Source organism: Terrimonas pollutisoli (assembly GCF_029360765.1).
Lineage (GTDB): Bacteria > Bacteroidota > Bacteroidia > Chitinophagales > Chitinophagaceae > Terrimonas_B > Terrimonas_B pollutisoli.
This window is the reverse complement of record NZ_JARKNA010000018.1, coordinates 1-57671: the sequence shown is the minus strand read 5'-3', so window position 1 is coordinate 57671 and position 57671 is coordinate 1. Positions and strand designations below refer to the sequence as shown.

At 40.8% G+C, this 57671-nt stretch carries 54 protein-coding genes, 1 tRNA gene and 1 pseudogene (1 of these 56 running past the window's edge); 25 read left to right on the top strand and 31 right to left on the bottom strand.

Annotation, left to right across the window (positions count from 1 at the left end; genetic code table 11):
• Window positions 1-598: the 5' portion of a glycine cleavage system aminomethyltransferase GcvT gene (gene gcvT, locus P2W73_RS21530; protein WP_276504173.1), read on the bottom strand. It extends 488 nt beyond the left edge of the window; 598 of the gene's 1086 nt are visible here — the first part of the coding sequence; its start codon is at window positions 596-598; the stop codon falls past the left edge of the window.
• A gap of 41 nt (window positions 599-639) precedes the next feature.
• A complete protein-coding gene (locus P2W73_RS21525) occupies window positions 640-1377 on the bottom strand; it encodes a class I SAM-dependent methyltransferase (RefSeq protein ID WP_276504172.1) in 738 nt (245 codons plus the stop codon).
• Between the two features lie 216 nt (window positions 1378-1593).
• Between P2W73_RS21525 and P2W73_RS21520 the strand changes: the two genes are divergently transcribed.
• Window positions 1594-2541, top strand: a complete 948-nt coding sequence (locus P2W73_RS21520; protein WP_276504171.1) for a M48 family metalloprotease — start codon at window positions 1594-1596, stop codon at window positions 2539-2541.
• A 177-nt stretch (window positions 2542-2718) separates the two neighbouring features.
• Here P2W73_RS21520 and P2W73_RS21515 read toward each other — a convergent pair whose 3' ends face one another.
• The 4 genes from P2W73_RS21515 to P2W73_RS21500 all read right to left on the bottom strand — a co-directional run bounded on the left by P2W73_RS21515 (window position 2719) and on the right by P2W73_RS21500 (window position 6635).
• Entirely contained in the window at window positions 2719-4929 is a 2211-nt protein-coding gene (locus P2W73_RS21515; RefSeq protein ID WP_276504170.1) for a PspC domain-containing protein, read from the bottom strand.
• A 45-nt stretch (window positions 4930-4974) separates the two neighbouring features.
• Entirely contained in the window at window positions 4975-5301 is a 327-nt protein-coding gene (locus P2W73_RS21510; RefSeq protein ID WP_276504169.1) for a PadR family transcriptional regulator, read from the bottom strand.
• Window positions 5302-5353: 52 nt separating this feature from the next.
• A complete protein-coding gene (locus tag P2W73_RS21505; protein WP_276504168.1) occupies window positions 5354-5836 on the bottom strand; it encodes a nuclear transport factor 2 family protein in 483 nt (160 codons plus the stop codon).
• 256 nt (window positions 5837-6092) lie between these two features.
• Window positions 6093-6635: an ExbD/TolR family protein gene (locus P2W73_RS21500; protein WP_276504167.1), complete on the bottom strand. Its 543-nt coding sequence runs from the start codon at window positions 6633-6635 to the stop codon at window positions 6093-6095.
• Window positions 6636-6793: 158 nt separating this feature from the next.
• Between P2W73_RS21500 and P2W73_RS21495 the strand changes: the two genes are divergently transcribed.
• Window positions 6794-7621 (top strand): universal stress protein, encoded by an 828-nt coding sequence (locus P2W73_RS21495; RefSeq protein WP_276504166.1) that lies wholly within the window; start codon window positions 6794-6796, stop codon window positions 7619-7621.
• A gap of 128 nt (window positions 7622-7749) precedes the next feature.
• Here the strand turns inward: P2W73_RS21495 and asnS are convergent, their stop codons facing one another.
• A complete protein-coding gene (gene asnS / locus P2W73_RS21490; RefSeq protein ID WP_276504165.1) occupies window positions 7750-9189 on the bottom strand; it encodes an asparagine--tRNA ligase in 1440 nt (479 codons plus the stop codon).
• Between the two features lie 362 nt (window positions 9190-9551).
• On the opposite strand from asnS, the gene rho reads away from it, so the two are divergent.
• From rho to P2W73_RS21470, 4 genes are all read left to right on the top strand, one after another.
• Window positions 9552-11198: a transcription termination factor Rho gene (gene rho / locus P2W73_RS21485; RefSeq protein ID WP_276504164.1), complete on the top strand. Its 1647-nt coding sequence runs from the start codon at window positions 9552-9554 to the stop codon at window positions 11196-11198.
• Between the two features lie 24 nt (window positions 11199-11222).
• Window positions 11223-11480 carry a hypothetical protein gene (locus P2W73_RS21480; protein ID WP_276504163.1) on the top strand — a complete coding sequence of 86 codons (258 nt, stop codon included), beginning with the start codon at window positions 11223-11225 and terminating at the stop codon, window positions 11478-11480.
• Window positions 11481-11626: 146 nt separating this feature from the next.
• Entirely contained in the window at window positions 11627-12898 is a 1272-nt protein-coding gene (locus P2W73_RS21475) for a hypothetical protein (protein WP_276504162.1), read from the top strand.
• Window positions 12899-12990: 92 nt separating this feature from the next.
• Window positions 12991-13797, top strand: a complete 807-nt coding sequence (locus P2W73_RS21470; RefSeq protein ID WP_276504161.1) for a cyclase family protein — start codon at window positions 12991-12993, stop codon at window positions 13795-13797.
• An 18-nt stretch (window positions 13798-13815) separates the two neighbouring features.
• Here the strand turns inward: P2W73_RS21470 and P2W73_RS21465 are convergent, their stop codons facing one another.
• From P2W73_RS21465 to P2W73_RS21450, 4 genes are all read right to left on the bottom strand, one after another.
• Window positions 13816-14766 carry an NmrA/HSCARG family protein gene (locus P2W73_RS21465; protein ID WP_276504160.1) on the bottom strand — a complete coding sequence of 317 codons (951 nt, stop codon included), beginning with the start codon at window positions 14764-14766 and terminating at the stop codon, window positions 13816-13818.
• 91 nt (window positions 14767-14857) lie between these two features.
• The gene (locus P2W73_RS21460) at window positions 14858-15094 is read right to left on the bottom strand and encodes a 4a-hydroxytetrahydrobiopterin dehydratase (protein ID WP_276504159.1); all 237 of its coding nucleotides are present in this window, start codon (window positions 15092-15094) and stop codon (window positions 14858-14860) included.
• 37 nt (window positions 15095-15131) lie between these two features.
• Window positions 15132-15581, bottom strand: coding sequence for an IPExxxVDY family protein (locus P2W73_RS21455; protein WP_276504158.1), 450 nt, complete (start codon window positions 15579-15581; stop codon window positions 15132-15134).
• Between the two features lie 20 nt (window positions 15582-15601).
• A complete protein-coding gene (locus tag P2W73_RS21450; protein ID WP_276504157.1) occupies window positions 15602-17254 on the bottom strand; it encodes a M28 family peptidase in 1653 nt (550 codons plus the stop codon).
• A gap of 170 nt (window positions 17255-17424) precedes the next feature.
• On the opposite strand from P2W73_RS21450, the gene feoB reads away from it, so the two are divergent.
• The gene (gene feoB, locus P2W73_RS21445) at window positions 17425-19536 is read left to right on the top strand and encodes a ferrous iron transport protein B (RefSeq protein ID WP_276504156.1); all 2112 of its coding nucleotides are present in this window, start codon (window positions 17425-17427) and stop codon (window positions 19534-19536) included.
• A 13-nt stretch (window positions 19537-19549) separates the two neighbouring features.
• Here the strand turns inward: feoB and P2W73_RS21440 are convergent, their stop codons facing one another.
• Both P2W73_RS21440 and P2W73_RS21435 read right to left on the bottom strand, forming a co-directional pair.
• The gene (locus P2W73_RS21440) at window positions 19550-20452 is read right to left on the bottom strand and encodes a serine hydrolase (RefSeq protein ID WP_276504155.1); all 903 of its coding nucleotides are present in this window, start codon (window positions 20450-20452) and stop codon (window positions 19550-19552) included.
• 50 nt (window positions 20453-20502) lie between these two features.
• Window positions 20503-21792, bottom strand: a complete 1290-nt coding sequence (locus P2W73_RS21435) for an amidohydrolase (protein ID WP_276504154.1) — start codon at window positions 21790-21792, stop codon at window positions 20503-20505.
• Window positions 21793-21907: 115 nt separating this feature from the next.
• Here P2W73_RS21435 and P2W73_RS21430 point away from each other — a divergent pair, with 115 nt between their 5' ends.
• Window positions 21908-23149: a chromate transporter gene (locus P2W73_RS21430; RefSeq protein ID WP_276504153.1), complete on the top strand. Its 1242-nt coding sequence runs from the start codon at window positions 21908-21910 to the stop codon at window positions 23147-23149.
• 13 nt (window positions 23150-23162) lie between these two features.
• On the opposite strand, the gene nadD is transcribed toward P2W73_RS21430, so the two are convergent.
• Together nadD and P2W73_RS21420 are read right to left on the bottom strand one after the other, a co-directional pair.
• A complete protein-coding gene (gene nadD, locus P2W73_RS21425; RefSeq protein WP_276504152.1) occupies window positions 23163-23735 on the bottom strand; it encodes a nicotinate (nicotinamide) nucleotide adenylyltransferase in 573 nt (190 codons plus the stop codon).
• A gap of 15 nt (window positions 23736-23750) precedes the next feature.
• Window positions 23751-23981 (bottom strand): FeoA family protein, encoded by a 231-nt coding sequence (locus P2W73_RS21420; RefSeq protein ID WP_276504151.1) that lies wholly within the window; start codon window positions 23979-23981, stop codon window positions 23751-23753.
• Between the two features lie 62 nt (window positions 23982-24043).
• Here P2W73_RS21420 and ybeY point away from each other — a divergent pair, with 62 nt between their 5' ends.
• From ybeY to P2W73_RS21405, 3 genes are all read left to right on the top strand, one after another.
• The gene (gene ybeY, locus P2W73_RS21415) at window positions 24044-24484 is read left to right on the top strand and encodes an rRNA maturation RNase YbeY (RefSeq protein ID WP_276504150.1); all 441 of its coding nucleotides are present in this window, start codon (window positions 24044-24046) and stop codon (window positions 24482-24484) included.
• A gap of 152 nt (window positions 24485-24636) precedes the next feature.
• Window positions 24637-26499, top strand: coding sequence for a tRNA uridine-5-carboxymethylaminomethyl(34) synthesis enzyme MnmG (gene mnmG / locus P2W73_RS21410; RefSeq protein WP_439145498.1), 1863 nt, complete (start codon window positions 24637-24639; stop codon window positions 26497-26499).
• Between the two features lie 142 nt (window positions 26500-26641).
• Entirely contained in the window at window positions 26642-27457 is an 816-nt protein-coding gene (locus P2W73_RS21405; RefSeq protein ID WP_276504148.1) for an energy transducer TonB, read from the top strand.
• Window positions 27458-27518: 61 nt separating this feature from the next.
• On the opposite strand, the gene P2W73_RS21400 is transcribed toward P2W73_RS21405, so the two are convergent.
• The 5 genes from P2W73_RS21400 to P2W73_RS21380 form a co-directional block, all read right to left on the bottom strand.
• The gene (locus P2W73_RS21400) at window positions 27519-28958 is read right to left on the bottom strand and encodes an SET domain-containing protein-lysine N-methyltransferase (protein WP_276504147.1); all 1440 of its coding nucleotides are present in this window, start codon (window positions 28956-28958) and stop codon (window positions 27519-27521) included.
• A gap of 9 nt (window positions 28959-28967) precedes the next feature.
• On the bottom strand, window positions 28968-30119 hold the full coding sequence (locus P2W73_RS21395) for an ATP-binding protein (protein ID WP_276504146.1): 1152 nt from the start codon (window positions 30117-30119) through the stop codon (window positions 28968-28970).
• Window positions 30088-30597 carry an SET domain-containing protein-lysine N-methyltransferase gene (locus tag P2W73_RS21390; RefSeq protein ID WP_276504145.1) on the bottom strand — a complete coding sequence of 170 codons (510 nt, stop codon included), beginning with the start codon at window positions 30595-30597 and terminating at the stop codon, window positions 30088-30090. Before P2W73_RS21390 ends, P2W73_RS21395 begins: the two co-directional genes overlap by 32 nt.
• A gap of 174 nt (window positions 30598-30771) precedes the next feature.
• Window positions 30772-33309 (bottom strand): helix-turn-helix domain-containing protein, encoded by a 2538-nt coding sequence (locus tag P2W73_RS21385; protein WP_276504144.1) that lies wholly within the window; start codon window positions 33307-33309, stop codon window positions 30772-30774.
• Between the two features lie 121 nt (window positions 33310-33430).
• Window positions 33431-33778, bottom strand: a complete 348-nt coding sequence (locus tag P2W73_RS21380; RefSeq protein ID WP_276504143.1) for a single-stranded DNA-binding protein — start codon at window positions 33776-33778, stop codon at window positions 33431-33433.
• Window positions 33779-33985: 207 nt separating this feature from the next.
• Here P2W73_RS21380 and P2W73_RS21375 point away from each other — a divergent pair, with 207 nt between their 5' ends.
• From P2W73_RS21375 to P2W73_RS21360, 4 genes are all read left to right on the top strand, one after another.
• A complete protein-coding gene (locus P2W73_RS21375; protein ID WP_276504142.1) occupies window positions 33986-34363 on the top strand; it encodes a hypothetical protein in 378 nt (125 codons plus the stop codon).
• A gap of 21 nt (window positions 34364-34384) precedes the next feature.
• Window positions 34385-35314 (top strand): PfkB family carbohydrate kinase, encoded by a 930-nt coding sequence (locus P2W73_RS21370; RefSeq protein ID WP_276504141.1) that lies wholly within the window; start codon window positions 34385-34387, stop codon window positions 35312-35314.
• Window positions 35311-36222: a pseudouridine-5'-phosphate glycosidase gene (locus P2W73_RS21365; protein ID WP_276504140.1), complete on the top strand. Its 912-nt coding sequence runs from the start codon at window positions 35311-35313 to the stop codon at window positions 36220-36222. The genes P2W73_RS21370 and P2W73_RS21365 overlap by 4 nt, the downstream gene beginning before the upstream one ends.
• Before the next feature lie 177 nt (window positions 36223-36399).
• Entirely contained in the window at window positions 36400-36963 is a 564-nt protein-coding gene (locus P2W73_RS21360) for a type 1 glutamine amidotransferase domain-containing protein (protein WP_276504139.1), read from the top strand.
• A gap of 57 nt (window positions 36964-37020) precedes the next feature.
• Here the strand turns inward: P2W73_RS21360 and P2W73_RS21355 are convergent.
• A tRNA-Phe gene (locus P2W73_RS21355) sits at window positions 37021-37093 on the bottom strand.
• Window positions 37094-37549: 456 nt separating this feature from the next.
• Between P2W73_RS21355 and P2W73_RS21350 the strand changes: the two genes are divergently transcribed.
• Both P2W73_RS21350 and P2W73_RS21345 read left to right on the top strand, forming a co-directional pair.
• Entirely contained in the window at window positions 37550-37711 is a 162-nt protein-coding gene (locus P2W73_RS21350; RefSeq protein ID WP_276504138.1) for a hypothetical protein, read from the top strand.
• A gap of 85 nt (window positions 37712-37796) precedes the next feature.
• A complete protein-coding gene (locus P2W73_RS21345) occupies window positions 37797-41081 on the top strand; it encodes a TonB-dependent receptor (RefSeq protein WP_276504137.1) in 3285 nt (1094 codons plus the stop codon).
• Between the two features lie 74 nt (window positions 41082-41155).
• Here P2W73_RS21345 and recQ read toward each other — a convergent pair whose 3' ends face one another.
• Complete coding sequence (recQ, locus tag P2W73_RS21340; RefSeq protein WP_276504136.1) at window positions 41156-43420, bottom strand: DNA helicase RecQ; 2265 nt, start codon at window positions 43418-43420, stop codon at window positions 41156-41158.
• A gap of 308 nt (window positions 43421-43728) precedes the next feature.
• Here recQ and P2W73_RS21335 point away from each other — a divergent pair, with 308 nt between their 5' ends.
• The 8 genes from P2W73_RS21335 to P2W73_RS21300 all read left to right on the top strand — a co-directional run bounded on the left by P2W73_RS21335 (window position 43729) and on the right by P2W73_RS21300 (window position 50129).
• The gene (locus P2W73_RS21335) at window positions 43729-44691 is read left to right on the top strand and encodes a KpsF/GutQ family sugar-phosphate isomerase (protein WP_276504135.1); all 963 of its coding nucleotides are present in this window, start codon (window positions 43729-43731) and stop codon (window positions 44689-44691) included.
• 38 nt (window positions 44692-44729) lie between these two features.
• Window positions 44730-45812, top strand: a complete 1083-nt coding sequence (locus P2W73_RS21330) for a mannose-1-phosphate guanylyltransferase (protein WP_276504134.1) — start codon at window positions 44730-44732, stop codon at window positions 45810-45812.
• A gap of 73 nt (window positions 45813-45885) precedes the next feature.
• Window positions 45886-46278, top strand: coding sequence for a four helix bundle protein (locus P2W73_RS21325; protein ID WP_276504133.1), 393 nt, complete (start codon window positions 45886-45888; stop codon window positions 46276-46278).
• Between the two features lie 47 nt (window positions 46279-46325).
• Complete coding sequence (locus P2W73_RS21320) at window positions 46326-47048, top strand: ribonuclease H-like domain-containing protein (RefSeq protein WP_276504132.1); 723 nt, start codon at window positions 46326-46328, stop codon at window positions 47046-47048.
• A gap of 111 nt (window positions 47049-47159) precedes the next feature.
• A complete protein-coding gene (locus P2W73_RS21315) occupies window positions 47160-47546 on the top strand; it encodes a RidA family protein (protein WP_276504131.1) in 387 nt (128 codons plus the stop codon).
• Between the two features lie 14 nt (window positions 47547-47560).
• Window positions 47561-47914 carry an MmcQ/YjbR family DNA-binding protein gene (locus P2W73_RS21310; protein WP_276504130.1) on the top strand — a complete coding sequence of 118 codons (354 nt, stop codon included), beginning with the start codon at window positions 47561-47563 and terminating at the stop codon, window positions 47912-47914.
• Window positions 47915-47942: 28 nt separating this feature from the next.
• Window positions 47943-49091, top strand: coding sequence for a methionine aminotransferase (locus P2W73_RS21305; RefSeq protein WP_276504129.1), 1149 nt, complete (start codon window positions 47943-47945; stop codon window positions 49089-49091).
• 225 nt (window positions 49092-49316) lie between these two features.
• Window positions 49317-50129 (top strand): class I SAM-dependent methyltransferase, encoded by an 813-nt coding sequence (locus P2W73_RS21300; RefSeq protein ID WP_276504128.1) that lies wholly within the window; start codon window positions 49317-49319, stop codon window positions 50127-50129.
• Window positions 50130-50437: 308 nt separating this feature from the next.
• Here the strand turns inward: P2W73_RS21300 and P2W73_RS21295 are convergent.
• From P2W73_RS21295 to P2W73_RS21255, 9 genes and pseudogenes are all read right to left on the bottom strand, one after another.
• Window positions 50438-50590 (bottom strand): annotated as a pseudogene (locus P2W73_RS21295) (oxidoreductase); the annotation flags it as partial.
• Between the two features lie 305 nt (window positions 50591-50895).
• Window positions 50896-51822, bottom strand: coding sequence for an NADP-dependent oxidoreductase (locus P2W73_RS21290; protein ID WP_276504127.1), 927 nt, complete (start codon window positions 51820-51822; stop codon window positions 50896-50898).
• 47 nt (window positions 51823-51869) lie between these two features.
• A complete protein-coding gene (locus tag P2W73_RS21285; protein ID WP_276504126.1) occupies window positions 51870-52754 on the bottom strand; it encodes a pirin family protein in 885 nt (294 codons plus the stop codon).
• An 11-nt stretch (window positions 52755-52765) separates the two neighbouring features.
• Window positions 52766-53092, bottom strand: a complete 327-nt coding sequence (locus P2W73_RS21280) for a DoxX family protein (RefSeq protein ID WP_276504125.1) — start codon at window positions 53090-53092, stop codon at window positions 52766-52768.
• Between the two features lie 42 nt (window positions 53093-53134).
• A complete protein-coding gene (locus P2W73_RS21275) occupies window positions 53135-54013 on the bottom strand; it encodes an NmrA/HSCARG family protein (RefSeq protein ID WP_276504124.1) in 879 nt (292 codons plus the stop codon).
• A gap of 130 nt (window positions 54014-54143) precedes the next feature.
• Window positions 54144-54725: a Crp/Fnr family transcriptional regulator gene (locus P2W73_RS21270; protein ID WP_276504123.1), complete on the bottom strand. Its 582-nt coding sequence runs from the start codon at window positions 54723-54725 to the stop codon at window positions 54144-54146.
• 179 nt (window positions 54726-54904) lie between these two features.
• Window positions 54905-55627 (bottom strand): SDR family oxidoreductase, encoded by a 723-nt coding sequence (locus P2W73_RS21265; RefSeq protein WP_276504122.1) that lies wholly within the window; start codon window positions 55625-55627, stop codon window positions 54905-54907.
• Window positions 55628-55697: 70 nt separating this feature from the next.
• A complete protein-coding gene (locus P2W73_RS21260) occupies window positions 55698-56693 on the bottom strand; it encodes an AraC family transcriptional regulator (RefSeq protein ID WP_276504121.1) in 996 nt (331 codons plus the stop codon).
• A gap of 263 nt (window positions 56694-56956) precedes the next feature.
• Window positions 56957-57319 carry a VOC family protein gene (locus P2W73_RS21255; RefSeq protein WP_276504120.1) on the bottom strand — a complete coding sequence of 121 codons (363 nt, stop codon included), beginning with the start codon at window positions 57317-57319 and terminating at the stop codon, window positions 56957-56959.
• Between the last annotated feature and the right edge of the window lie 352 nt (window positions 57320-57671).

The window sequence follows — 57671 nt, the reverse complement described above, 5'->3', positions numbered from 1 at the left end:
CAAAATATATTTCAACGCCCCCCGCCCCGGTATAACCTGTTGCGCTGATCAATACATTTTTTACACCGGCAAATTCACCTTTTACAAACGTGTAATATTTAAGATTCAGGATATCCATATCTGTCAGCCGTTGCAGGATCTTAGTGGCGTTAGGACCCTGTATTGCCAGCAAACATGTTTTATCAGAGATATTGTGCATCTCCACATTCATCGTATTGTATTGGCTGATCCATTTCCAGTCTTTTTCGATATTAGAAGCATTAACTACCAGCATATAGACCTTGTTCTCCTCAATGCAGTACACCAGCAAGTCATCTACTATACCACCCGTAGTATTGGGAAGGCAACTGTATTGCGCCTGTCCATTTTTCAACTTTGAGGCATCGTTACTTGTCACTCTTTGTATGAGATCCAATGCATTTTCTCCTTTTAAAATAAATTCCCCCATGTGACTTACATCAAATACTCCGGCATTTTTTCGCACAGCCGCATGTTCATCATTTATTCCGCTGTAACTTATCGGCATATTATAGCCTGCAAATGCGGCCATCTTTGCTCCGAGTGCAATATGTTTATCAGTAAAAGGGGTATTCTTCATGATTGTTAAATTGGTTCGCAAATGTAAGCGAAGCTTTCGATTTATTTTTCTACCTGTGCAAACAGTAAATGAACAGGAAATATGATCTTCATTTTCTCTGTTTTCCAAAGGGGTTTGATCTTTTCTATCAGTTCATTAACGGGGTTATAGCTTTTGGTAGCAATAAATTTTTGAAGGGCCGACCAGGTATTAAAATATCCTTCCAATTCATCAATGGTCCATTCATATTCAATCTTAAAATCCGGTGTGTTGATTTTTTTAAAAGGGAAAGGAATGCCCCGGTATTCTTCATCAACATATTTTCTCTCTTCATCCCAGAAACTCTTAAGCGTTGTGTAATGATGATACTCTATTAAGGCAGCAATTTCTTTCGTAATTCGGAGCAGTGAGTATGTCCAGGCAGCAAAAAAAGAATTTGCTTTTCCAACCCGTTTTACTTCTTTATAAAAATCATCAAACCGAAACCAGTGAAGGGCCTGCGCAACAGTAATAAGATCAAAAGAGTTATCCGGAAAATTAGTTTGCTCTGCAGGTTGAACAGAATAAAAAACATTGGGCAATTGAATGGCATTATCAATTTGCTTGTGGCTGATGTCAGTGGCAAAAACTTTTTCAAATGACATCGCTAATTGTTTTGCAGCCTGCCCATTTCCTGTTCCGCAATCCCAGGCAGATTGCTTATTCACTACTTGCCTGAAAATAAAATCATATAATTCCTGCGGGTAAGCAGGCCGGTATTTTGCATACAAAGAAGATTGTGTTGAAAAATTGTCTTTCATTGTTTGTTTGCTCTAAAATATAAGTTGCTAAATTATGGATAAACTTGCACCGTCTTTTTCTGCTTCATTACTAAACATAAACTCAACAAGTCTTATCAAACTGGGCTTCCGTTGTACAATGATGTGTTGCTATTAAACCGGCGTCGCCCGGGCATTGTGGTAAATGGAATGAAGTTTGTCCTACAGAAAACATTGCCATTAACCAACATTGTAATTATGAAAGTGAAACTTTTACTTCTATGCCTGGCCCTTGCAGTTGGCTCGCTTACTGCCATTGCTCAACGAAAAGTTACCGGCTGCGGCTTTAAGGTGCCTCCCCGGTCCTTACTTACCTCCCGGTTTTCTTCTGTGTATGAGGCAAGGGATATTCTTAAAAACATGCTTGAAACCATCAGCTGGCAGGAAAACTTCAGCATCAGGGAGCAAAATGGTATCAGGAATGCTTACGCAACGATCATTAACCAGGCCAGGTGGATCATATACGATAATGACTTTTTAGAGGATCTTGATGCCTATACTTCCACCAAGTGGGCCTCCATCAGCGTTTTAGCCCATGAGATGGGGCATCATTATTATAACCATGTCGTCAGTAGCCAGGGCAGTACGCCACCCAGGGAGATTGAAGCGGATGCTTTTTCGGGTTATGTGTTGGCAAAATTAGGCGCCACTTTGGAACAATCTGTGGCAGCCATGCAGGCTGTGGCATCAGACCGGGCCAGTGCCTCGCACCCCGCCAAAAAAGATCGGGTAAGTGCTATTGCAAAAGGTTGGAATAATGGTATAGGAAACGCCGCGCCGACGAGCCCTCCAGCTAATCCAACACCAACACCCACCACCCCGACACAGCCTACTTATCCCAATCCCGGATCTGAAACACCTGGCAGCACATCCACTCCTGAAAATGATCCCAGCTGGATCAGCCTGACTATTCAAAGCAATAAAGCCGAAACGGTTTTATTGAGCGATGATGGGAAAAATTTTCAACAGGCAGAGATTCCCGCCGGGCAGGCCTTTGTTTTCAAATTTGAAATTTATAATTATGGTTGGCTTCGCCTGAAATATTATAATGGCTACCGCACCTTCAAACTCATGCACGGAAAAGACTACAGCATTTTATGGAACCGGCGAACCGGAAATTGGACTGTTACTGAAGTTCCTGAATAAATCACCCATATTTTAAAAAAAAAGAGGGACCTGGGAACAGGTCCTTCGTGTATTCTGTAAAGACAGAATTCAACATCAACTTATTTGACGGCTATGCCTTTCTTTAGGTTACAAACAAGGGCCCCGTTGACGGAACCCTTTGTCTCTCCGCTTTCACGGAGCCAACTTCAACCTAGTTTAGAAAAAACTCTTTACCAGCGAAAACACAGGCGAAGCAGATGATATAGATGTATATTCATCGTGTTCATCCATACTTTCAGGATTACCGGTGTTCGATTTTTGCCCTTCGGTTTTCTGCTTTTCCAAATCTTTTATACGTTTTTCTGATTCTTCCCTTCTACGCTTTTCTTCGTCTATCTGTTTTTGAATATCATCAGCGGGTTGAGTTTTGTTTCCATCTTCATACCTGTAACGATACTCATCTTTTGCCGGAGGTGTTGAAGAGTCTGTCCTGGTGGAGCCAGCACTGGTAAGTATGCCGTCGGCTCCCATCGTAAACACAACACCCGTTCTCCATCTCCGGGCATCGTCATAGTCATAATCCCAGCCATTGCGTGACCATCTGCGCCTGTTGCGTTTAAATGAAACTTCGTTTAGCTTATGCTCAACTGACTCATCAAAAATTATCTTTTTTCCCACAGGCATTTTTATTTCGATCTCTACATTTTGCCCGCGATACTTATTGGCTTTGTCGATTGCAAAACCATTACCGATATCTAACACGCTGTCACGATAGACAATGTCATATTGAATTTGCTCAGCCCGGTTTCTCGCTTCTCCTTCAGTTCTGCCTGAGCTATATTTTTTTACCGTTACATAATAAAGCGAATCGTAGCTTTTGACGATATCAAACTTTACAAAAGAAAGTTTTAATGTATCGGAAGAAAGATCCCAACCTTCACCCTCATCATTGATCCAGCCAAAATTGCCTGTGTATTCTAATTCAGGTTCAGAAACTGTTACCACCATTTTACCTGAAGGCGGCTGCGAAATACTTACGGCATTATCTACATGTTCGTATTCCCTTACATCTTTTGTAAGACTGGAAGCGAGTAGGGTAACACAAATCCATCCCAGGACCCACAATCCACCAAATGTCCAGCCGAGATAGCTGTTGCGTGAACGGACTCTCAATATTCTGCGGATAACCCAGGTAATAAAACCAATCAGCGGAACACCTAAGAAGAAAATCAATGTACCCCAGGCATATAATTGCTGCGAACTACTGGTCCACAAAAAGTTGTTGACAGGCCACCAGGCAATACCGCCAAACAGTAAGGCCATCAGAGCAACAAATAATCCAAAGGCAATGGTTCCGGCGATGAACAAAAAGAACACCTTAAACAATACACCTATTGCATGTCCCAATCCGCTTCCTCTCCGACGGGCAGTTTCATTTACTTCAGCTGCAAATGCTCTTCCTCTTGTGTTAGCAAACTCTTTTGCTCTTGTGCCAAGGTTTTGCGCTGATTCCTTTACCTCTTCACCCCAACCTTTCACTCTATCCTTCATGCTGTCCATTCCTTCTTTCACATTTTGACGAATGGTGTTTACATCTACTTTTTCGCCACGCATTTCCATTTTTTCATACGGGCTGTTTGCTTCCGGCAAGACGATCCACAGTATAATATAAATAAGAAACAACGTACTACTCAATGATCCAAAGATGATATTGGGAAAAAAATCAAACCCATTGTGCCAGGAAAGGCCGTCCAATATGCTGATGAAAATACTCAAGGCAAGAGGCGCAAGGAAAATGAGACGTATGGTTGATGATTTAATATTAAAGTAAGCAGCCAAACCACCGGCAACACCACCAATCATTTTATCATCGGGATTGCGGTATAATCTTTTACCACCAAAATGCTCGATATCCTTTGCCGGCAATACAATCCATAATAAGATATAGGCAAGAAAACCTAAGCCAAAACCGCCGAAGGTAATGATGGCAAACAAAATCCGTACGATAGCCGGATCGACATTCAGGTAGGCAGCCAGGCCGCTACATACACCACCGATGAACTTGTCGCTGCTATCACGATACAGTCTCTTTTTCGCTCTTGTTTCGGAATAACTGTATTGTTGTTGCTGTGCTTGTTGTGCAGCTTCACCTGTATCGGTTGTATCAGCATCAAAATCTTCCGGCCTCCCCATGGAAGCAATAATTTCATTGATATCTGTATCGGTAACACAGGCGGCACCCTTACGAACTTTGTCATTCATCAGTTCAGCTATCCTGCTTTCGATATCATTGATGATCTCATCACGACCATCTTCATGAGAAAAATACCGGCGAAGACTTTCAATGTAAGCCTGCAGTTTTTCATATGCCGAATCCTCGATAGGTATCACCCGGCCACTCAGGTTTATGTTGATGATCTTTTTCATTTTCAAAAAATTTATGGTTGAAGTTGTTGTGGTTTTCTATGTGTATTATTTTTTTGCCAAAGCGTTTACTCCATTCGATAGTTCCATCCAGGTTTGCTCCAGCTCTTTGTAAAAGGACTCTCCTTTTTCTGTCAGCGAAAAATATTTGCGGGGAGGGCCGGAGTTACTTTCTACCCAGCGGTAGGTAAGCATTTCGGCATTTTTCAATCTCGTCAATAAAGGATATAGGGTCCCTTCCAGTATTTGCAGGTTAGCTCCCCTCATCTCTTCAACAATATCACTGGGGTAAACTTCGCCCCGGCGAATAACGGAAAGAATACAAAACTCCAAAATCCCTTTCCGCATCTGGCTCTGTGTATTTTCGATATTCATAATTTTCTTTTTTCTGAATGATCTTTTTCCTGTTTACTTATACCTGGTGGTCTTAGTGATCATAACTGATGACTCTCGTTATCTTCCAGTGGTTATCTTTTTTTTGCCAAATATGAACGAACTTAAAAGTCCCGCAGTCCTGTTTTCCATTTTCTAAATGACAAAACCTGTGCAGACCGATTTCCATTGCTCCATAACCAGGAATCGGATAAACCTCCAGGCTTCCTTTTACCAATTCTCTTTTTAGTTGGTTATTGCTTTGTGCAATTGTTTTTAAAAAATTAATTGTGTGTTCATAGCCGGTAAGACCGCCTTTGTCATGATAGAATTCTAAATCCTCCGTGAACATTGTTTTGAACAGATCGATGTCTCTCGTATTAAAAGCATTAAACAACAGGCTATCCTGCTTCGCAATTTCCTGATAAAGCTCCTGGTTGCCGACGGTGTGCTGGCCTGATTGGGCATTTGTCCGAAGACCAGCTAGCACCATCGCAGCCAACAGGAAAAGGATAAGGTTAAACGATTTGGGTTTCATGAATTTCATTTTGATAAATCAAAGATAAGGTGATATTTGGTACTATGCAACACAAAGTACCAAATATTTTCAGGTAATGGTTTATAAACAGGGCCGTAAATATTTTTTAAATGTCAGTATTTTAGGCACTTATATACTTACTGATCAACTCAGCTACCAAATTTGAGATGTTATAAGCGGCAAAAAAAGCGGACAGGAGTCCGCTATTATGGTTGTAAAACATTAATTGGAAATAAAAGAAACTGCTCAAAATCTATCAAAATCCTTCTTTTGACAGGTATTGAACTTCTTCCGGCACCGCCTTTAATACTGCATATTTCTGAACGTTATTAATCAGGGCCTCGTCTATCATGTCCACCACATTTCCGTAGCCGGCGTCTGGCCCCGGCTTTATCAAGAGCATGAGGCCTTTTCTTCCTTCCCGTTTGTTATGTATACCAAGCCATTTTTGTTTTTGCCTTATCACGTCGCCAATTCCATCATTTGGGGAAAACCCAGTTCTGGTAATGGTTTTTGTTTCGGTAGCCTTATTCCAGTCACCATGATAATAAAATAATGTATTGTCTTTACCCAATAAAACGGTCAGTGCATCCGATTCTCCCAAATCCGTTGGGGGTGCATCTTTTGGCATGTTGAGGTTTGTTACTATTGGTTTGCTTAACTCCGTGGTGATTACAAAAAAACTGATCAATAAAAAACCCAGGTCTACCATGGGCGTCATATCTGTTTTTGGAGTATGCTTTTTGGGGCGGGAGCCGGGCCTGCGCCTGTCATTTGTTGTGCTATTTATTTCTGCCATAAGTTAGTTTTCATTGAGATCCTGATAGAAAAAAATTCCATACCTATATCCTTACATTGTGTAATTAGTGGGGCATTGTTATTGTTATCTTTATAAAAGAGTGTTTATAAAATGGATTTTGTGGACTTCCTTTAAAATTGTTTATAAAAACCAGGCAAATGAAAACAATAATAGTTCCAACGGACTTTTCGCCTACAGCAACCAATGCCACACACTATGCGATGGATATGGCGCTGGCGATTAATGCAAACATTCTTTTATTCCATGCTTACCAGTTACCGCTGGCGATTGGCGAAACTCCGTTAATGTTATTGTCAGTGGATGAAATGAAAGATGCTGCAGAAGCTAAACTGGCGCAGGTAAAAAAGGATTTTGAACATATTACGTCGGGTAAGCTTCAAATAAATACAGAATCAAGACTAGGAAATTTATCCGACGAACTGGAAGATTGCTGCAACAAGAATCAACCTTTCTGTGTGATCATGGGCACACAGGGTCATTCAGCTGTTGAACGGGTTATATTTGGAAGCAATACCTTATCAGTTATCAAACATCTTACCTGGCCGGTAATCTGTATTCCTACTGGCAAAGAGTACGGAACAGGTATAAAGAAAATAGGTATGGCCTGTGATTTTCGTGAAGTAAAAGAAACAACCCCTACATCTGTTATAAAGACTTTTGTAAACGAATTCAAGGCGGAACTGCATGTGCTAAATGTTGATTACGACAATCGGCATTTTAGCCCCGACACACCACATGAATTGATTCTTCTCAAAACAGCATTACAGGATCTAAAACCTCAATACCATTACCTGGAACATAAAGACATTGAAGATGGAATCAATGAATTTGCCGAAACCAATAATCTTGACATGGTCATTACCATTCCCAAGAAACATAAACTGCTGGAAGGATTATTTAAAAAAAGTTCTTCGCGGCAACTGGTGTTTCAGTCGCATATACCAGTGATGTGCATCCATGAGTAAGCTAAGAGTTAAAAGAGAAAAGGAGATAAAGAGTAATAGTTTTACTCTTTATCTCCTTTTCAAATTAATAAGTTAATTAGTTGCAGTGTCAGGACCTCCTTTTCTCTTTCTCTCTTTGAACTCTTAGCTTAGAATTCTGCGCTCTTCGGTGTTCTTGGAAATGCAATTACGTCACGAATATTGCCCATGCCAGTAACAAACTGCACCATTCTCTCAAAGCCCAATCCAAAACCGGCATGTGGCACGGTTCCGAAACGTCTGGTATCGAGGTACCACCACAATTCATCAACAGGGATATTTAATTCTTTCATTCTTGCTTCCAATTTATCCAATCGTTCTTCTCTTTGTGAGCCACCTACAATTTCGCCAATGCCTGGTGCCAGGATATCCATTGCAGCCACGGTTTTACCATCATCATTTTGTCGCATGTAAAATGATTTGATAGCGGCGGGATAGTTGGTAAGAATAACTGGTTTTTTGAAATGCTTTTCTACCAGGTATCTTTCATGTTCGCTTTGCAGGTCCATACCCCAGTCTGTAATGGGATATTGAAATTTCTTTTTCTTGTTATAATTACTTTCTCTTAAAATTTCAATCGCTTCAGTATATGTCAGTCTTTCAAAATTATTTTTAAGAACAAACTCCAGCTTCTCAATCAAGCCCATTTCACTTCTCTTATCCTGTGGCAATTGTTTTTCTTCATCAGCCAGTCGCTGCGCCAGGAAATCGAGATCCTCGCGGTTGTTATCCATTGCATACTGAATCAAATATTTGATAAATTCTTCAGCAAGGTTGGCGTTATCTTCCAAATCATAAAAAGCCATTTCGGGCTCTATCATCCAGAACTCCGCCAGGTGACGTGCAGTGTTTGAATTCTCTGCTCTAAAAGTAGGACCGAATGTATAAATATCACCAAACGCGGTCGCCCCCAATTCACCTTCCAGCTGTCCGCTTACCGTTAGGTTAGTTGACCGTCCAAAAAAATCTTCTTTATAATCCACATTTCCTTTTTCATCACGGGGAGCATTATCGGGAGACAAAGTCGTTACCCGGAACATTTCACCAGCACCTTCTGCGTCACTGGCGGTAATGATAGGCGTATGCATATACACAAAGCCCTTATCATTAAAAAACTTATGAACAGCAAAGGCTAAAGAATGACGAATGCGAAACACAGATCCAAATGTATTGGTACGAAAACGCAGATGCGCTATTTCCCGCAAAAACTCCAATGAATGTTTTTTGGGTTGCAAGGGATATTTTTCGGCATCACTATCGCCAAGTATTGTCATTGCGCTCGCCTTCAACTCCAGCTTTTGACCCTTGCCCAATGAAGGTGCGACAGTTCCGGTTATTTTTATAGCGGCCGATGTAGTTATTCGCTTCAATGTTTCATCATCAAACTTACCCAACTCAACTACCACCTGTAGGTTTGTATTGGTTGAGCCATCATTCAATGCTATGAATTGGTTATTACGAAACGTACGCACCCATCCCATTACCGTTACTTCCTGTCGTGTTGGCTCCTGCAACAGCAGTTCCTTGATTTTAACCCTTTGATTGAACATAGCGTCTTTTTTTTTTAGAGTTGGCAAAGGTAAAACATGAAAGGCAGTATTTAGACGGGTTCTGTTGTTTAGCGATTACTCAACCTCTTTTTATGTAATCACTTAAAAAGCAGGTCATTCTTTCAAAATATTCATCTAAATCAAGCGTCAAAAAATTAGTTAAGCCTTTGAATCGTCAGGTCAAAATTTTTGTTTTTACGAAAAACAACTGTATTATTGCAGTGGAAAGAGGCTGATAAGTAATTTGTTCTCCTGTTTATTGGCTCATCAGAAACCTACCTATCCGTTCAAGTAAAACTCAACTTTTTCAAATTTTTCAGACTTAGTGATTTAATCACTCTATTAAACTTCAAGATTTTTGTATGTATGACATTCTGCAATTGAACGATATGCTCGTTCCTGAACTGCTGGATATTGCTGAGCAGCTCAACATCCCCAATGCAAAAAAATTAGATAAACAAGGACTCATTTATAAAATCCTCGATAACCAGGCTATTGCCGGCGCTAAAACAGGAGTCGCAACAGAAGAAAAAGGTAAAAGAAAACGGATAATAAAGGCTTCCACTGCAAACACTACTGAGGAAGCAGTTATTGAAGATGCCTCCGCACCTCCTATTACCAGTGAGAAAAAAATTATAAAAAAATCTTCTCCTCCTGCCCGTAAGGATGAAAAAGCTGTTGCGAAGAAAGGACGTAAGAAAACAGAAGAAAAAGACGAGGAAACACTGTTCCCCGAAGAAGTCCAGGAAACTTCTGTTGAAGAAGCCGCTTTTCAACAGGCAGATGAAGCTCTGGCAGCCGCCAATGCGGCTCCCGTCGCTCAACCTGAGGCTCCAGCAGTCCCTAACAAACACCATCAGCATCATAGAAGAGAACAAAATTTCAATATCGAATTTGATGGCGTTATTCTTTCTGAGGGGGTGCTGGAGATGATGCCGGATGGTTATGGCTTCCTTCGCTCTTCAGACTACAACTATCTTTCTTCGCCTGATGATGTATATGTTTCTCCTTCGCAAATAAAACTTTTTGGATTAAAGACAGGTGACACCGTGCATGGCGCTGTTCGTCCGCCAAAAGAAGGTGAAAAATATTTTGCGCTATTAAAGGTTGACACCATTAATGGCAAAGGTCCTGACGAAGTTCGTGACCGTGTTCCCTTCGACTACCTGACACCACTGTTTCCTTTTGAGAAATTGAATTTGTTTACTTCTCCTTCCGATTATTCTACACGCATCATGGATCTCTTTACCCCAATTGGTAAAGGCCAGCGTGGATTGATCGTAGCACAGCCAAAAACGGGTAAAACAATGTTGTTAAAGGCTGTTGCGAATGCCATTGCAGAAAATCATCCGGAGTGTTACCTGATGGTAGTACTGGTAGATGAGCGGCCTGAAGAGGTAACCGATATGGAGCGGAGTGTAAAAGCAGAAGTAATCGCTTCCACTTTTGATGAGCCCGCTGAGAAGCATGTTAAAGTTTCAACCATCGCTTTGCAAAAAGCAAAACGCCTGGTAGAGTGCGGCCATGATGTAGTGATCCTGCTGGATTCTATTACCCGTCTTGCCCGTGCACACAATACCGTTGCGCCGTCAAGTGGTAAAGTATTATCCGGTGGTGTGGAAGCTAATGCTATGCAAAAGCCAAAACAGTTTTTTGGAGCTGCCCGTAAAATAGAGAATGGCGGTTCATTAACTATCATTGCAACCGCTCTTGTAGATACAGGGAGCAAAATGGACGAGGTGATCTTTGAAGAATTTAAAGGTACTGGTAACATGGAATTGCAATTGGAACGGCGCTTGTCTAATAAACGTATCTACCCGGCTATTGACCTCACAGCATCTTCTACCCGTCGGGATGACCTGTTATTAGAAAGGGATGTATTGCAACGGATGAATCTTCTGCGTGTTTTCCTTGCTGATATGAACGTAGAAGAAGCGATGCGTGAACTACAAAACAGGATGAAGGGAACTAAGAACAATGAAGAATTCCTTGCATCAATGAATCGCTAATATTTCTTTTTAATACCTGAAGACATGAAAACAAGTTTTGTAAAATTTTTTGTTGCTGCTTCTTTGCTGATCCTGTTTTCCTGTAATGATGAAAAAAAGGAAAAGACAAACACTTCTGAAGAAAAGACCGGGGTAAAGAAAGAAGAGCCAAAGAAAACAGAAGTATCGATAGGACCTGGTGGCGCCGAAGTGAAAACGAAAAGTGGTACTGAGATAAAAGTCGGAGACTCGGGCACTTCGGTAAGTAGCAAAGATGTAAAAGTGGACGTGAAAAAAGATTGATGAAATAATCCTATTTTCTTAAAAAGCTTCTCGGTGAGAAGCTTTTTTTATGCCCTTCGTTACACAATCTGGCCACTCTGTTTTCGTTATAGTTATGCTGAAAAACAATATCCCTTAACTAAGCCTGTTTTGGCACACCAATTCTGATGAAAACACTAAAACTGCTGCCGCTCTTCCTGCTTTCACCGCTGGTATTTCATGCACAGAAAAGCCTGACGGGCCTATGGGTGGGTTCTTTAAGCAATGATAGTGTCACCATTCGTAAGGATCAGTCGTTTGAAATTGCACTCACCGAATACAGGCAAAAAGTATACGGGTATTCCCGCAGTAGTTTTATCGTAAATGATACGCTTTACTATGTTTTAAAAAGAGTAAAAGGAACCGTCAATGGTGATGTGTGCGAAGTAAAAGATGATGAAATCATTTCCTATAACTTTCGTGGTAAGCTTGACAAAGGAGTAAAAATGACCAGCACCTTTCGCATGAACAAACAGGATAGCACCTGGCATCTTGAAGGCGACTGGAAAACCAATCAAACCAAAAAGTTTTACTCCATTTCCGGCAGGGTTGAGTTGAAAGATGAACCCAATTATGAAAAATCAAAAATCTTCCCGCACCTCGAAGAATTAAAAGTAGCCGATGAGGTAGCGTTTTATGCATCCTCAAAAAAATCGACTCAACAAACATCGCCTTCTACTAATACCCAACCGGCAAAAAAAGAAACGACTATAGCTAAAGCCGCGACAACTAAAACTGAAAAGAAAATTGACGAGCCGGCAAAGCAGGAAGAAGAGGTAGTAGCATCTGCTGAATTGAGAAAAACTGATTTGCCTGCCAATAAGGTACAAGTTGAAGAAAGAAAGAATTTTGACAATACCCTTCAACAACCTTCGGTCAGCAAGCGTGAACTGGCGATCAAAAAAGAAGAAATAAAACCATTGCCGCAAACAACAGTTGAAGAACCCAAAGAGAGAAATGCTACAGCGATTACAAGGTCTGAATCAGAAAGGAAAATCATTACCACTGATATTCAAAAACCCGAAATAAAAATACCTACAGCAGCCGCTTTTGTAGCAGAAAGAAAAACGATTGCACCTCAAGTGGTTGAATTCAAATCAGACAGTCTTGAGTTAAGACTTTATGATAACGGGGAAATAGACGGAGACACTGTTAGTATTTTATTGAATGGTGAAATCATTCTCGCCAAACAAGGATTAAAGGCTACTGCAATAAAAAAGACTATTCACATGGCGCCGGGCAACAACGAAGTAAACCTTGTTTTATATGCTGAGAACCTTGGAAAATATCCGCCAAATACCGGACTATTGGTAGTATATGACGGAGAAGACATTTACCAGGTCCGTTTTAGTGCCGACTTGCAACAAAATGCTGCCGTTATATTCCGGAGAAAAAAATAAATCATCGATCATTTAAGTTTCGCGGAGCCTCCATTTTATAATTAAATTTAGTTTGACATTATTGATTAGTTAACCGGTCAAACTAAACTTGTATGAAACTGATTAAGGCTATATTTACATTCACTATTCCTCTACTGCTGTCCTGCAATAATACCGAACCTAAGCTCAGCAACTTACTCAATAGCGGCAAATGGATTGATCTGAGTTATGACTTTTCAGATCAAACGCTGTATTGGCCAAATAATCCTTCGGGATTCAGGCTGGATACCCTTGCAGAAGGAAATACAGAAGGCGGATTTTACTATTCCTCATTTGCGTTTACAGCGCCGGAACATGGAGGCACTCACCTTGATGCCCCTGTTCATTTTTCAGCAAAGGGATTGAGTACAGATAAACTAACATTGGATCAACTTACCGGAGAGGCCGTGGTTATTGATGTATCTGCCAAAGCAGTAAACAACCGTGACTATCTTATTACTGTTGATGATATAAACCAGTGGGAAAAGACGAACGGTTCAATCAAAGAAAATGCGATCGTACTATTCAGGACTGGTTATGGAAAGTTTTATCCCGATGCAGAGAAATATTTTGGCACATCTGAAAAAGGTGAAGCCGGAATAGCCAAACTACATTTTCCCGGCATTGATCCGAAAGCGGCAGAATGGTTAGTACAGCATAAGGTAAAAGCAGTAGGTATTGACACTCCCAGCATCGACTACGGACAATCAAAAGATTTTAAAACTCACCAGGTTTTAATGGGCGCCAATATACCGGGATTTGAAAACGTAGCCAATATGGATCAATTGCCTGCCACAGGCGCCTATATAGTAGCGTTACCAATGAAAATTAAAAATGGTAGCGGCGGACCGTTGCGAATAATTGCGTGGATAAAAAATTAATCAATTCCAGGTAATAACTTAATCAATCGGAATCTTTAATGCATTTTCCACCAGCCACTGATCAAACGACTGAATGGCTGGATTAAGTTGTTTGGAAAATTTGACATCCCTTGTAGACGTGCATACTTCTTCAAAGTCACGATAAAACTGGAACATATTGCCCAGGTCATCAGCTCCGGGAAAACCAAAACTCCGGTAGGTTTCCGGTGTTACTTCATTATAAACGACTTCCTCACCAAGGGCTTTTGACAGCGATTCAGCCATTTGTTGACAGGTAGGTTCTCCGCCCGCAACACCAATTCTTTTGCCAACCATGGATAAGCCTTTTTTGAAGATTCCATAGGCACATTTTCCGATATCTTCAGATGCGATCCCGGAAAGCTTTTTATCACCCATTGGGAAAGTAATTGCCAATTTACCATCAGCGCCTCGTTTAGGACCTGCACCGAAATAGATCAAATTTTCCCAATAAAAAGAAGCGAGCAGAAAAGTGGTCGGCACCCCTGCATCGGTAAAGAAATGATCGGACTCACCCTTTCCATCAAAATGGGGGACCTTATATTTTCCCATCAGAGTGGGCATTCTATCATCGGAAAGCGGTATCCAGTTTCGGGTATCTTCCAGGGTGGACCATATCACATGTTTAAGGCCGGCTTTTTTTGCAGCATCCGCCATCATCTTTGCTTCGGCTATTTCCTTCTCCGGCGAAAAGTGTGCCCAGTAAAAGGTGACAAAATAGGCGCCGTATGCGCCTTCCAAAGCTTTGGTCATACTTTCAAGGTCATCAACATCAGCAGCAACGACTTCGGCTCCCATCTTCGAAAGCTCTTTGGCTTTATCAGATGCCGGATCTCTTGTGACGGCACGAACGGCAAACTCACTATTGCTGTCATGAAGAATAGCACGGGCTAATCCGCCTCCCTGTGCACCAGTAGCGCCAAATATGGCGATGATTTTTTTAGATGGCATAAGGTTAATGTTTATATAGAAGTAACAAAACAAAAAGACAAGACTTTTGTTTGTCCCATCTTATTTTTTTACCAAAATAGTTGGACGGATTTTATTCGCTAACCAGGGCGTCGATCTTACCGGCAAGTTTCCGGTCTCTTTCTGTTACAATATCACCGGCATCATGGGTGCAAAGCCAGACTTCCACCGTGTTCCAAACGTTTTTCCATTCGGGGTGGTGATCCATTTTTTCAGCTGCCAACGCTACTCTTGTCATGAAGGCAAAGGCTTCACTAAAGTTCTTAAACTGGAATTTCCTGTACAATTTGTTATCAGTTTCCTTCCACATACAATTTCAATTTAGATGGGTTAGAAAAAATTATTTATTAAAAAACCAGGTGTTCTTTGTTTTTTATCTTTTCATTGGTCAATTCAACTACCAACTGGACACCTGCTATTGATCGCACAGGATTGATGATTTTATGAAGATCTTCATCGCTGACGAGGTCATCTTTCATCAGCCACAAAAAATCAAGATGTTTGAATTCCGGCAACAAATACTCTCCTTCAAACTGATTGTTGTATAAGTAATGTGACAATGAACCTGTCGGCTCATGATATTCAAAGATTGAAAAAAAATAGTCCCGCTTTTTTTTCTTCAGGCCAATTTCCAATTCGTGATTAATCCGGAAGTCCATACCCAACAGGCTGTTGAGCTGCCAGCAAAATTGGTAGTCTTTTACCGGAGCCATGATGCCCAGCAGCCGGGTATCTTCAAAAAATGCTTCGGCCAGGTCATGATTATTGATCGATAATTTCAGGCTGCGTTCAGACACAGGTATTATTTTGGTGGTGGTTAAAACTGCACGTCGGACTCTATTGTTTGGTTCCCTCTTTTATATTTTACTTTCGTTTTATCTCCTTTATTAAACTTGTTTAATGCCTTCATATAATTTTCAACAGAGGTGATAGCATTTTCTCCCAATTGAATAATTATATCGCCGGCCTTTAGCCCTGCTTTAGAAGCGGGCCGGCCATCCGTTACACCATCGGCTCTCACACCAACTCCGGCAAAAGTATAATCAGGCATTATACCCATAGTCACTTTAAACGCTGACATAGAAACCTGTTGTTCTCTCGTTTTTGTAAACGCCAAACGCTGCGTTTGTTTATTCAAATTGGTGATAAGGTTATTGATGTAATTGATGACAGCCAACTCTCCTTCATAATTGATTTTGTTCGCATCATCACTTGGGCGATGATAGTCCTTATGCTGACCAGTAAAGAAAAATAAAACAGGAATATCCTTTCTATAAAAGGAGGTATGATCGCTTGGGCCAGTACCACTGGAGTCGATCTTTATTGCAAATGGAAGTTTTTTATCATTGGCATTTATAACCGAAGACCAGGTTGGCGAAGTACCATAACCGCCGACAGCTAATGTCTTTGTACTATCATTAAGTCTGCCCACCATATCCATATTGATCATGTAGTTGGTTGTCTTCAAATCGATGGTGGGATTTTCTGTGAAATATTTTGAACCAAACAAACCCAATTCTTCTCCCGAAAAAGCAATGAAGAGATAGTTATTATTTTTGGCCTTGGTTGTTTTTAAAATCCTTGCCAGTTCAATCAGGGCGGCCGTGCCACTGGCATTATCATCTGCTCCGTTGTGTATCAACTTTTCACCGGTACGTAACAAAGAGTTGCCATCTTCTCCATATCCCAGGTGATCAAAATGCGCACCCAGTATCACGGTGTTTGCTGCACTATTGTCGATATATCCAATTACATTATGCCCGGTACGCTTCTTTTCGCTAATTTCTACACTGAGCTTTATGTTCAAAGTAGCAGTAGGATCATTGAAGTATTTTTTAGCCGCTTCTTTTTTTACATATATGACGGGTATTGACAACTGGTCCGTTTTTTCTTTTGGATTGAACGCAAGCTTATCATCGTCGGCAGAAGTGTTATAAATAATAACAGCTGTAGCACCGCGGTTATGCGCTTTTTTTGAGTTGTTTTTAATATAGTCAACCAGGTCAAAATGTGGGTTGGGTTTATTTTCTTCTATTATTTCCTTCAGGTCAATAAACCAGGGCATATCTGCTTCCTGTATGGCAATCGCAGGCGAAGCTTCCAGGGATTTTTCGGCGCTGAATAAAAACGGGAAGAAATCTTCTCCAGCCCTTAATGAAGTATCGTTAATACTAAAAGCGGTCTTTTCACCAATTTGCTTTCCTTCATTGATATCAAAGGATTGAAAATAATCTTCCGTTCCTTTGGGTTGAATTCCATTTGCCTTGAACTTTTCGCTGATATACTCCATGGCCAATTTTTCGCCCTTGCTTCCGGCTCTTCTTCCTTCCAGTTTATCATCTGCCAAAAATGAAATATGTGTTTTCAGGTTGGCTAATGTGATCTTATCTTCTTTCTTTATTTTTTGGGCAAAAGAGCTGGTTACAATCAGGGTAACAGCAAACAACAGCTTTATTCGTAGGATAACCATAAGGTAACAATTGAAACACAAAGTTAACAGGCGGGCCATTTGTTTTAATCGCAGCTCATTGTTTATTCTCAATTTTAATATTATAAACCTTTTAACGAACCGGATTGTCATAAAATCGGATTTCGTAAAAGATTATACCCGTAGCTTTCTATTTTTGCACCCCTTTTAAATTGGATAAAAGAAAATTACATATTGCCCTTGTCGGAAACCCTAATAGTGGAAAGAGTTCTTTATTCAATTGTCTCACAGGGTTGAAGCAAAAAGTGGGCAATTTCCCGGGGGTCACCGTTGATAAAAAAACAGGGACAACGCAGCTGTCAATCGGGGAAGCCGAAATCATTGACTTGCCGGGTTCCTACAGCTTATACCCCAGGCGACTTGATGAATGGGTGAGCTACAAAGTATTGCTCAACCAGGACGAACTGAAGGCAGATGTGGTAGTGGCTGTAGCCGATGCCAGTAATCTAAAACGCAATCTTCTTTTTTGCACCCAGTTGATCGATCTGAAAATTCCGGTGGTCATCGTGTTGACGATGATGGATATCGCTAACAAAAAAGGGATAAAAATTGATATTACTGAACTGGAAAGGGAATTGGGAGTGCCGGTAATTGCTGTCAATCCCAGGAAGCACAAGGGGGTTCCCCAATTAAAAAAAGCGATTGAGCAAACCGCACTCAACCTTTACAAACCGCCGATTAACGATTTTATTGATAATAAAGACCTGGCCGCTACGGCTATTGCAGAGCTCCGCCATCAAATTCCTCACTTAAGCGATTATACGGCCATTCATTATCTTATCAATCATGAATCATTTGCACTGGATGCGAAAACCCAGGAGGTGATCGAATCCATCGAACAGAAAAACAAGTTCAATCCAACAAAAACCCAGGCGGAAGAAATTCTGCACCGATATAGTCACATCAAGCATATAATGCAATTGACAGTCTCAGAGCCGGATCCTTTGCAAAAGACTTTATTTACTGAGAAGCTCGACGACATTTTGCTTCACCGCCGATGGGGCTACCTGATACTACTGGCGGTTTTGTTTTTATTATTCCAAAGTGTTTTTTTTCTTGCCAGCTATCCTATGGATTGGATCGACCAGGGATTTGCTTCCATCACTGGCTGGCTTTCGTCTGTGCTCCCTGAAAATAATGTGACCGATCTTTTCATCAACGGAATAGTGGCCGGACTCAGTGGCATCGTGATGTTTGTACCGCAGATAGCTATTCTCTTTGGTCTGATCACCATTTTGGAAGATACCGGTTATATGGCCCGCATCAGTTTTCTCACTGACCGAATGATGCGGACAGTTGGGCTCAATGGCAAAAGTGTGATGCCCATGATCAGTGGTTTTGCCTGCGCTATTCCGGCTGTCATGAGTACGCGGAATATTGAGAACAGGAAAGAAAGACTGCTTACCATATTGATCACTCCACTCATGAGTTGTTCAGCAAGATTGCCCGTTTATACCATTTTGATCGGCCTGGTTATTCCCAACAAATATCTTTTGGGTTTTATTGGTTTGCAGGGATTGGTAATGCTTGGCCTGTACCTGCTCGGGTTTGTAATGGCGCTGCTTGTTGCTTATGTGGCCAAGTGGTTTATTAAAATAAAAGAAAGAAGCTTTTTCATTTTAGAGTTGCCGGTATATCGTTCGCCAAGATGGAAAAATGTCTGGCACACCATGTGGAGCAAAGCAAAAATATTCGTCATTGATGCCGGCAAAATCATTATGGTCATCAGTCTTATTCTTTGGGCGCTAAGTTCATTTGGTCCTAAAGAAAAAATGCATGAAGCTACTGCGCAATACAAACAGGCATTGTCACGTCCAAATGCCGATACTACATCTCTTGAAAATGAGTACGGCAATAAAAAGTTAGAAAACTCCTATGTAGGTTTGATGGGCAGGGCTATTGAACCCGTTATTCATCCGCTGGGTTATGACTGGAAGATTGGCATTGCGCTGATCACATCCTTTGCCGCAAGAGAGGTTTTTGTTGGAACGATGGCTACTCTTTATAGCGTGGGCAATGAAAATAATGAAGGGCCGTTGAAGGAAAAGATGAGAGCAGCCATTCGTCCCAATGGTAAGCCGGTTTATTCATTAGCGACCGGTGTCTCCCTGATGTTGTTTTATGTTTTTGCCATGCAATGTATGAGTACCCTGGCAATTGTAAAAAGAGAAACCCGTAGTTGGAAATGGCCCATCATACAGCTGTTATATATGACAGGGCTTGCCTACATCATTAGCTTTATGGCCTATCAGTTGTTGAAATAATCGTTTCCTCAAATCAGGGATTAGGACTTTCCCATTTATCTTTCGGTTCAAAATAATCCCATACCAGTTTTGATGTTTTACGTGCCAACTGCCAGGCTTCATTATCATGTTTCCAACTGCCGTCTTTGTTGTTCTTTGTAAAAATGCAAAAAATATATGGATTGTTGGGAGCGTTAACCAATAGCACCTCACTCCGCACCGCATTCACACAACCATTTTTACTAAACACTTCGATGTAAGGAGGGATCTGGGAAATGGCTTCATTTTCATCCCAATAATTCCTTCCCAGGCATCGCATCATTCTGTCACAAGCAGCAGGCGAAAAGATTTTATTCCGACAAATCATTTCGAATAATGTTCCTATTTCTTTTGGTGTTGTTTGTCCCCAACCATACATGCTTCGGTTATTTTCACGCCCCGGCGTTCTGGAGTTTACTCTTGTGTATTGAAAGCCCATACTATCTAAAATGGCATTGATCCTCGTACCTGTGCCTGTCAATTTTTGCAGCCAAAGGCTCGCAGTATTGTCGCTGGTTGTCAGCATCAGCATGATTAGTTTTTTCAATGCAATTTTTTCTCCGTCCTTAAATGAGCCAAGAATATCTTCGCCTTCATACAATAATGAATCTTTATAAACAAGAGCAGAGTCATAATGCAACTCACCTTTTTCCATCTTATCCATCACGCCAAGCAATATTGGCACTTTCACTATACTAGCCGTTGGAAAAACAGTATCTGCATTGATGGCAACAACTTTTCCTGAGTTTAATTCTTTGATATAAATACCTACGTCACCTTGAAATACATGAATCGCTTCAGTTAATTGTGATTGTAATTTTTTATCTGTCTTTTGAGCGGAAACTATCGTTATAAAAACATTGCAGCAAAGTAGTAGGGCCAGTTTTATCATCGTCATTATGTTCTGTTGCTTTAAAGGATAATCAAAAGGTGAGACTAGTTCAATTGTTACTTCATGCCCAAATAATCTGTCACCAACTGGCAAAAAGCCGTAACACCGGTCTTCATAGCATTATCCTCTACATAAAAATCCGGTGTATGATGTGGCGCTGCTTTTTCCTTATCCATGCCCTTAGGCATTCCACCGAGATAAAAGAAAAATGCCGGAGCTTTTGTTCCATAGTAGGAGAAATCTTCTGCGCCGGTTACCCACTCACGCTCCGATACATTGTTTACACCAATAGCATTCTGCAGGGAGGGAAGCATTTTCTTTACAAGGATCGGATCATTATAAGTAACCAGTGTTTTTGTATCAATAACCACTTCGGCTTCGGCTCCCGACGCCTCTGCTATTTTTGTGATTGTGTTTCTAAATTTTGCATGCACATCTTTTTGCATCACACTATCCAGTGTGCGGATGGTGCCAAGCATAATGCATTCTTCCGGTATGATATTATTACGAACACCGCTTTGAATTTTTCCAACGGTGATCACCACCGGAGCTTTTGTCAACTCAGATTCACGACTTACAATATTTTGTAATCCCTGGATTATTTGCGCTGACGCGGCGATTGGATCTATACCCAGCCATGGCTGTGATCCGTGGCTGGCCTTGCCTTTTACCCTGATACTAAAAAAATCCGCTGCGGCCATAAAGGCTCCCGGTCTGTATTGAATGGTGCCTGATTCAATTCTTGATTGGATATGCAGGCCAAAAATGGCGTCAACTTTTGGATTGTCCATCACGCCTTCCTTCACCAGCAGCGATGCACCACCTTCCTCACCTTCCGGAGCACCTTCTTCTGCCGGTTGGAAAATAAATTTGACAGATCCCTTTATTTCTGACTTTATTCCTGCAAGTACTTCGGCTACGCTCATCAATATAGCCACGTGTGCATCATGACCACAGGCATGCATTACTCCTACTTCCTGGTTATTGTAAATTGTTTTTTCTTTGGAAGCATAGGAAATGTTTACTCTTTCTTCAATGGGAAGTGCATCCATGTCAGCTCTCAATGCTATACAAGGCCCCGGTTTACCACCGCGCAACAAACCGACTACACCTGTTTTGCCAACACCGTCTTTTACTTCAAGACCCAATTTTTTTAAATGGTCAGCCACCATCTTTGCAGTCTTAAACTCCCTGTTACCTAATTCAGGATATTGATGGAAATGCCTGCGCCACTCGATACATTGCGGTTCTATTTTGGTAATCGCCTGCGAAATTTTTTGTTTAAGTTGTGCCTGTACTGAAATAGAAACCAGGAGAAGAAGAGAGAGAGCTGTACATAACTTCATTATAAAAATTTTTATGAATTTACCATAAAATGTTTTTAAACAACTACCTTCAAATGCAAGGAACGAACCTTTACAAACAATCACATTATTCCAGAATGTTTACGAGAAAGCTCTGATGCCGCCGCTTCGCCACTTACCATTTTTAAAGGCTGTGTTATTGCACAGTGTTACTGCTTTCGGCGGGCCACAGGCACATATTGCCATGATGATAAAAACTTTCGTCAGGCAAACGCCTTATCTCACTGAAAAAGAGCTGATGGAATATAATGCCTTTTGCCAGCTTTTGCCCGGCGCTTCTTCTACGCAAACCCTTACATTGATTGGTTATAAAAGGGGTGGGGTTGGTCTTGCGGTTCTTACATTGATTATTTGGATCCTTCCGGCTTGCATTTTGATGGGTGGCCTTTCTTTTTTATTACACTATATTGATAAGAAGGCATTGGATACAGATATTTTTAAATTCATTGCTCCGATGGCTGCCGGCTTTCTGGTATTTGCCTGTGTCAGCACTTTCCCGCATGCTATACGAAACACCATTACCTGGTTTATCATGATCGTCAGCAGCATCGCTACTTATTTTTTATTCAAGCTTCCGGCTATTTTTCCATTGATGATCATATTAGGTGGTGTGGCAACCAACCTCAGTAAAAAAAGAATTCCACAAGTAGAACAAAAGCCGAGCAAAATAAAATGGTGGAACTTTTGGCTTTTTGGAATTTTATTCATTGCAGCTGGTATTATCAGCGAAACAGCAAGAAAAGATAATTGGCCAAATAGAAAACCAATAAATCTTTTTGAAAACACTTACCGGATGGGCAGCCTAGTATTCGGAGGTGGCCAGGTTTTAATGCCCATCATGTATGAGCAGTTTAGTGTAAGACCGGATGCGATTCGTGAAAAAAATCCTGACGTAGTACGGATTGATAAGGAAGATATGTATACAGGAATGGGAATTGTTCGGGCAGTGCCAGGTCCTGTTTTTTCTATTGCATCTTTCACAGGTGGTATGGCCTTAAAAGATATGGGTACCAAAGCCCAGGTTATTGGCTGTATTATCGGGACCGTTGCAATCTTCTTACCCAGCGCATTGCTCGTTCTGTTTTTTTTCCCGATATGGAATAACTTAAAAAAATATGCAGCGGTTTATCGCTCATTGGAAGGTATCAATGCTGCAGTTGTCGGCATCATGATAGGCTCCACCTTTTATATCATGAAAGATATTTCATTGATCGAAGTAAAAACAATCAGTGCATTGAACATACTCGTCATACTGAGTACATTTTTATTATTGTGCTACACAAAAATTCCAGCTCCGGTTATTGTTGCTGCCTGCCTTTTGCTAGGCTATTTTTTCTAGCAAACAGGTTTGGCTAAGTTTTATAATAGTTACTCTTCAAAATTTCTTCGTACACTTTTTCAGGTACCATATATCGAACAGACTTGCCTTGTTTGACCAATTGCCTGATATGTGTGGCCGAAATCTGCAAAAGCGGTGCATCTATGATAGTCAGGTTAGCATGAATAGTATTATGGATTTCGAAGCCTTCTCTCTTGTAAACATAAATAGGGAAATTTTTTATAATATATTCATAGTTTTTCCACTTATGAAGATTTTGAAAACTATCGCCTCCCATAATCAAAGAAAATTGATAATCAGGATGCTTTTCACTGAGGTGCGCCAGTGTGACGCTGGTATAAGAAGGTTTTGGAAGATTAAATTCAATATCGGATACCTTAATGCGGAGATCATCTTCTGTTGCCAGCCGCAAAAGGTGAAGCCGGTCATATTCATTTAAGAGTGACGAACTTGGCTTAAATGGATTTTGAGGAGAAACGACAAACCAGACCTTATTTAAAGGGGTTTCGTTCAAAATATAATTTGCAATGATAAGATGGCCCTGGTGTACAGGATTAAAGGAACCAAAATAGAGACCAACTTTCATTTAAAACGATGATTATCAACGTATTGACTCAACAATGATGTGTTCAGCCTCGTCGAGCCTGAGACTGAGCTTGTAACCGGAGATAGAGACAGAGACCGGATCACCCAATGGTGCCACCTGATCTACTGAGATCTCCTCGCCAGGCAAGCAACCCATTTCCATGAGCTTTAAGTAAATATCCTGGCTTCCAAAACTCTTTATGATTGCCTTTTGGCCCAACTTCAACTCTGACAATTTCTTACTCATGTTAATCCAATTACGACAAAACTAACATTGTATTCTCTTCTTTGTTTACGAATTTTGAAATTATGCGATCCTCAACAGAATCAAAGATTTATTTCTTTTTTCAAACCCCGGTGAGCCTCCTTAGACACCGAACGAGGTTAAAGAAGTTTTTGGAGACTCTTTTTAACAAAGAGAAGAAAAGCCTGCAAAGTCTCAATTATATTTTCTGCACAGACAAGCAACTGCTGGAGATCAACCGGCAGTATTTGCAACATGATTATTACACAGATATTATCACATTTGAGCTGTCCGCCAAGGAGATGCCTGTTGAGGGGGAAGTGTATATAAGCATTGACAGGATTAGGGATAACGCTCAATCCCATCACGAACCCGTTTACATAGAGCTTCACAGAGTGATATTTCACGGAGCCCTTCATCTTTGTGGTTATAAAGACAAAACAAGGCAACAATCAGCTACAATGAGAAGAAAAGAAAACGAATATTTATCTCTTTTCTTTGAATAAAGCCAAATGTTCCATGTGGAACGTTCAGGAGCCAAGCAATTTATCAGGCCATTGGAAACAAAAACTTGCCTGATCTCCCTATGCCTGTCAAAACGTTTCACATGGAACATTTCCACTATTCCCCTCTTCGTTTTACAGTAACTTTGCGCCCTATGTTTCCTGAATATGATATTATAGTGGTAGGAGCAGGCCATGCAGGCTGTGAAGCGGCGGCTTCCGCTGCTAACCTTGGCTCAAAGGTTCTTTTGGTAACGATGAACATGCAGACTATAGCCCAAATGAGCTGTAATCCTGCCATGGGAGGTATTGCCAAAGGACAAATAGTGCGGGAGATAGATGCTTTGGGCGGGTATTCCGGTATTGTTACGGATATCTCTATGATCCAGTTCAGAATGCTAAACCGTTCGAAGGGACCAGCTATGTGGAGCCCCCGGGCACAGAGTGATAGAATGCTATTTGCATCTACCTGGCGGGAAATGCTGGAAAAAACGCCCAATGTTGACTTCTACCAGGACATGGTCAAAGGCCTGGTAATAAAAGATGGTAAGGCCTGTGGTGTCATAACTGGTTTGGGACACGAGATAAAAGCAAAGGCAGTTGTTTTGACCAATGGAACATTCTTAAACGGCATTATTCATATTGGCGAAAAAAACTTCGGTGGAGGTAGGGCTGCGGAAAAAGCCGCGACCGGCATCACCGAGCAGTTGGTCTCTTTGGGCTTTGAAAGCGACCGGTTGAAAACAGGTACACCACCAAGAGTGGATGGCCGAAGCCTTGATTATTCCAAAATGGAGGAGCAGCCAGGCGATGAGGAGATTATTGGCTTTTCTTATACCGACACACCGAAACCCAAAAAACAACGAAGCTGCTGGGTGACTTACACTAATCAAACCGTGCACGATATTCTGAAAACCGGTTTCGATCGCAGCCCAATGTTTGCCGGCAGAATAGATGGAGTAGGACCCCGGTATTGTCCCAGTATAGAAGATAAGATCAACCGGTTCGCTGAAAGAGAAAGGCATCAGCTTTTTATTGAGCCGGAAGGATGGAACACTGTCGAAATTTATGTCAATGGCTTTTCAACATCATTGCCTGAAGAAGTTCAATACGAAGCACTTCGTATTGTTCCCGGTTTTGAACAGGTGAGAGTTTTCCGACCCGGCTATGCCATTGAATATGATTATTTCCCTCCGACCCAACTTAAACACACATTAGAAACAAAACATATACGAAATCTTTTCTTTGCTGGCCAGATAAACGGAACAACAGGTTATGAGGAGGCCGCCTGCCAAGGCTTAATGGCCGGTATCAATGCACACCAGGCTACAAGAGAATTAGAGCCGGTTATTCTGAAAAGAAGCGAAGCTTATATTGGCGTACTGATTGACGATTTAATCAGCAAAGGAACCGAAGAGCCTTATAGAATGTTTACGTCAAGAGCTGAGTTCAGAACATTGCTCCGCCAGGACAATGCTGATCTCCGTTTAACAGAGCTTAGCTATCGCCTTGGTTTAGCGTCGCAGGAAAGAATGGATAAAGTGATTAAAAAAAGAAAAGATGTTGAAGAGATTAAAAATGTTCTAAAGGAAACAAGTATCGAACCTGAAGAAGTGAACCCTTTTTTTGAGTCACTCAATTCTTCATTCATTACCGAAAAACAAAAAGCAGAAAAAATCTTGTTGCGACCCGGAATTGAATTAACACAACTGGCTCAGGCATTACCAACCCTGCAAACAAAGCTTTCAACTTACTCCACAGAAAATATTGAACAGGCTTCCATACAAGTGAAGTATGATGTTTACATAGAGAAAGAAAAAGAACTGGTAACAAGAATGAGTCAATTAGAAGATCTTGAAATACCATCTACGTTTGATTATAAAAAAATTCTTTCCCTCGGTAATGAAGCAAGAGAAAAATTAAGTCGTATCCAACCACGAACACTGGGACAGGCGAGCCGGATATCCGGTATCAATCCAAGTGATGTACAAATATTGATGGTGTATATGGGAAGATAACATCTCAGTTACTTCATCTTTTTTTGTTTCATTCGTTAACGAGTGATGCACTAAACAAATAATTCCACACAACTTTATTTCTTACAAATATTGTGGAATTGCTGTTGTTGAAATATCTCATGGTTAACAAAAAACTTAAACCATGGATACCAACAAAATTCTATCTGCCGATCTGCTCGATCTTGTTTTTGACAACAGAAACAAAGACTATGGAGCCTATGACCTCCGCAAAACTTATCACGCAAGAATTACAAAGTCGTTGATCTTTACCGGCGTTTTCACTTCACTAATTTTCGCCGGGGTTGTATTGGCAAACAAAGAAAGAAAAAACGATGAGAAATTCATTATTCATGATGAGGTCACAATCGCAAATTTGAAACCTGAAGAAGTAAAACCTGAACCCTTACCAGAACCACCGAGACAAACAGAACCGCCGCAGGTACGCACAGAACAATTAACGCCTATTGAAATTACGAGAGACGAAGAAGTCATCACCCCTCCACCAACACAAGAAGATATGATCAACGCTAAAATTGACGTCATCAAGGTTGAGGGTACAGATTATGATGGTACCGTTGACGCCCCCGTGCTGGATCAGGGAAAAGACATTATCGAGGTTAAAGAGCCAAGGGAACCTGAAATCTTCACCAGGGTGGAAATTGATGCAGTTTTCGACGGCAATTGGGAAAAATTTCTTTTGCGAAATTTAAATCCACAAACTCCTATCGACAATGATGCACCTTCAGGCAATTATACCGTCTTAATTCAATTTGTAGTGGACATTGACGGTAACGTTAGTGACATCAAAGCCCTTACTAATTTAGGTTATGGCCTGGAGCAAGAAGCCATTCGTGTTTTGAAAAAAGCAGCAAAATGGAAACCTGCCATGCAAAACGGTCGCCAGGTAAAAGCTTATCGCAAGCAAGCCATTACGTTCCAGGTTACAACAGAAGAATAAGCTTAAACAAAAACAGACCCGCTTTTATACGGGTCTGTTTGACTTTAGATTTTTTGGATGGTCATCTCTCCTTTGTAATTAAAAACTGTTGCTCTCTGCTCGTTACCGAATTATTCAACACCCCCTTAATTTCACCCTTACAGTTAACAGATCCGCATTTACATTCGAAGGGCTCCATCGTCTCATTCAAAAATTGAGAATAATCCAATGTCAGCTCTTCATTTCGTGAAATATTCCTAAGAGCAATGACATTTAATCCATCGAGCCCTGTGTTCGCATCACAGCTATGATTTTGCGGCGCCCATTCAGAAGGATCTTCATCCCACAACACAAACACCTCCTCACTTAAAGCATATGCATATCTGCGAAAATGAAGTTGCTGCTCCTTATCCCAATTTCTTTCAACAAACCTGCGGGTCACTATACGTTGTGCTTTCTCCTCTCCGGTAAAAATAATATCTCCCTTCCGGATATTACGGCTAGCATAAATTCCAAATCCTGCAATGGAGTTTCCTTTCATCGCATATGGCTTTTTCTTTCTCCGGTGCCTGGCAATTCCCTCTTCAATGATATGCTCAAGAAATCCTTTTTGACCAGCTTCGTCAAACCTTAAAATGAAATCAGCCGAACCCTCATAGCCATCCGTATAAAAAACAGAACAGGTAAAGTTGATCTCGAGAAAATAAATTTCATTATTATCATTAACCCTAAAGTCAAGCCTGGCATATCCCACACCATTAAAGCCTTTGAAAATTTTTTCTGTCGCCGCTCTTAGCTTTTTATCCAGCACCGGATCAGTACAGGGAAAATTACAATCAGGGTGCAGCTCTGATGTCTTTAATGAATAGGTCTTAAAATATTTGCCTTCCGGAAATACATATTCCACCGGTTTAAAAACCCGGCAGCTTTTTCCATCTCTATTTGCAGCTACCAACACCGTGAACTCCCGGCCGTCAATATATTCTTCAACCAGCAATGGTCCATATTCATTAAATATTTCCACCACCTTTTTCAGTAAGTCCTGCTTATTATACAAAACCGAATTCTCGTCAATGCCCAAACTATCGCCTGCTTTTGCCGGCTTAATAAACATAGGATAAGACAAATATTTCTCCACTTTGTCGATATCCTCAGGCTGCTCAATAATAAAATACCCGGGGGTCTTTACCCCTTCGCAATGCGCTACATATTTCATTAGCTCCTTGGTAGGATCATATAGTTTGGCGGTAGGGCCTGTATGAGGCAGATCGAGCAATTCAAAAGAATGAATCACATCAATGGATGGGACTTCCCATTCCAGGTATCCTTCACACAGGTTTACAAACACATCATAGTTCTTCTTCTTCAACTCTTTCAGCTGGCGATAGGTTGTCAGCTTATTGAGAAAAACATGATCCACTTCATCGTTCGGCAACAAGGCTGACAAATTCCTCGGCGGATCATAGTATTTGTAATCTACGCCTGTGGTGGAATAATCGGGTTGTAGCACACAAACCTTCATGGTATTTATTTAAAGCTTTAAATTTCTTCTGGCGAAAGCATCATGGATGATTCTCCTCACAAGCTCCGCAAACGAGTTGTTAGAGTAGCGGAGAATAGCGCCAATAGATGTATAATCCTCGTCTTCACTTAATCCGCACTGAGCATTCACTTCAAGCATATATAACTTGCCGGTATTCTTATCCATTCGAATATCCAGTCGTCCATATCCCATCCCACCTACGGACAGGTAGGCCTCCAGGCTTAACTGTTCGATAGCTTTTACTAATGATTGATCTGGCTGGTGATAATCATAAAAATTCTCATCGGCGGGCATGGGCTTTTCATCCTCATAGATTTCCCAAAGTCTATCAAATGAAAGAAACTTTTCTTCATCAGGCAGTGACTCATGAAAGACCCGCTCAACAGGCGGAAAAACAAAACAAGATTTTGGACGGGTTGAAGATCCCACTATAAAAGAAGTGTATTCGGGACCTGTAATAAATTGTTCTACAAACAAACCATCGGCTAATAAATTCCATCCACGGTAGCCCTTTTTTATTTCATTAATGCGATCGCTCAGTTCATCGTCAGTGTAAACCACATTCTTTACTGATACACCCATGCTTCCACCGGATACTGCAGGCTTAATAATGAGTGGTGCTCCTAATCTCTTACAAATACCTTTAATCGACTCTTCAGTTCCATCAATGATTTCCCATTTTGCCGTAGACACACCGGCTTTGTCAAAAGCCTTTTTCATGGGAATCTTGGAGGTAGTGATATTGTAAAAATCAGCATCAGAACCGGTATAAATGAGTTTATTCCTTTCCAACTCATGAATAACCGACACCCCCGGCGTACCGTTTACTTCATCACCATCGCAAAGGTTTAAGACCAGCGGTATTTTTCTGCCTGACTTCTTTTTAATCGTGGCAATGATTTCCTGGAAGTTTAGCATAGTGACCGGTTGCCATGTCCAGTCCGCACCTATTTCATCAAAAACCCGCCGGTATTCTTCCAAGCTTTGAGAAAAGTCGTAATAATATTGAAGGTTGGGATCGTCGGTTTCCAGGTAGGGAAAAAGTATCCAGATCTTTAGTTTCTGTATCGGATCAATTGCCGCCGGCTTCTGTTTCGAAACCTTTCGCTTAAGCTCGTTTTTCCCTGTTTGAACGATCATGCAGTTGTTGTTCTATGAATCGGGTCAATGTATAGTTTTTCAGTATGTCCGGGTGTATGTGTGCAGCACCTTTTATTTCTCCAAGGCATCTTACACTTCCGCAAAAGCAAGTGAACGGTTGCGCCATATCCCATTCGGTAGAAGGATAGAAAAAAGTCATTTCATCACCCTCTGTTATTGGCTTCAAAGCGACAATATGCATAGCATGGGTATCAAAAAAAACATTGGGATCGCAACTGTGATTGATGTATTGCAAATGCTCAGGGTGCAATAAAATGTGCTTATCAATACCCACCTGTACGGTCAGGTAATTCGGCTCAGCAACTATTTCCCTTGAAGAAAATTCAATAACAACGTCGCCCGGCTGATAGGCCCGTTGCGCAAAAAAACCTTTTTGATTGTTACTGATATTTTGCCTGACAACGGCGAATGTATGATCGCTGATAATGCGATAGTCGGAACTTGAATGGGTTATCATATTTCAATTGATATGAAAAGATATTGATAAACTTTTATGTAACAAATCTTCTATTCATAAATGTGAATAATTAATAAGAATAGTTGAATAACGTTGATACGTTTACAGATTACGTCAATGACATTATTATACGAAAATGCTCGCTATGCTAATACCAATAACATAGTTGACTGCTCAAAGACTTTCGTCTTTGCCAGGACCACTCTCATTGCTTTGTTGAAACTCTTTCCATGCCATTGCTAACTTGATTTCACCAAAGCCAATGGAATTACCAAGCTTCTCCTTGATGATGTTTAAAGGAGCATCCTTCATTGCTTGCAAAGCCGGCTCAATGATCACCAACTTTTCCCTGCTTACCAGCTCTTCGATATGAATAGTTCCTTGTTGAACATAATGAGCCAGGTGACTTTCGATTGTTTGCACAGTAAGATTCCTCAATGCCGCAATCTCTTTAACTGCCCGACCCTCCTTAAATAGTTTAAAAGACTCTGCTTTTGTGTCAACCTTGGGTTTTTTGACAGCACCCGGATCTTTTCTTTCCCGCTTCGGAGTCTTCTCATGAATCAATGATTCCAGCCCCTTTGTTTTGCTATACCTGAGAATAATATCCAGGAAGGCTTGACCATACTTTTCAATCTTTGCCTCCCCAAAGCCGCTGATTTTTCTCAACTCGATTAGGGATTGGGGCAAGTACCGGCTCATCTCTGCAAGGGTGTTGCTACCAGCAACAATATAAATAGGCAGGTTGGCTTTAGAACAAATAGAATCCCGAAGGATCTTTAACTGCATATAGAGAGAAGGATGAGGCAGGTCAGATCTGTCTGCGTTCGCCGTTGCATAGGCATTGATTGAAAATGCAGGAACAGAATACGTTTTTTTAAGATGCTGGTAAAGGTCAATTGAAAACCCATTTTCAAAGCCGCGAAGCAAATACTGTTTTAACGAAAGAAGTGCAAAAATCTCCTTCAGGCTATCATTATATTCTTTTGCATGTTGACGACTGTCTGTGCTAATTGCAGAGCTTTGCAAATAGCTAATCGCATCGCTTAATTTTTCCGTGAAGAATGATACCGCAGCCTTTACTCTTTCAACTATTCTGTTTTGATCCACCTGATCTTGCTGAAACAAGCCCTTTAACTGCGACTGGAATTTCCTGGCCACATCATTAATCTCATCCATTCTTCCTTTCAGCGACATTATCCAATCCCTTGCATCATCACTGAACGAGCCATGATGCCCCGTAACATAATCGAGTAATTCCCGGCAATTTTCACTGGCGAGTGTAAATTCAAAAATGGACACCAAAACAGATAACTCATAATTTCGTTTTGCTGTTTCCAATTCACTTTCTAATCCCGGCAAATTGGACCGGCTCCTTGAAAACGCAACGATCCTGCTATCACTATGCAGGCTCGAAGCCCGGATCTTTGTCTGCAAAATCAATCCCGGCAAATTGGTACAACGGCTCAATGCCACATAAACCTGGCCTGCCGCAAACGCTGCTTCAGCGTCGATAATGGCCTTTTCAAATGTCAGCCCCTGGCTTTTGTGAATAGTAATCGCCCAGGCCAATCGCAAGGGATATTGCACAAAGGACCCTAATACTTCTTCTTCGAGCTTTCTCGTTGAATTATCGAGAGAGTACCTGATATTGTTCCAGGTTTCACGGCTTACTTCAATCTCATGCTCCTCGCCCTTGCATTGAACTGTTATTTTGTCCCCTTCCAGTTTTTTTATCGTTCCGATTTTGCCGTTAAAGTATCGCTTACCCTTATCAGCTGCATCATTCTTAATAAACATAACCTGTGCACCGGGTTTCAACACCAACTCTTCATCTGCCGGGTATGTTTTTTCAGGAAACTCTCCACTGATTTCCGCCCGGTAAGCAATTGGTTTTTCTGCTATTTTTCCCAATTCCTCTTTATTAATAAGATCAGCCTTATGATTGTGTGTAGTAAGAATGATATAACCATCATTCTTGCTGCGACGAAATTCCGGCATCAGCCGGCTGTCTAACATCTGCACACTGTCGCTATCCAGTTCATTGTTACGAATCTGGTTGAGAAGTTTAATAAACTCCTGGTCATTTTGGCGATAAATCTTATTGAACTCTATATAAACCGGCGGCTCTTCTTCTACCACCTTGCTATCAAAAAAATAAGGGCTCTCGTAATACTGCGATAGAATTTGCCACTCCTGTGCAGGCACAACCGGCGGCAATTGGTACATGTCGCCAATAAACAAAACCTGTACGCCACCGAATCGCTCCAGGTTTCGCTGCCTCACATGCCGCAATACTGCATCAATCGCATCGAGGGTGTCGCAGCGAACCATACTGATCTCATCAATTACCAATAGTTCCAGCTCCTGCAACACTTTTCTTTTTTCACTGGTAAGACGAAGACGGCTTAACAAGCTATGCCGGTCAGCAATGGCATCGTTATGACCATACCCCGTTGACGCAGGTATAAAAGGAGATATAGGTAATTGAAAAAAGGAATGAATGGTTACACCGCCTGCATTGATCGCAGCCACTCCTGTCGGCGCTACGATTGCCATTTGCTTGGGTGAGTTGTTTCGAATATGTTTTAAAAAAGTAGTTTTCCCGGTACCGGCCTTGCCGGTAAGAAAAATATTGCGGGAACTCTTATTCACGAGCTCAACCGCAATATTGAACATTGTATTATTAGTGTCTGGAACGATGTTAATCACGCCTGCTTTGTTTTTGACCGCCGGAGCGCTGCATTGTGCCAGCTTTGTAAAATTAAATTAGCTCCTTATTCCTATTAGTTGCCAAAGTTAATAATCAGGCAAGGTACTGGCCTATCAGTTTTTATACTTCAGCGGACTTTGCACCCAGCATCAACAATTCGCTCACTTGTATTTCGGTGATATATCTTTTATTGCCATCCTTATCATTATAGCTCCGGTTTACCAGCTTTCCTTCCAGCGCCACTTCTTTTCCCTTGTCCAGGTATTTTTCAGCAATCTCTGCAACCTTACCCCAGGCAACGATGCGGTGCCATTGTGTTTCTGTTACTTTCTCACCTTTCGCATTGCGATAGCTTTCACTGGTAGCTACATTAAAAGTAGCCAGCTTCTTACCACTTTCCATTGTTTTTACTTCGGGAGCATTGCCCAGGTTTCCGATCAATTGTACTTTGTTTTTTAATGCGTACATAACTTTAAGTTTTGTGTCCCGACGTGTCGGAACGGTTTTAAAATTTGTTATCTCAATCAACCCTGCATCGGATTGACAAAACAAAGATGGGGTCGTGAAAAAACGGTAGCCGGTTTTTAACCCTTTACTTGCGGATGTAGCCGTTTGTAAACGGTTGAACTTATAAAATATTTACTTACCTTAAACCCTCAAACCCTTGCCCACACTATGCAACAAGAAAAAGCAGAACCCAAAAACTGCCTGGCCTGCGATAAGCCGCTGAAAGGGCGTTCGGATAAAAAATTTTGCGATGACTATTGCCGGAACAATTATAATAACCAGCTAAAATCAATTACCAATAACCAGGTACGGAATATTAATAATGCATTAGGTAAGAATCGCCGCATAATGGAGGAGTTCCTGCCTGCGGGCGAAGAAATGGCCAAAACCACCAAGGAAAAACTTTTGCAAAAAGGGTTTTTATTTAAATACGTCACTCATTTATATACTACCAAATCGGGCAAGACCTATTATTATTGCTATGATTATGGTTACCTCCCGCTGGAGAATGATTGGTATTTAATTGTTAGAAGAAAGGAAGACTAATCCCATTCAATATTTTACAGCATGTCAAGGCCGGTTATCTGCATAGGCGCTTCGTTTGTAGATGAACTATTTCACCTGACAGAAGAATTAATACCCGCTACTACTAATAAAGCGACAGTGACGAAAACAGCCGGTGGCGTCAGTCGTAACATTGCTCACCAATTGGCCTTGCTGGATGTACCTGTTCAACTGATCAGTGTTTTTGGAAACGATAGTGATGGCGATTGGTTAAAGGGTGTCTGTACTAATGCCGGAATAAAATTAGATGCTTCGATAACGGCAAATGGACTTTCCGGAAAATATACCGGCATTCTAACACCCGATGGTTCTTTGTTCGCGGCTTTTTTATCCAACCCGGCCGAACATTTAATAACACCGCAACACCTGGCACAGCATAAAGATTTATTAAGCACTGCGTCCTGGTTATTGGCCGACACTAATATTACTTTGGAAACAATAAGCTGGCTGATTGCATTCAGTAATCAAACAGGAATTCCTTTGGTAATAGAACCCGTTTCAGTTCCACCTGCAAAAAAACTAAAGTATATCGATATCAACGGCCTTTACCTTATTACACCCAATGAAGATGAGTTGCCCGCCCTTTGTTCAGAGGATGCCTGTACCACGGAGAAACAAATACAAGAATTACTAAGCAAGGGTGTTCAGCATATCTGGCTCCACAATGGAAAAAATGGCTCAGCATTTTATTCTAAAGAAAATTGTATCCAGTTACATGCTTCAATTGTTGACGTAGTGGACAGCACAGGCGCCGGTGATGGATCTTTGTCCGGGTATATTTTAGGAAAGATGCTGGGGAAAGAAGATATGGATTGTTTAAAACTGGCTCATACTTTAGCGGCTGAAATTTTGCAGATAAACGGAGCCGTTGCCACTCATCTCAATCAGCAACGACTTTTATCTCTTCTATCAAAACATTACCCGGTTAAATGAATACATTTTTAAAAATACAGCCTGAAATACAGGACGCCTTAAACTGTGGTAATGCGGTTGTAGCATTGGAATCAACTATCATTTCTCATGGCATGCCTTATCCGCAAAATGTAACGACCGCGATAGATGTAGAAAGTAAAGTGAGAGATCAGGGCGCCATTCCTGCAACGATTGCCATCTTCGATGGGCAATGCCATGTTGGCTTGACGAATGATCAGCTTGAATATTTTGGCCGTGCAAAAAATGTATGGAAGGTCAGCCTCCGGGATATCCCGTATGTGATCAGCAAAAAATTGTATGGCGCAACAACGGTGGCAGCCACCATGCGAATTGCAGCGATGGCCGGCATAAAGGTTTTTGTAACGGGTGGTATTGGCGGTGTGCACAGGGAAGCATCTTCAACCATGGATATATCAGCCGACCTCACAGAGATGGCGCAGACTTCTGTCGCTATTGTATCTGCCGGTGTAAAATCAATTCTTGATATTGGATTAACATTGGAATACCTGGAGACAAAGGGAATACCCGTAGTTACCTATGGGCAGGATGAATTTCCAAGCTTTTATTCCCGTAAAAGCGGCTTTATTTCTCCCCTGCGATTGGATACAACAAAAGAAATAGCAGCAATGATGGATACAAAATGGAAGCTGGGATTGGAAGGTGCTATACTAATTGCCAACCCCGTGCCCGCTGACCAGGAAATTGCAGCAGACGAAATGGAGGTTTACATTCAACAAGCTTTGCAGGTTGTAAAGGAAGAAAAGATCAGCGGCAAAGACGTAACACCGTTTTTACTAAAATATATTGCTGAGCACACCGAAGGTGAAAGCCTTGAAGCCAATATTGCATTGATAAAACACAATGCAAAAGTAGGAGCAGAGATCGCTGTAGCATATGCAGCGTCATAAAACTTTATGATCTATTTACAGGTCATAAAAAGATAATCACAAGCCCTGGTTCTAACTCGATGTTACATTACTGGTTTATGATCAGCAATATTTCTTTTTATGGAAAATGATTTATTGAGGTCTGGTTTTTGTGACTTTGAAAGAGTCAACAAAATTTAGGCACCTTAATATTTTTTTATGGGAAAGCTTAGTGGAAAAATGGTGGCCATTCTTACTGAAAACGGGTTTGAAGAAGTTGAATTAACAAGCCCTAAAAAAGCATTGGAAGACGCCGGAGCCAAAGTACATATTGTTTCGCCTCAACAAGATAAAGTCAGGGGCTGGGATCGTGACCACTGGAGTATTGAATTGCTGGTGGATGTTCACATCTCTAAAGCAAAGTTTGCAGACTATGATGCGCTGGTTTTGCCGGGTGGAGTTATAAATCCTGATAAACTCAGAAGAGATAAAGAAAGTGTGGCCTTTGCGCAACAGTTTTTGGAAGCAGGTAAACCTTTGGCGGCAATTTGCCATGGACCGCAACTTTTAATTGAAACCGGTCAGTTGGAGGGAAGAGACCTGACCTCCTATGCCTCGATCAAAACCGACCTGGAAAACGCAGGCGCCACCTGGCACGACAGAGAGGTCATCGTAGATAACGGATTGGTTACCAGCAGGAGTCCGGAAGACCTCGAAGTGTTTAATACTAAAATGATAGAGGAAATTAGCGAAGGGGTTCATGCTCCTATTCCGAGCCATTGACAATCAGGGATAGTCAATTTTCTAAATCAAAAACCCCAACAGTTGTTGGGGTTTTTGTGGTGTGGGGCGGGATCGAACCGCCGACACAAGGATTTTCAGTCCTTTGCTCTACCGACTGAGCTACCGCACCTTGATCCCGATTTTGTATCGGACGGCAAAAGTAAGCGTTTAGGCTTTATACCGCAAAAATTTTTCAAATTACAATGGAACAGAAGCATAGCTCTAACCGCTGTTAAAAAACAAGTTTTACAGGGGTTCTGAAATATAAACAAAACACTTAATTTAGTTATTAACTGATCAGCGGGACATCAACGTTCATTTTAAGGGCGCCTGTTAAGAATAACTTATTGGATTGATAACAGTTATTTAAAGCGCCGCCATTTCACCGCTATTTAATTTCGGGCTTTAGAAAATCTGTCTAAGCTCATCTTGCCATACGAAAAATAAACGACCAGCGTAGATTGCTGTTGACCGCGAATCATCAGACTCCCGGTTTTTTTACTTGCCATACCAATGCCGCAGAGTCGGCCTTGCCTGTCATTTTTGAAAGAAGTTTATTTAGAAAACAAACAAAATCTGCTTAATTATGAGAAAGAATTACTTACCGAGGGCTGTTTTAACCCTTTTATGCCATGTAGCTGTTGACCAAATAGTCATTTACCAGGAAGAAGCCTCCCATACTATCAAGGCTGCATTACAAATCTTCGATAATTTCTCACCCATCAAATATGACTTCATGCAAAAATAGCTTCAATCCCTTAGGGGAAGCATGAAGTCTTTTTAAATGCAAATACATGTTGTATATATACCACTGCACCTTTAAACAAAAATTTATGAGACTATTGAAACCAATGCTAAGTGTAAGCATTGCAATTTTTTTGAGTATTGCGCTAACTGCTCAGGAAACTACATCCGAAATCCAGGGTATTCTTTTAGACGACAAAGGCGGTTCGTTGCCGGGTGGTACTATCACTGCTACTCATTTACCAACCGGAACAATTTATAAGACTACAAGCAGAAAAGATGGACGCTACAATATGCCCAATGCAAGAGTTGGTGGTCCTTATGAAATTGTAGTAACCTTTGTCGGATTTAAAGAACAACAATCCGGGGATATAAATCTGTTGCTTGGCCAAGCTTATAAAGCTGATTTTACGTTGACGCCTGATGAAGGGCTTTTAAAAGAGGTTGTGGTAGCAACCCATCGTTCCGATAAAGTTTTTAATAAAAACCGGACCGGGTCTGCCGAAACCATCAACAGGCAACAAATTGACCGCCTTCCAACTATCAACAGAAGTATCAATGACTTTACAAGATTGACCCCCACTGCCAACAGCAGTGTAGTATATGGAACCAGCAGCTTTGCAGGCAGGAATAACTCTTACAATAACCTTACGGTAAACGGAGCATCATTCAACAATACTTTTGGTTTGGCAGCTGGCTTAGGAGGACAAACAAACAGCCAACCGATAAGCATTGATGCCTTGGAGCAAATACAAATAAATATTGCTCCTTACGATGTAACATTGGGTGGCTTTACTGGAGCAGGCATTAACTCTGTTACCAAAAGCGGAACCAACGATATTAAAGGAACTGTCTATAGTTATTGGAAGAGTCCGGGTCTTACCGGCTTGAAAGTAGGTCCGACTAAATTGTCAAAGCAGGAATTTGATTTTAATAACCGTGGAATAAGTATTGGTGGCCCGATTGTAAAAAACAAAATATTCTTTTTTGTAAGTGGTGAACAAGAACGTGTCAGCACTCCGGCTACCAATGGCTTTGTTGCCAGCAGAAACGGTTCTTCAGGATCCGGTATTTCACAGGCAAAGGCAGAAGACCTTGAGGCATTGTCAGCCTTCCTTAAAACAAAATACAACTATGACGCGGGAGCTTTTGAGAATTATACTTATGATACATACAGCGATAAGATTACTGCAAGACTTGATTTCAACATCAGTAAAAAACACACATTAAATATCAATTACTATTATCTCAAATCATGGCGCAATGTTCCACCCAGCAGTAGTGGCGCTCCTTCCGGAGGACGTTCGGCCAGTACTACCGGCATGCCTTTCTTTTCTTCATCTTACGTTATCAACAATAACTTTAATATTATTATTGCTGAACTAAATAGCCGCTTAAGCAATACTGTTTCAAACAAAGTACAAGTTGGTTATAATCAACTGAGGGATTTTCGCAGCAGCCCGGGTGGTATATTCCCGCTGGTAGATATTGAAAATGGGGCCGGACAAACCTTTACTTCTTTCGGCTATGAGCCTTTCACTGCTTTTAATAAATTGAATACAGATACCTGGCAGTTCAATGATATATTCACCTTGTTTAAGGGCCAACATACACTAACCTTTGGAACGCAGAATACTTACAATAAATTCAGAAACGGCTTTGCTCCAAGTTACTATGGCAGGTACCGTTTTGCCAGCCTTTCTGATTTTTATGCGAGTGCCAACGATGGTGCGGCTACTGCCACAGCTTATGAATTGCGATATTCTGCCCGTAAAAGAGGCGAATTTCCTTATGCGGATGTATCGGCAACGCAACTTGGTTTTTTTGCACAGGATAAATGGTCTGTCAATAACAACTTTACACTTACAGTTGGTTTAAGAGCAGACATTCCTATTTTCAAACAGAATTTTATTGCCAATACTAATGCCGATGCCTTGGTATATCGTAACGGCGTTCGGATTAAAACCGGCGAAGCGCCTAATACTGCCGTATTGTGGTCACCAAGAGCCGGATTTAACTGGGATGTTAAAGGCGATAAATCATTGCAGGCTCGTGGTGGTACAGGTATCTTCTCTGGCCCTCCACCCTTTGTTTGGATAAGCAATCAGGCAAGCAATAATGGGGTTGATTTTGGTTCATTTCTGGTAACACCAGCAAACAGTCCGGGCGATCCAAGGTTGGCATTCAACGCCAATGTAGACGCCAACAGACCCGCAAATGCCTCCGCTAACACCAGTTATAATCTGGCTATTACTGATGCAGACTTTAAATTCCCTCAATTGTTCAGAAGCAATCTTGCTATAGATAAAAAGCTGCCATTTGATATTACGGCAACGCTGGAAGGAATCTTCTCAAAAGATATAAATGCGGTGTATCATCAAAATATAAACCTGCCAGGTACCGGCATAGCTTTGACCGGCTCTGATAGTCGTATAAGATTTGATTCAACCCAGATTTACAAAGGAGCAGGCGGCGTTTCTGCAACAAATCCAAATATTTCTGATGCTATTTTAATGACCAATACGTCAAAGGGGTATACATACAATATTACATTGCAACTCCAGCGCAATGTGAATAATCTTTACACGATGGTTGCATATAGTTATGGCAAAAGCAAGTCTGTAAATGACGGTGGTTCGATTGCACAATCTATCTGGAGAGACCGGCAGGTTTCTGGCGATCCGAATGCAGAGGCGGTTTCTTTTTCCAATTTTTATCAGCCACACCGTATTGTTGCTGCTGCTTTTTATCGGTTTGAATATGCAAAATATTTTGCGACCTCTTTTGGTTTAACTTTTGAAGCTGCCAACGGCGGTACCTCGAGCTATATTTATAACGGTGATTTGAATAGAGATGGTTTAACAACCAACGACCTTATTTATATTCCCAAAGATGCGAATGATATTGTGCTGGAAGGGGTGAATAGTTCAGATACACGCAGCGCTGCTGTCATTTGGGGACAATTGAACACTTATATCAACCAGGATCCCTATCTCAGCAAACGCAGAGGGCAATATGCTGAAAGAAATGGCTTGTTACTGCCATTTTACAAAAGACTTGACTTGAACTTCACGCAGGATTTTATGATCAAAACAGGCACAAAAACAAATACATTGCGATTCACTATGGATATTTTCAACTTCGGCAATATGCTGAATAAAAACTGGGGTATCGCCAGAATTCCCAATCGTACCGCGCTGTTGAACTTTAAGAGAGTTGAAACCACAGGGACAAATGCAGGAAAGCCGGTATTTAGTTTCCCTTATCTTGATGCAACGAACCAAATTCCTCTTGTATCATCGTTCCAAAACAGCACCAGTCAAAATTCAAGATGGCAGGCGCAGATTGGAGTTAGATACATTTTTAATAATTAGGATCTTCAACACATGAGAAAACAAAAACCGCTTCGTAACTGAAGCGGTTTTTATTTATGTAAATTTTTCTACAGTTACATGCCGTATTCACTCAGGAATTTGATGCGCATTATCTTCAATTGCTCCCAGTTAAAATTGTATTCGGCCAACTCCTCCTGTGCTACCTGTAACGAAGAAGTGTCACAACCTTTAAAATACTCAATGATCTCATCCTGGTCATCTTCATCCAGCATTTCATCAATAGCATAATCCAGGTTGAGCTTGGTACCGCTTGCCGCAATGGTTTCCATTTCCTCCAGCATTTCATCAATCCGCCAGCCTTTGTTTTTGGCGATGGTTTCCAATGATACTTTCTTATCGGTATTTTGAATGATATACACTTTGTTGCCGCTCTTATTCACCACACTCTTCATCACGAAATCGTCCGGCTTTTCAATATTATTATCCTCTACGTATTTTGCAATCAGCTCCACAAAAGGTTTACCATAACGAATAGCCTTTCCTTTGCTAACACCCTGGCATTTTTCCAAATCGGTGACAGAAGTAGGGTACATGGTTGCCATATCCTGTAGTGATGTTTCCAGGAAAATAACAAATGGCGGCAGGTTTTTTTTCTTCGCTTCTTTCTGACGAAGCTCTTTCAGCATTTCAAATAACTTTTCATCAGTGGCTGAACCTGCAGATGCTTCAGCTGTTGCCTCTTCATCATCAGCATTTGCATTGTCATAGAGGTGGTTCAGGATTACCTTAAATGATTTTGGCTTTTTGAGAAATGCTTCCGTTTTCCTGGTAAACTTCAACACGCCATACTCTTCAATGTCCTTGGTCAGTAATCCTTCCAGGATCAACTGGCGGATCAATGAATTCCAGAATAAAGCATCCTTTTCATTTCCGCTGGCGAAAATATCGAGGCCATCATGCCGGAACATCTTGATCTGGGGCGTGAGCTTACCGGTTAATATCTGCACGATATATTCTGTAGCGAATCTCTCATCCAACGCCTTGATAGCTTTCAACGCAATGATGGCTTCATCTTTTGCCTCCACTTTTTCTTTTGGCTGCTTGCAGTTATCACATTGACCGCAATTCTCCTGCTCATACTCTTCACCAAAATAGCTCATCAGCACTTTACGACGGCAAACACCACTTTCTGCATAGGCTACCGTTTCATTGATCAGTTGCGCACCAACTTCCCGTTCACTCAATGGCTTGTCACGCATCAAATGTTCCAGCTTGCTAACGTCTTTATGTGAATAATAAAGAACACATTTTCCTTCGAGGCCATCACGCCCGGCTCTACCCGTTTCCTGGTAATAATTTTCGATCGATTTCGGAATATTGTAATGTATGACAAAGCGGATATCCGGTTTGTCGATACCCATACCGAAGGCGATGGTAGCACAGATCACCTGCACTTCTTCACTTAAAAATTGATCCTGTCTTTCGGCTCTTAGTTTACTGTCCAACCCCGCATGATAAGCAACAGCCTTGATGCCATTTGCCATCAACAGGTCGGCCAGCTCTTCTGTCGTTTTTCGGTTTAATGTATAGATAATCCCGCTCTTTGTTTTCATTCCCTTGATAAAGCGAACGATGCTTTCATCCGTTTGATTCTTCTTGATCTTGGGAAGAATTTCATAATAAAGATTTGAGCGGTTGAACGAAGAAATAAAAATATTGGGATTGTGCAGGTCCAGGTTTTTAACGATATCGCTTTGTACTTTTGGCGTGGCGGTAGCCGTCAATGCAATGACGGGAATATCGGGATTTATCTGTATCATCATTTCCCTCAGCCGGCGGTATTCCGGGCGAAAATCGTGACCCCATTCGGAAATACAGTGAGCCTCGTCAACAGCAAAAAAAGATATTTTAAGATCAGAAAAAAACTCAAGGTTTTCCTGTTTAGTCAACGTTTCAGGAGCGACGTAAAGCATCTTTGTTTTTCCCGTCAGCAGGTCATCATGTACTTCTTTGATTTCTTTTTTTGTCAGCGTAGAATTAAGAAAGTGTGCCACTTCATCATTGCTGCTATAGCCACGAACAAGATCTACCTGGTTTTTCATCAAAGCGATCAGTGGGGAAACGATAATCGCCACCCCTTCACTTACCATTGCCGGCAGCTGGTAACAAAGGCTCTTGCCTCCACCGGTGGGCATTATCACAAATGTGTCATGCCCGGCCAATACTGACTCAATTACTTTTTCCTGGGTTCCTTTAAACTTATTAAACCCGAAATGTTCCTGTAGAGCCTTGTGAAGGTCAAATCGTTTTTTCGCAGGATTTTCTACCTTAGTTTTAGCCGTTCTTTTGGTTGCGGCTTTTTTTGCTGGTGTTGCCATTACGCTGATATTTCCATCGCACTTTTCAAAATGCAGATATTATTAAGATACTTACTTTTTGCCCGATCTTACCACCCCGAGCCGGTATTTTATACACATGGCAGCTTCGTTTCCAAACCAAATAGTTGTTTACTCTTCGTCGGGGGAGAAATACTTCATTACAAAAAATAATACCCAAAGAGCCTTTTTAGGGACGGCGAATTTACTAAATCTGCACTAGATACTGCTTGGCAAAGCGTTAAAGTTAGTGCGGCGGATTTTACACAAACGTATGTTCTTTTAAAACCTATAATTTTGTCGCTTCAACTATGCCAGTTTCCATAAAAAAGATTGCCCTTAATACCATTGATCTTGAGGCAAAATCAATTGCAGGATTAGCCCGGTTTATAAATGACGACTTTGAAAAAGCAATTGACGCCATTGCCCGGTGTAACGGCCGGATAGTCATCAGTGGTATTGGAAAAAGTGCCGTGATAGCTCAGAAGATTGTAGCTACACTTAACTCCACCGGCACCCCCGCCATTTTTATGCATGCGGCCGATGCCATCCATGGCGACCTGGGCATTGTGCAACAGGACGATGTGGTGATCATCATCAGCAAAAGCGGCGAAAGCCCCGAGATAAAAGTGTTGGTACCCCTGATTAAAAATTTCAACAATATTCTTATTGGCATGGTCGGCAATGTGGATTCGTTTCTGGCCAAACAATCCAACATCATTTTAAATACCACTGTAGACCAGGAGGCTTGTCCCAATAACCTGGCGCCTACCACCAGCACGACCGCACAATTGGTCATGGGTGATGCGCTGGCCGTTTGCCTGATGGAGATGAAGGGTTTTAAAAGTGAGGACTTCGCCAAGTTTCATCCCGGCGGTATGCTGGGTAAAAAACTATACCTGCGTGTTTCAGACCTTTCTGCCTCAAATGAAAAACCCAAAGTATATCCCGGACAGTCGCTGAAAGAGGTAATTGTTGAAATGACGCAAAAAAGATTAGGAGTAACAGCGGTAGTGGATGAACAAAATCACTTGCTGGGCATTATTACTGATGGCGACCTCAGAAGAATGCTAAAAAATAATGTCCAGATAGATTCGATAAAAGCATCGGATATAATGACGGTAAATCCCAAGACAATTGGCGCTGATGAACTGGCGATTGAAGCCTTGAACATTTTGCGCAAACATGAAATAACACAGCTTGTGGTTACCAACAATGGATTATATCTTGGAGTTATACATTTGCATGATTTATTAAAGGAAGGATTCATATAATTTAATCAAAACCATTAAAACACTCCGCCTCGTAACCAATGAATAAACATCATTATGTTGCCATAATGGCTGGTGGTATCGGCAGTCGTTTCTGGCCCAAGAGCCGCACCTCGCATCCCAAACAATTCCTCGATATTTTAGGTGTCGGAAAAACATTGATTCAACAAACTTTTGATCGCTATAAAAAAGTTGTTCCTAAAGAAAACATTTACATCGTTACTTCCCGTGAATATGTAGATACAGTGAAGGAGCAGTTGCCAACGTTACCAGTAGAAAATATATTGGCAGAGCCTTCCCGGAAAAATACAGCTCCATGCATTGCTTATATTGCTTTCAAACTATCGGAAAAAGATCCTGACGCATTAATGATGGCGGCTCCTGCGGATAATCTTATTCTCGACACCGAAGCCTTTGTCGAAACCGCAAACAAAGCTTTCAATTTTGTTGATAGCATTAATGCATTGGTGACCATCGGCATCAAACCTTCGTCTCCCAATACAGGTTATGGTTATATTCAACATGAAATGCCCGAAGTGGCGCCAGGTGTGTATGAGGTAAAAACATTTACCGAAAAGCCCAACCTGGAGCTGGCCAAAACATTTCTCGCCAGTGGTGACTTTTTGTGGAATGCCGGCATTTTTACCTGGAAAGTAAAAAACATCCTTACGGCATTCGAAAAGTTTCTCCCCGAGATGTACGAGGTATTTGCGGCCGAAAAAAGCAAGCTGAATACAGATGAAGAAGCAAGGGTCATCGAAGCTATCTATCCGCAGTGTACTAACATCTCAATTGATTTTGGTATTATGGAAAAAGCGGACAATGTGTTTGTAATTCCGGCATCTTTTTCCTGGAGTGATTTGGGTACCTGGAACAGCGCCTGGGATAATTCAGAAAAAGATTATTTCAATAATGCAGTGACCGGTTCAAACGTCATGATTATTGACGCTAAGAATTGCGTGGTAAATGCACCCAATAACAAACTGGTACTGCTCCAGGGTTTGGAAAACTATATTGTGGTAGATACAAAAGACGTGCTGCTAATTTGCAAAAAGGAAAAAGAACAGGAGATCAAGGAATACGTAGCCGAAGTCAAGAGGAACAAGGGAGAGAAGTTTCTATGATGTGTAAATTAGCAAATGGCTGATTTGCGGATGTCACAAAGGTTTTGGTAACTTGTTATTCAAACCTTTTTTTATGACTAAAGAAAAAATAGATCAGAACTTAATTCTGAAACTTACTTTTGACTTTTCCCTTCTTATTATTGATTTCTGCGAAAAATTAGAAATAGCCAGAAAATACGCCATTGCGAGGCAATTATTAAAATCGGGAACATCTATTGGTGCCAATGCAATGGAAGCGCAAAATGGAGAAAGCAAGGCTGACTTTATTCATAAATTTAAGATAGCCGCAAAAGAAGCAGAGGAAACAGAATATTGGCTGCTGCTTTGTGACTATTCGAAGACCTATCCTGATTGCAAAAACTTATTGGTTAAAATTGGTGAGACAAATAATGTAATCGGAAAAATTATTTCATCCTCCAAAACAAAGAACTTCTTTAGTAACATAGCGAGCTTTTTTATATTCTGAACCAAAATCCGCACATTCGCAAATCAGTTAATTTCGAAATTCTTCTTATGCAGCCTTATCCCCTTCATAACATCCTTTTCCTGGACATTGAAACAGTTCCGCAATTCTCCTCTTATCATGAGTTGCCGGAGAGCTGGAAATTGCTTTGGGATATAAAAGCAGGCTATCTTATCCGCAATAAAGAAGAGGAGTCGTTCGAATCCGTGTATCCACGGGCAGGTATATATGCCGAGTTTGGTAAGATTATTTGTATTAGCTGCGGATTTATCCAGGGCGCAGGTGAGCAGAAAAAAATCGTTTTAAAATCATTTTCCGGAGATAATGAGCAACTGGTACTACATGAGTTTGCCGAGATGTTGAAAAAATGGTCCGTAACGGAACAACGCTATCTCTGTGGTCACAACAGCAAAGAATTTGACTTTCCCTACCTCTGCAGGCGAATGATCATTAACAACATTCCTATTCCCTCTATCCTGAATGTGTCGGGCAAAAAGCCCTGGGAAGTCAATCACCTTGATACTATGGACCTTTGGAAATTTGGCGATTTTAAAAACTACACCTCGCTGAATTTACTGGCACATACACTCAACATTCCTACCCCAAAAGACGATATCGATGGCAGCATGGTTTGGGGAGTATACTGGAAAGAAAAAAACCTGTCCCGCATCGTCACCTATTGTCAGAAAGATGTGGTCACCGTTGCACAAATACTTTTGCGAATGATGGGTGAATCATTGATAAAGCAGGAGAATGTTGAAATAAAAAGCTAAGAGAGAGAAAAAGAGTTAAAGGAGAATAGACTTCAACATTTTACTCTCTTACTATCTTTGCCAAATCTTCAAATAAACTCTTTTTCTCCTTATCTCTTTTAACTCTTAGTCATGCAAAGAATAAATTATTCCTCCGGTTCCAAATGGGAAGACATTGTTGGCTACAGCCGGGCAGTCAAAGTTGGTAGTACCGTTGAAGTCACAGGAACGGTGGCTTCAGGAGAAGATGGCAACGTGGTTGGAAAAAACGATCCCTATACACAAACAAAATTTATCTACCAGCGAATTGAAAAGGTATTACAACAGGCCGGGGCAGCCATGAAAGATGTGGTAAGAGTGAGGATGTTTGTAACCGATATATCAAAATGGCAGGAATATGGAAGGGCCCACAGCGAATTTTTTAAAGAAATCAAGCCCTGCAATACAATGGTAGAGGTAAGTGCCCTGATCGAACCGGATTATATGATCGAGATCGAAGCGACGGCTATTATTGTATAAACGAAACATCAAACATGGATATCGAACAGCTACGGGATTATTGTCTTTCAAAAAAAGCGGTTGAGGAAACGCTACCCTTTGGCCCGGAAACCCTCGTATATAAAGTTGCTGGCAAAGTTTTTCTGTTAACCGGGTTGGATACTGAAGATCTCCGCTTCAATGTAAAATGTGATCCCGATAAAGCCATAGAATTGAGAGAAGAGTTTCCCTGTGTGTTGCCGGGTTATCACATGAATAAAAAACACTGGAATACGATCGTCGTTGACGGCTCAGTTTCAACAAAACAATTAAAGGAATGGATCGATCATTCCTATAACCTGGTCGTCGATAGCCTGCCCAAAAAGACAAGGGAAGAATTAAACTTGTAAACAATTAATTTTACCTCCTGTCCTATTTATGAGTGTAAAAATTAAAAGCAAACTGCCCGCAGTAGGTACCACCATCTTCACTGTGATGAGTGGGTTGGCGGCAGAATACAACGCCGTGAACCTCGGCCAGGGCTTTCCGGATTACCCGATGAATGAAGAGCTGATGTCGCTGGTGAGCCAGGCCATGCACAATGGTTTCAATCAATATACACCCATGCAGGGCTATGCTCCACTGCAGGAAACAATTGCTGAAAAAATTGATCATTTATATCACAACAACATCAATCCTTCAGCACAGATCACCATCACACCGGGTGGAACTTATGCCATTTATACAGCCCTGACAACGGTGTTGCAACCTGGTGATGAAGTGATCATTTTCGAACCGGCCTATGACAGTTATATTCCGAATGTAGAGGTCAATGGTGCTGTGCCGGTATTGATCAATCTTAAATTCCCGGAATACAAGATCGACTGGCAGGAAGTAAGAAAAAAGATTACGGCCAAAACAAGAATGATCATGCTCAACAGCCCCCACAATCCCACCGGCGCTGTATTAAGCTATGAGGATATACTGCAGCTAAGATCAGTAGTTGCCAATACCAATATCATTATTCTCAGCGATGAAGTGTACGAGCATTTGATATTTGATGACGTGCCACATCAAAGCATCCTTCGTTATCCTGACCTTTTGGAAAGAAGCTTTGTATGTTTTTCGTTCGGCAAAGTTTATCACTGCACCGGGTGGAAACTGGGCTATTGCGTTGCTTCGGCAGAGTTGATGAAAGAGTTCCGGAAAGTGCACCAATTCAATTGTTTTTCCTGCCACTCACCTTCGCAGGTAGCGTTGTCTACCTATTTAAAAAATAAAGATTCATATTTGTCGGTCTCCGCATTCATGCAGGCCAAACGGGATTATTTTATCCGCCTGATGCAGGATACAAAATTTGAATTACTCGATAGCAAAGGCAGTTATTTTATTTGTGCCAAATATGATCGCATCAGTGATGAAAAAGACAGCGATTTTGCTATTCGTATGACAAAAGAATTAGGTGTGGCAACCATTCCTGTTTCCGCCTTCTACCGGGCGGCAACCGATAATAAGGTCATCCGCTTTTGCTTTGCCAAAAAAGAAGAAACGCTTGAAAATGCCGTAGCAAAACTGGCAAAACTGTAATCTACTTTATTCAATTTTTTGCGCTTCTTCCTGGCCCGCATATTGAATGCTGTAGAGAGATAACGGAAGAAGCCGAATAAAGGCCGATATAATTTCCTGAGCAGGTATAATCCATCAGTGCACGTTTCGCAATATCATCAATGCATCATTCGATATATACCACTAACTGGTAATCCATAAATAATTTTTAATGTTTAATTTGGAATCCAAAAAAAATCAAACACCATGAATCCAAACAAAGCGCTATGGGAAAAAGGTGATTTCACCCAAATCGCTGAAACCATGCGGGAAAGCGGTGAAGCACTGGTCGCCAAATTAGGCATCACCAAAGGTCTTAATGTTCTAGATCTTGGCTGTGGGGATGGGACTACAGCAATACCCGAAGCAAAATTGGGAGCGAATGTTCTGGGTGTGGACATTGCCACCAATCTTGTTGAAGCTGGAAACAAAAGGGTAAAAGCGGAAGCCATCACCAATTGTACAATCCGGGAAGGCGATGCTACAAACCTGCATGAACTGGAGGATCAGTCCTTTGACCTGGTGGTTAGCATTTTTGGTGCGATGTTCGCACCAAAACCATTTGATGTAGCAAGGGAAGTGGTACGGGTTACCAGGCCTGGTGGAAAAATAGTGATGGGCAACTGGATACCGGGAGACCCGACTCTTGTAGCGCAAATATTAAAGATCAGTTCGGCTTATACGCCACCGCCACCGGAAGGTTTTATCAGCCCGATGTTATGGGGTGTCGAAAGCAACGTGACAGAACGTTTCACTGCTGCAGGCGTACCGAAAGAAAATATCTCTTTCACCAGGGACATATTTACATTTAATGCTCCTTATGGACCGAAAGAACTGGTGAGCCGGTTCAAAAATTACTACGGTCCCACCATGAACGCCTTTGAAGCTGCAGAAAAAAATGGAAAAGCTGCGGACCTGCAGCGTGAATTAGAAGATTTATTTGTCAGTCAAAATCAAAGCGGCGATAATAATTCAACTTCGATCCCGGCTACCTTTTTGCGGGTGACGGTGGTACGGTGAATATAAATTTAACCTGTGGGAACTGTCTCACCCGTAACAGACAAGAATCGTTGAACGATTGTATCATCGACAGATCATCCCAACTGCAGCAACTACAATCATTCAAATCCCCGGCATCTTAAAATGGTTTATGTAACACCGTTTGCAAACATATTATTCCTCTCGTACCGCTTTACATAGGAACCCCATGTTAGCGATAGTGCTTCTGTCAACATTGAAGAAGCTTCAACTACCTATTTTAGCCCCCGAGGATATATTCTGTAGCCAGCATAGCAGAAAAGTCCTTTGTTGTATGTTCGCCCTTCGTCTTAGTTCATCAAATTTTTAGTTTGTGTCCCAGCACTTGCACGCTGCGTATAGTATAATACGGTCAGGTCTTTTACGACACCATCGCTGTTAGCCCGACTGCGTGTCATCGGTGCCATCGCTATTGCGTTCTTAAGTGTTTCTTTTCCTACTGTTACCTTTGCTAATAATTTCGTTGTTTCTTTTTTTTATCTTAGCGACACCTTAAATTGTATTGAATGCCAATTTTATTTAAGGTCGAGTTTATTTTTACTGACCGCAAGCAACTGTATAACGATCTTATTTCCCGGGTTCCGGTTGCACCAGCAACGATAACTTTCTTAGTATGCATTTTATATTTTTAAATTAAGCCAATGTTCAGGCGTTTGAATATGTAGTAATGAGTATTATATATTGCTCCGACCTCAATGCCTCAGAAGTGCTTCAAACTTCCTTGTTATCATTTTGCTGATCAATTCTGCTATTGAGTGACCACAAGAACAACTTTACCATTGACTCCTCCAGCCGATAAAAAATCCTGGGCTATTGATGCATCTTCAAGTCTGAATGTTTTGGAAACGATTGTCCTGAATTTTCCAGCATCTATGAGGCCAATGCCATTTTGTAAGGTTTTTGATGATATGTCGGAAGCTACAAAACTGGCTTTAACCTTGTATTGTTCTGCCAATTCTTGTGATGGCGGTACGACAATACTTAATAATGTGCCACCGGGTTTTAATACTTGAAAAAGCCTTGCCTGGGCTTCGCCACCCGCAGTATCTGCTACCAAATCCACATCCTTAACCGTTCCGGCAACATCATGCAATTTATAATCTATCACTTCGTCAGCACCAAGGCTTTTTGCTAACGTCACACCATTTCCTGATGCTGTAGCAATAACGTATGCGCCGGAAGCTTTTGCCATTTGAACAATAGCACCACCAACAGCGCCTCCTCCGCCCTGAATTAAAACCTTTTGTCCCTTCGCTAATTTACCTTGTATAAATAGAACCGATTGTGCAGTACCTATATTTACACCTATTGATGCGGCCTCTTCGAACGACAGGCTTTTCGGTTTTAGCACAACGAAATTTTCGTTTGCGATCACATATTGTGCATAAGCGTTTTTTTTCGTCAGGGCAATGACCTCATCACCCACTTTAAACTTTGATACACCTTCGCCAACGGCGGTAATTATACCTGCAGCCTCACCACCCGGAATAAAAGGTATTTCCACAGGACGGACCGCCTTCATAAAGCCCATCCGTATTTTAATGTCTATCGGATTTACACCTGCTGCTTTAACCTGAATTAAAATTTCGTTTTCATTCTTTATTTCAGGCGCAGGGATATCTACCACCTCTATGACCTCAGAACTGCCAAATGCATTATATTGTATTGCTTTCATTTTTTAATGTATTGTGACCTGCAAATATGCCTGCCTTAGTGAATCGATTAATTTGTTTGTGCTGATCTCTTATTATATTTAATCTCCCCGTATTTCCCTGCATGAAAATCATGATACGCTTGTGCAATTTCACTTTGAGTGTTCATTACGAAAGGACCTTCTGCCACCATGGGTTCTTTATATTCTTCGCCGCCAAATAGCAGAATGTCAATGATTGCTTGAGTAGTGTTTTTTATTTCAATCTCTCCTGCATTTTTATCAAATGCAACAAACTCTCCTGCATGAAATTCGGCGTCATTAAGCATTACATTTTGTGCAGGTAAAAATGCCGCAACTTCAATTTTGTCTGCAATACTGATAGAAAACTGTTTACCCGCTTCCAATTGAATGTGATACAAAAACTGTTCAGCATAGTTCGGAATTTTCGAACTCAACTCTTCGTAGTTCCCAACAAGAACTTTTATAAATCCACATTCATTTGGCAATGGTTTTTGAGGTACATCGCTGGCTTGTAAGGCTAAATATGCAGGTGCTTCTGCTTTGTTTTTCGCTGGCAGGTTTATCCAAAACTGAAAACCGTGTATCATCTTACTATCATTTTGTGAATCATAATTCCCGTTTTCATCGTGTATTATTCCATTGCCGGCTTTCATCCATTGCATACCACCTGAATATACTTTAGCGTAATTTCCGGCACTATCAAAATGTTCGCCCTCCCCTTGAAGAATATAACTTAATGTAGCAATCCCCCTGTGCGGATGAGCACCAATACCGCCTTCATGAACGGTCTCTTTAATTGTTGGAGGAAGATGATCTAAAAATACAAACTGACCAACTTTGTCTGCATACCGATTGGGCAATATTCTCATGATGCTTAAGGGGCCAACATCGGCTCTATGCCCTTTGCTTGAGAAACTTATTTTCTTCTTCATTGCTGTTAACTTTATGCTGCTTGATTTGCTGTTTTTCCTTTTATCAATAAGAGTATTATGCCTGCGATGACACTAAATAAAACAGCACCAACAATCATATTAGCTTGTCCGGCTTGCAGATGGGTGATTACCGCTGCAATTGACCAAATGAATATTCCATAAATTGTTATTTTGCGAAATCGTGGAATCATTAGCCCAACTGCCAAAGCAATTTCAGTTAACCCGATTGGAAACCTGAACCAAAGAGGATAGCCCCAACTTTCTAAATTTTTAATTTGCATTTCAACTCCTGAAAGTTTGTAATGCCTGAACCGATAAATGCAAAAGCAAGAAGCCATGTAATGATGTTTTTTATTTTTGATGTCATTTTATTTTTCTTATTAGTTGTTTTGACCTAACCATTCCTGGAGAGTAACAAATTTATTGGTGGCAATTCCTTTTGCCGATTCAATTTGTAATTCGGAATCGGGACCCATATAAGTGTGTTTTTCAAAATACCCAAACATTTCAGCTAACTCTTTTGCCCCTTCAAAAAAAGTTGAAAACACTTCAACCGGCACTTGTGAAAAACTATACTCTTTACCATTAGCTTTAAATGCTTTAATAATATCATGAAAACTATTTAACTCTGTTGCCAATGCCAGGTAATTGCCATTTCCAACTTTTTCAGGCTGCAAAAAAGCACCCGCAACCACTTTTCCCAAGTCGTTAATATCCGACATGTGAATCGCTTTTTTGGTTGGGTCAATCGGCAGTGTCCAACCTGTTGTGCCATCTTGTTTTGGCTGTGGTCCAAGCACTCCAACAAGATTTTGATAATAAAATGGGGGTTGTACAAATGTTGAATATTTAAAGCCTGCACTTTTCACCAAATCATCCACCTTTGCTTTATTAGTAAAATGAGGGACTTCAAATGCTGCTTTACTAATGACCTCAACGTTTGGAAGTGTTGACCAAATAAAATGTTGCACTTCTGTTGCTTTTGCCGCTTCAATGGCATTCTTACCTTGAGCAATTTCGTCTGAACTTTCCCAAAAATTGGTTACCACAAATACACCATAAGCATTTTTAAACGCATTTTTTAATGATTGCAAATCGTTTAAGTCTGCATACACTGCTTCATGTGCCTTGCCTGAATATTTTTCCGGATTACGGGTTATTGCTCTTACATTAAAAGAGCCATCATTAACAAGTGCATTTACAACACCCTTACCTTGTGAGCCTGTTGCTCCAATTACTACTATTGTTTTCTTTTCCATTTTAATTTTATTTATTGATTTAACAACGCAAAGTTGCATCAGCAGCAAGCCTTGTAACGATGATAAATGATAAAAAAAAGCGTTGATAAATGTCAACGCTTTTGTAAAAATCAACATGTAAAAAAGAAAGTTATTTCAGCATTTGGCTTCTGATTCTGCTTAAAGTTTCTTTGGTTATGCCCAAAAAAGAAGCAATGAAATGTTGAGGGAATCGTTGAATAAATTGCGGGTGGTTATCAGCAAATTCTTTATAGCGTTTTTCTGCCGTGTTACTAATGGTAGAATTTAATCTTCGTTGCGAAGCGATAAAACTTCTTTCGTCCATTAGTCTTGTCATTTGTGCTATTGAAGGTATTTTTTGAATCAAATCCAGCATTTCTGCTCTTGTAATGATGAGTAATTCGGTATCTTCCCAAGCTTCAATATAATACTTCGATGGGGTAAGCATAATAGCACTTTCACGGTCGCTGGCCCAATAATCTTCAATATATAGTTGTACAATATGTTCTACACCTTTGTCATCAACACTGTATTGCCGCATAGCACCCTTTACAATAAAACCACCGTATTTACACACATTGCCTTCTTCCAAAAAATATTGTTTTTTTCGGAGTTTTTTGGGTTGAAATACTGCCTTGATTTTCTCAACTTCTTGTTTGGTCAATGGTTGAGATGCCCTTAGGTTGATATATTGAATAAGTGAATCGTGCATTTATTATTTAAGAAAGTTGCTTTACAAAGATAATATTTGATACTTATTAAATCAGGCTTTGAGCATTGTAGCTAAATCTGATTTGTGGGGGTGAGTGTCGTGAGTTGTTCATGGTTGACTCTTTGTTGATGTTTCAGATTAAGATGAGCAGAATTCCGTCAGCCGTACTTTGTTTTTTATTACCAGGCAATTTCGCCATCTTCATTAAAAAATTTACCTGTTGCTCCTGTACTGTCAATTGTAGCATATTTCACAATTGCACTTGCACCTTGCTCAACAGGTTTTTCCCCCATATAGTTATTAAAAGCAGTTTTTGTAAAGCCTGGGCATATGCAATTGACTTTAAATTTTGTGTCTTTTAATTCTTTAGCTAACATAACTGTGTAAGCATTTAATGCTGTTTTTGAAGGTCCGTATGCAGATGGATTATAAGCATAAAATTTCCAACCTGGGTCTCCGTTATTTGTGATAGAAGATAATTCAGTTGTTACATTTACAATTCTAGGTTCTTTGGACTTCTGCAACAAATTCATAAATTGCTGTATCACCTGAATTGGGGCAATAAAATTTGTTTCAAAAACTTTTCTTAACACCTCAATTGGTATTTGAGTAGGAGGCTGTGGAAATCCACCACTAATACCTGCATTGTTTATTAAAACATCTAACCGCTCTGTTTTCTTTTCAAGTTCCTTTCTTGCCGATATTATTGAACTGATGTTTGTAACATCCAATTCAATACATTCTAAATTTGAAAATCCCAAAGATTTCAAACTTTCAACAGCTTCAAGCCCTTTTTCTTTATCACGGCTACCTATGTAAACAAAGTAGCCAAGTGCAAGTAATTGCTTTGCTGTTTCAAAACCAATACCACGGTTTGCGCCTGTAACTAATGCTGATTTCATTTTTTTTCTTTTTTGAAAAATTGAAATCAAAAGTAGGCCGGGTAAAAAATTTGGAGTTGGACTTATCACTCTAAATACCTGACAAATCCTGAATGTCGGATAAATATTTTTTGATACTTTTTTTAGTAGCTTTTTTGAACAGTCTTGAAAAATAATCTGGGTCATTAAAACCAAGGTCGTATGCCAATTCTTTTACTGTCGGTTTGGAATAATGAAGTCTGCGTTGAGCCTCCAACATTAAGTTCATTGTGATATATTCTTTGGGCGATAACCCTGAAAATTTTTTTATAATATTGTAGAGCTTGTTTGTAGAAACGGATAAGTTAGCAGCGATAGTTTCTATTGAATGCTGTTCCGTAAGGTTGTTTTCAACGGTTAATTTAAACTCAATGTATTTGAAAAGTTTGTCTGGAATTGAGTTTTCATTTACCACATTTTTATAATAAGCACTATTAATTTCTGTAAGTAAGGAATTAAGATAAGCTAATATAATCTCACCATCTTTTTCTCCCGTTTTTGAATTCAAAATGTTCGTCAAAATCTCAAAAAGTAATTTTATACGAAACCTTGAATTTTCATCAAACGAAATAATTTGTGTATTTAGAGGGTTTATCAAAAAAGAAAATTGCCTGGGAAGCAATGGTAAACAGTTATGGTCAAAACTCATCTTGAAGGACTTTGTATCATCAGCTGCATTGTCAGGAGCAGTATGAATTTGATTTGGCAGAATAAATAACATTTGACCATCTGTAACTGTCAAATCATTTAAATCAAACTTGTGCGTTCGTGAACCTTTTTCAATATAAATAAAAAAATAGTTTGCTTTTCGGTGAGGCTTAGTCAGTAGTTTCATAAGCTCAGCCGGCAAATTGTTATTTGAATTAGAAGTTACTCTAATGCCAATTTTAGAATGAAGTTTTATTTGTTGAAGAAGTCCTTTTGTCTCTTGCATTTTTTTAGTCTGTAAGTAGTGGTTATGCTGTCGCTTAACATTGCCTGTAACGGGCAGGGCTTGCTGCTGTGCTGATATTCCGTGTTTACGTAAGCCTGTGCTGGTGCTGATCAAAGATATGAAGATGAAAATATAATTCTATAGCTAAGCTTTATTCGTCAGATTGATATGTCGCTGAGCCGCGTTATATCGATCAGGATTTATTCGTTAAGCCGCCATGACGCCAAACCCCATGTAGCCGTAGTTATTCTACCCTCTTGGTTGTTTGCAAACTATTTGGTCTGTCACCAACAACCCAATTGCACATACCGGAACAATTGTCTAAGAACTCTTCCAGGTCATGGTCTAAGCAAAGGCATAAGATTGCAAAACAATTTTTACCACTGTTGAATTATAATACAAACCTGTTCATCCCTTAATGCGAATTCTTTAGCACCCCATGGGCGAAGCGCAACTTCTCTAAGATTTGGATGAAGAAATTCCGAATGAGATTTAGAGACCTTTTCATAAACCTCTTCAATACTTTTAGTGACTAGCCTAAACTCAGGATTATGTTCTTTAGCAAGCTTTGCATGTTCAAAAAGAAAAATGCTTACTCCGTCTTTGTTCAGTACGCAAAAAGGTTGGTCAGATTTTATTTCATTATGACCAATTACAAATCCTAAACAGTCGACAAACATTTTCAAACCATTGCTAATATTCACATAGTAAACATTCGGAACTAGTTGCTCAAAATTCATTGTTGTAGCTTTTTCTTTACCAGGAAGTGCTTTAATTACCGCTAACGGTCAGGGCTTGGCGACGTGGCGATATTCCGTGTTACGTCAGCCGGGACTGAAGCTGATCAAAGATATGAAGTTGAAAATATATTCTAAAGCTGGGATTTATTCGTCAGATTGATATGTAGCTGAGCAACGATATATCGATCAGAATATGTTCGTAAAGCCGCCATGACGCCAAACCCCATGTTGTACTAAACCTTCGGTAGTTTGTGAAGCCTCTGATAAAGTCAGAGGCTTTTGTTTTGCAAGATTATTCATTGTAAAAATATTCAAATGCAAAACAAACAAACTACCGGCCTGCGTTGCAAGG

Bases quoted from the DNA above. Each gene is read 5' to 3' on its own strand.
- P2W73_RS21525 (WP_276504172.1), bottom strand. From the start codon at position 1,377: ATGAAAGACAATTTTTCAACACAATCTTCTTTGTATGCAAAATACCGG.
- P2W73_RS21520 (WP_276504171.1), top strand. From the start codon at position 1,594: ATGAAAGTGAAACTTTTACTTCTATGCCTGGCCCTTGCAGTTGGCTCG.
- P2W73_RS21515 (WP_276504170.1), bottom strand. From the start codon at position 4,929: ATGAAAAAGATCATCAACATAAACCTGAGTGGCCGGGTGATACCTATC.
- P2W73_RS21510 (WP_276504169.1), bottom strand. From the start codon at position 5,301: ATGAATATCGAAAATACACAGAGCCAGATGCGGAAAGGGATTTTGGAG.
- P2W73_RS21505 (WP_276504168.1), bottom strand. From the start codon at position 5,836: ATGAAACCCAAATCGTTTAACCTTATCCTTTTCCTGTTGGCTGCGATG.
- P2W73_RS21500 (WP_276504167.1), bottom strand. From the start codon at position 6,635: ATGGCAGAAATAAATAGCACAACAAATGACAGGCGCAGGCCCGGCTCC.
- P2W73_RS21495 (WP_276504166.1), top strand. From the start codon at position 6,794: ATGAAAACAATAATAGTTCCAACGGACTTTTCGCCTACAGCAACCAAT.
- asnS (WP_276504165.1), bottom strand. From the start codon at position 9,189: ATGTTCAATCAAAGGGTTAAAATCAAGGAACTGCTGTTGCAGGAGCCA.
- rho (WP_276504164.1), top strand. From the start codon at position 9,552: ATGTATGACATTCTGCAATTGAACGATATGCTCGTTCCTGAACTGCTG.
- P2W73_RS21480 (WP_276504163.1), top strand. From the start codon at position 11,223: ATGAAAACAAGTTTTGTAAAATTTTTTGTTGCTGCTTCTTTGCTGATC.
- P2W73_RS21475 (WP_276504162.1), top strand. From the start codon at position 11,627: ATGAAAACACTAAAACTGCTGCCGCTCTTCCTGCTTTCACCGCTGGTA.
- P2W73_RS21470 (WP_276504161.1), top strand. From the start codon at position 12,991: ATGAAACTGATTAAGGCTATATTTACATTCACTATTCCTCTACTGCTG.
- P2W73_RS21465 (WP_276504160.1), bottom strand. From the start codon at position 14,766: ATGCCATCTAAAAAAATCATCGCCATATTTGGCGCTACTGGTGCACAG.
- P2W73_RS21460 (WP_276504159.1), bottom strand. From the start codon at position 15,094: ATGTGGAAGGAAACTGATAACAAATTGTACAGGAAATTCCAGTTTAAG.
- P2W73_RS21450 (WP_276504157.1), bottom strand. From the start codon at position 17,254: ATGGTTATCCTACGAATAAAGCTGTTGTTTGCTGTTACCCTGATTGTA.
- P2W73_RS21440 (WP_276504155.1), bottom strand. From the start codon at position 20,452: ATGACGATGATAAAACTGGCCCTACTACTTTGCTGCAATGTTTTTATA.
- P2W73_RS21435 (WP_276504154.1), bottom strand. From the start codon at position 21,792: ATGAAGTTATGTACAGCTCTCTCTCTTCTTCTCCTGGTTTCTATTTCA.
- P2W73_RS21430 (WP_276504153.1), top strand. From the start codon at position 21,908: ATGCCGCCGCTTCGCCACTTACCATTTTTAAAGGCTGTGTTATTGCAC.
- nadD (WP_276504152.1), bottom strand. From the start codon at position 23,735: ATGAAAGTTGGTCTCTATTTTGGTTCCTTTAATCCTGTACACCAGGGC.
- P2W73_RS21420 (WP_276504151.1), bottom strand. From the start codon at position 23,981: ATGAGTAAGAAATTGTCAGAGTTGAAGTTGGGCCAAAAGGCAATCATA.
- ybeY (WP_276504150.1), top strand. From the start codon at position 24,044: ATGCGATCCTCAACAGAATCAAAGATTTATTTCTTTTTTCAAACCCCG.
- mnmG (WP_439145498.1), top strand. From the start codon at position 24,637: ATGTTTCCTGAATATGATATTATAGTGGTAGGAGCAGGCCATGCAGGC.
- P2W73_RS21405 (WP_276504148.1), top strand. From the start codon at position 26,642: ATGGATACCAACAAAATTCTATCTGCCGATCTGCTCGATCTTGTTTTT.
- P2W73_RS21400 (WP_276504147.1), bottom strand. From the start codon at position 28,958: ATGAAGGTTTGTGTGCTACAACCCGATTATTCCACCACAGGCGTAGAT.
- P2W73_RS21395 (WP_276504146.1), bottom strand. From the start codon at position 30,119: ATGATCGTTCAAACAGGGAAAAACGAGCTTAAGCGAAAGGTTTCGAAA.
- P2W73_RS21390 (WP_276504145.1), bottom strand. From the start codon at position 30,597: ATGATAACCCATTCAAGTTCCGACTATCGCATTATCAGCGATCATACA.
- P2W73_RS21380 (WP_276504143.1), bottom strand. From the start codon at position 33,778: ATGTACGCATTAAAAAACAAAGTACAATTGATCGGAAACCTGGGCAAT.
- P2W73_RS21375 (WP_276504142.1), top strand. From the start codon at position 33,986: ATGCAACAAGAAAAAGCAGAACCCAAAAACTGCCTGGCCTGCGATAAG.
- P2W73_RS21370 (WP_276504141.1), top strand. From the start codon at position 34,385: ATGTCAAGGCCGGTTATCTGCATAGGCGCTTCGTTTGTAGATGAACTA.
- P2W73_RS21365 (WP_276504140.1), top strand. From the start codon at position 35,311: ATGAATACATTTTTAAAAATACAGCCTGAAATACAGGACGCCTTAAAC.
- P2W73_RS21360 (WP_276504139.1), top strand. From the start codon at position 36,400: ATGGGAAAGCTTAGTGGAAAAATGGTGGCCATTCTTACTGAAAACGGG.
- P2W73_RS21350 (WP_276504138.1), top strand. From the start codon at position 37,550: ATGAGAAAGAATTACTTACCGAGGGCTGTTTTAACCCTTTTATGCCAT.
- P2W73_RS21345 (WP_276504137.1), top strand. From the start codon at position 37,797: ATGAGACTATTGAAACCAATGCTAAGTGTAAGCATTGCAATTTTTTTG.
- recQ (WP_276504136.1), bottom strand. From the start codon at position 43,420: ATGGCAACACCAGCAAAAAAAGCCGCAACCAAAAGAACGGCTAAAACT.
- P2W73_RS21335 (WP_276504135.1), top strand. From the start codon at position 43,729: ATGCCAGTTTCCATAAAAAAGATTGCCCTTAATACCATTGATCTTGAG.
- P2W73_RS21330 (WP_276504134.1), top strand. From the start codon at position 44,730: ATGAATAAACATCATTATGTTGCCATAATGGCTGGTGGTATCGGCAGT.
- P2W73_RS21325 (WP_276504133.1), top strand. From the start codon at position 45,886: ATGACTAAAGAAAAAATAGATCAGAACTTAATTCTGAAACTTACTTTT.
- P2W73_RS21320 (WP_276504132.1), top strand. From the start codon at position 46,326: ATGCAGCCTTATCCCCTTCATAACATCCTTTTCCTGGACATTGAAACA.
- P2W73_RS21315 (WP_276504131.1), top strand. From the start codon at position 47,160: ATGCAAAGAATAAATTATTCCTCCGGTTCCAAATGGGAAGACATTGTT.
- P2W73_RS21310 (WP_276504130.1), top strand. From the start codon at position 47,561: ATGGATATCGAACAGCTACGGGATTATTGTCTTTCAAAAAAAGCGGTT.
- P2W73_RS21305 (WP_276504129.1), top strand. From the start codon at position 47,943: ATGAGTGTAAAAATTAAAAGCAAACTGCCCGCAGTAGGTACCACCATC.
- P2W73_RS21300 (WP_276504128.1), top strand. From the start codon at position 49,317: ATGAATCCAAACAAAGCGCTATGGGAAAAAGGTGATTTCACCCAAATC.
- P2W73_RS21290 (WP_276504127.1), bottom strand. From the start codon at position 51,822: ATGAAAGCAATACAATATAATGCATTTGGCAGTTCTGAGGTCATAGAG.
- P2W73_RS21285 (WP_276504126.1), bottom strand. From the start codon at position 52,754: ATGAAGAAGAAAATAAGTTTCTCAAGCAAAGGGCATAGAGCCGATGTT.
- P2W73_RS21280 (WP_276504125.1), bottom strand. From the start codon at position 53,092: ATGGCTTCTTGCTTTTGCATTTATCGGTTCAGGCATTACAAACTTTCA.
- P2W73_RS21275 (WP_276504124.1), bottom strand. From the start codon at position 54,013: ATGGAAAAGAAAACAATAGTAGTAATTGGAGCAACAGGCTCACAAGGT.
- P2W73_RS21270 (WP_276504123.1), bottom strand. From the start codon at position 54,725: ATGCACGATTCACTTATTCAATATATCAACCTAAGGGCATCTCAACCA.
- P2W73_RS21265 (WP_276504122.1), bottom strand. From the start codon at position 55,627: ATGAAATCAGCATTAGTTACAGGCGCAAACCGTGGTATTGGTTTTGAA.
- P2W73_RS21255 (WP_276504120.1), bottom strand. From the start codon at position 57,319: ATGAATTTTGAGCAACTAGTTCCGAATGTTTACTATGTGAATATTAGC.